Origin of the sequence: Marinibacterium profundimaris, from assembly GCF_002210095.1 — a bacterium.
GTDB lineage: Bacteria > Pseudomonadota > Alphaproteobacteria > Rhodobacterales > Rhodobacteraceae > Marinibacterium > Marinibacterium profundimaris.
The window spans coordinates 1-56,263 of record NZ_AQQR01000018.1; the positions used below are offsets into that span (position 1 = coordinate 1).

The 56,263-nt window shown below is 68.6% G+C and carries 49 protein-coding genes, 2 tRNA genes and 1 pseudogene (1 of these 52 cut by a window edge); 29 read left to right on the forward strand and 23 right to left on the reverse strand.

Translation table 11 applies throughout. The features are described 5' to 3' along the window. Window positions 1-154 precede the first annotated feature (154 nt). The gene (locus tag ATO3_RS23150; protein ID WP_088652266.1) at window positions 155-721 is read left to right on the forward strand and encodes a PA14 domain-containing protein; all 567 of its coding nucleotides are present in this window, start codon (window positions 155-157) and stop codon (window positions 719-721) included. Between the two features lie 346 nt (window positions 722-1,067). Further along, window positions 1,068-1,466: a c-type cytochrome gene (locus tag ATO3_RS23155; RefSeq protein ID WP_088652267.1), complete on the forward strand. Its 399-nt coding sequence runs from the start codon at window positions 1,068-1,070 to the stop codon at window positions 1,464-1,466. A 183-nt stretch (window positions 1,467-1,649) separates the two neighbouring features. On the opposite strand, the gene ATO3_RS28625 is transcribed toward ATO3_RS23155, so the two are convergent. From ATO3_RS28625 to metF, 5 genes are all read right to left on the reverse strand, one after another. Beyond that, entirely contained in the window at window positions 1,650-2,432 is a 783-nt protein-coding gene (locus ATO3_RS28625; RefSeq protein ID WP_143747344.1) for a hypothetical protein, read from the reverse strand. Between the two features lie 15 nt (window positions 2,433-2,447). Next, window positions 2,448-4,403, reverse strand: coding sequence for a DNA topoisomerase IV subunit B (gene parE / locus ATO3_RS23160; protein ID WP_088652268.1), 1,956 nt, complete (start codon window positions 4,401-4,403; stop codon window positions 2,448-2,450). 116 nt (window positions 4,404-4,519) lie between these two features. Then, window positions 4,520-5,374 (reverse strand): alpha/beta fold hydrolase, encoded by an 855-nt coding sequence (locus ATO3_RS23165; protein WP_088652322.1) that lies wholly within the window; start codon window positions 5,372-5,374, stop codon window positions 4,520-4,522. A 194-nt stretch (window positions 5,375-5,568) separates the two neighbouring features. Continuing rightward, window positions 5,569-6,063: a PaaI family thioesterase gene (locus tag ATO3_RS23170; RefSeq protein WP_233152288.1), complete on the reverse strand. Its 495-nt coding sequence runs from the start codon at window positions 6,061-6,063 to the stop codon at window positions 5,569-5,571. A gap of 179 nt (window positions 6,064-6,242) precedes the next feature. Beyond that, entirely contained in the window at window positions 6,243-7,115 is an 873-nt protein-coding gene (metF, locus tag ATO3_RS23175) for a methylenetetrahydrofolate reductase [NAD(P)H] (RefSeq protein ID WP_088652269.1), read from the reverse strand. Window positions 7,116-7,210: 95 nt separating this feature from the next. Here metF and ATO3_RS23180 point away from each other — a divergent pair, with 95 nt between their 5' ends. From ATO3_RS23180 to ATO3_RS23190, 3 genes are all read left to right on the forward strand, one after another. Further along, on the forward strand, window positions 7,211-8,116 hold the full coding sequence (locus ATO3_RS23180; protein WP_088652270.1) for a LysR family transcriptional regulator: 906 nt from the start codon (window positions 7,211-7,213) through the stop codon (window positions 8,114-8,116). 76 nt (window positions 8,117-8,192) lie between these two features. Beyond that, entirely contained in the window at window positions 8,193-8,453 is a 261-nt protein-coding gene (locus tag ATO3_RS23185; RefSeq protein WP_088652271.1) for a 3-ketoacyl-ACP reductase, read from the forward strand. Window positions 8,454-8,486: 33 nt separating this feature from the next. Beyond that, entirely contained in the window at window positions 8,487-9,677 is a 1,191-nt protein-coding gene (locus tag ATO3_RS23190) for a hypothetical protein (protein WP_088652272.1), read from the forward strand. Between the two features lie 19 nt (window positions 9,678-9,696). Here ATO3_RS23190 and ATO3_RS23195 read toward each other — a convergent pair whose 3' ends face one another. Beyond that, on the reverse strand, window positions 9,697-10,692 hold the full coding sequence (locus ATO3_RS23195; protein WP_088652273.1) for a hypothetical protein: 996 nt from the start codon (window positions 10,690-10,692) through the stop codon (window positions 9,697-9,699). Between the two features lie 120 nt (window positions 10,693-10,812). On the opposite strand from ATO3_RS23195, the gene ATO3_RS23200 reads away from it, so the two are divergent. Continuing rightward, a complete protein-coding gene (locus tag ATO3_RS23200; protein WP_158218046.1) occupies window positions 10,813-11,667 on the forward strand; it encodes a LysR family transcriptional regulator in 855 nt (284 codons plus the stop codon). Between the two features lie 51 nt (window positions 11,668-11,718). On the opposite strand, the gene ATO3_RS23205 is transcribed toward ATO3_RS23200, so the two are convergent. Continuing rightward, a complete protein-coding gene (locus tag ATO3_RS23205) occupies window positions 11,719-12,741 on the reverse strand; it encodes an NADP-dependent oxidoreductase (protein ID WP_088652275.1) in 1,023 nt (340 codons plus the stop codon). 162 nt (window positions 12,742-12,903) lie between these two features. On the opposite strand from ATO3_RS23205, the gene ATO3_RS23210 reads away from it, so the two are divergent. Continuing rightward, window positions 12,904-13,695, forward strand: coding sequence for an inositol monophosphatase family protein (locus ATO3_RS23210; RefSeq protein WP_088652276.1), 792 nt, complete (start codon window positions 12,904-12,906; stop codon window positions 13,693-13,695). Between the two features lie 58 nt (window positions 13,696-13,753). Here the strand turns inward: ATO3_RS23210 and ATO3_RS23215 are convergent, their stop codons facing one another. Both ATO3_RS23215 and putA read right to left on the reverse strand, forming a co-directional pair. Then, on the reverse strand, window positions 13,754-14,500 hold the full coding sequence (locus ATO3_RS23215; protein ID WP_088652277.1) for a rhomboid family intramembrane serine protease: 747 nt from the start codon (window positions 14,498-14,500) through the stop codon (window positions 13,754-13,756). A 160-nt stretch (window positions 14,501-14,660) separates the two neighbouring features. Further along, window positions 14,661-18,029, reverse strand: coding sequence for a bifunctional proline dehydrogenase/L-glutamate gamma-semialdehyde dehydrogenase PutA (gene putA / locus ATO3_RS23220; protein ID WP_088652278.1), 3,369 nt, complete (start codon window positions 18,027-18,029; stop codon window positions 14,661-14,663). Between the two features lie 100 nt (window positions 18,030-18,129). Between putA and ATO3_RS23225 the strand changes: the two genes are divergently transcribed. From ATO3_RS23225 to ATO3_RS23235, 3 genes are all read left to right on the forward strand, one after another. After that, the gene (locus ATO3_RS23225; protein ID WP_088652279.1) at window positions 18,130-18,642 is read left to right on the forward strand and encodes an Lrp/AsnC family transcriptional regulator; all 513 of its coding nucleotides are present in this window, start codon (window positions 18,130-18,132) and stop codon (window positions 18,640-18,642) included. A gap of 45 nt (window positions 18,643-18,687) precedes the next feature. Continuing rightward, window positions 18,688-18,772: transfer RNA gene (locus ATO3_RS23230), tRNA-Leu, on the forward strand. Between the two features lie 216 nt (window positions 18,773-18,988). Then, entirely contained in the window at window positions 18,989-19,996 is a 1,008-nt protein-coding gene (locus ATO3_RS23235; RefSeq protein ID WP_088652280.1) for a hypothetical protein, read from the forward strand. 105 nt (window positions 19,997-20,101) lie between these two features. Here the strand turns inward: ATO3_RS23235 and ATO3_RS23240 are convergent, their stop codons facing one another. Further along, complete coding sequence (locus tag ATO3_RS23240; protein WP_233152289.1) at window positions 20,102-21,052, reverse strand: homocysteine S-methyltransferase family protein; 951 nt, start codon at window positions 21,050-21,052, stop codon at window positions 20,102-20,104. A gap of 255 nt (window positions 21,053-21,307) precedes the next feature. Between ATO3_RS23240 and ATO3_RS29480 the strand changes: the two genes are divergently transcribed. Next, window positions 21,308-24,883 (forward strand): AAA family ATPase, encoded by a 3,576-nt coding sequence (locus ATO3_RS29480; RefSeq protein WP_088652282.1) that lies wholly within the window; start codon window positions 21,308-21,310, stop codon window positions 24,881-24,883. Between the two features lie 69 nt (window positions 24,884-24,952). On the opposite strand, the gene metG is transcribed toward ATO3_RS29480, so the two are convergent. The 5 genes and pseudogenes from metG to ATO3_RS23270 all read right to left on the reverse strand — a co-directional run. Further along, window positions 24,953-26,677 carry a methionine--tRNA ligase gene (gene metG / locus ATO3_RS23250; protein ID WP_088652283.1) on the reverse strand — a complete coding sequence of 575 codons (1,725 nt, stop codon included), beginning with the start codon at window positions 26,675-26,677 and terminating at the stop codon, window positions 24,953-24,955. 147 nt (window positions 26,678-26,824) lie between these two features. Next, a complete protein-coding gene (locus ATO3_RS23255) occupies window positions 26,825-28,066 on the reverse strand; it encodes an MFS transporter (RefSeq protein ID WP_088652324.1) in 1,242 nt (413 codons plus the stop codon). A 317-nt stretch (window positions 28,067-28,383) separates the two neighbouring features. Further along, window positions 28,384-29,007, reverse strand: coding sequence for a YceI family protein (locus tag ATO3_RS23260; RefSeq protein WP_088652284.1), 624 nt, complete (start codon window positions 29,005-29,007; stop codon window positions 28,384-28,386). A gap of 262 nt (window positions 29,008-29,269) precedes the next feature. Beyond that, window positions 29,270-29,911 carry a YceI family protein gene (locus tag ATO3_RS23265; RefSeq protein ID WP_088652285.1) on the reverse strand — a complete coding sequence of 214 codons (642 nt, stop codon included), beginning with the start codon at window positions 29,909-29,911 and terminating at the stop codon, window positions 29,270-29,272. 402 nt (window positions 29,912-30,313) lie between these two features. Next, window positions 30,314-30,883: pseudogene (locus ATO3_RS23270) on the reverse strand (ImuA family protein); the annotation flags it as partial. Window positions 30,884-31,136: 253 nt separating this feature from the next. On the opposite strand from ATO3_RS23270, the gene ATO3_RS23275 reads away from it, so the two are divergent. The 6 genes from ATO3_RS23275 (at window position 31,137) to ATO3_RS23295 (ending at window position 36,526) form a co-directional block, all read left to right on the forward strand. Further along, window positions 31,137-32,177 carry an aldo/keto reductase gene (locus ATO3_RS23275; protein WP_088652286.1) on the forward strand — a complete coding sequence of 347 codons (1,041 nt, stop codon included), beginning with the start codon at window positions 31,137-31,139 and terminating at the stop codon, window positions 32,175-32,177. Window positions 32,178-32,332: 155 nt separating this feature from the next. Further along, complete coding sequence (locus tag ATO3_RS23280) at window positions 32,333-33,244, forward strand: BKACE family enzyme (protein ID WP_088652287.1); 912 nt, start codon at window positions 32,333-32,335, stop codon at window positions 33,242-33,244. A 4-nt stretch (window positions 33,245-33,248) separates the two neighbouring features. Continuing rightward, window positions 33,249-33,869: an SGNH/GDSL hydrolase family protein gene (locus ATO3_RS28630; protein ID WP_143747348.1), complete on the forward strand. Its 621-nt coding sequence runs from the start codon at window positions 33,249-33,251 to the stop codon at window positions 33,867-33,869. After that, on the forward strand, window positions 33,866-34,642 hold the full coding sequence (locus ATO3_RS28635; protein WP_233152290.1) for an SDR family oxidoreductase: 777 nt from the start codon (window positions 33,866-33,868) through the stop codon (window positions 34,640-34,642). The genes ATO3_RS28630 and ATO3_RS28635 overlap by 4 nt, the downstream gene beginning before the upstream one ends. Beyond that, a complete protein-coding gene (locus ATO3_RS23290; protein WP_143747350.1) occupies window positions 34,639-35,016 on the forward strand; it encodes a hypothetical protein in 378 nt (125 codons plus the stop codon). The genes ATO3_RS28635 and ATO3_RS23290 overlap by 4 nt, the downstream gene beginning before the upstream one ends. Before the next feature lie 37 nt (window positions 35,017-35,053). Further along, window positions 35,054-36,526, forward strand: a complete 1,473-nt coding sequence (locus ATO3_RS23295; protein ID WP_088652290.1) for a carnitine 3-dehydrogenase — start codon at window positions 35,054-35,056, stop codon at window positions 36,524-36,526. An 87-nt stretch (window positions 36,527-36,613) separates the two neighbouring features. Here the strand turns inward: ATO3_RS23295 and ATO3_RS23300 are convergent, their stop codons facing one another. Further along, window positions 36,614-37,474, reverse strand: coding sequence for a helix-turn-helix domain-containing protein (locus ATO3_RS23300; protein WP_088652291.1), 861 nt, complete (start codon window positions 37,472-37,474; stop codon window positions 36,614-36,616). Window positions 37,475-37,578: 104 nt separating this feature from the next. Between ATO3_RS23300 and ATO3_RS23305 the strand changes: the two genes are divergently transcribed. Both ATO3_RS23305 and ATO3_RS23310 read left to right on the forward strand, forming a co-directional pair. After that, window positions 37,579-38,487 carry a fatty acid desaturase gene (locus tag ATO3_RS23305; RefSeq protein ID WP_088652292.1) on the forward strand — a complete coding sequence of 303 codons (909 nt, stop codon included), beginning with the start codon at window positions 37,579-37,581 and terminating at the stop codon, window positions 38,485-38,487. A 20-nt stretch (window positions 38,488-38,507) separates the two neighbouring features. Next, window positions 38,508-39,410, forward strand: a complete 903-nt coding sequence (locus tag ATO3_RS23310; protein ID WP_088652293.1) for a hypothetical protein — start codon at window positions 38,508-38,510, stop codon at window positions 39,408-39,410. A gap of 275 nt (window positions 39,411-39,685) precedes the next feature. On the opposite strand, the gene ATO3_RS23315 is transcribed toward ATO3_RS23310, so the two are convergent. Continuing rightward, the gene (locus ATO3_RS23315) at window positions 39,686-40,453 is read right to left on the reverse strand and encodes an NUDIX hydrolase (protein ID WP_088652294.1); all 768 of its coding nucleotides are present in this window, start codon (window positions 40,451-40,453) and stop codon (window positions 39,686-39,688) included. 37 nt (window positions 40,454-40,490) lie between these two features. Further along, complete coding sequence (locus tag ATO3_RS23320; protein WP_088652325.1) at window positions 40,491-40,940, reverse strand: DUF983 domain-containing protein; 450 nt, start codon at window positions 40,938-40,940, stop codon at window positions 40,491-40,493. A gap of 211 nt (window positions 40,941-41,151) precedes the next feature. On the opposite strand from ATO3_RS23320, the gene ATO3_RS23325 reads away from it, so the two are divergent. From ATO3_RS23325 to ATO3_RS23340, 4 genes are all read left to right on the forward strand, one after another. Beyond that, the gene (locus tag ATO3_RS23325) at window positions 41,152-41,631 is read left to right on the forward strand and encodes an EF-hand domain-containing protein (RefSeq protein ID WP_088652295.1); all 480 of its coding nucleotides are present in this window, start codon (window positions 41,152-41,154) and stop codon (window positions 41,629-41,631) included. A 67-nt stretch (window positions 41,632-41,698) separates the two neighbouring features. Further along, complete coding sequence (locus ATO3_RS23330; protein WP_088652296.1) at window positions 41,699-42,280, forward strand: RNA polymerase sigma factor; 582 nt, start codon at window positions 41,699-41,701, stop codon at window positions 42,278-42,280. Next, a complete protein-coding gene (locus ATO3_RS23335) occupies window positions 42,273-42,647 on the forward strand; it encodes a hypothetical protein (protein ID WP_088652297.1) in 375 nt (124 codons plus the stop codon). The genes ATO3_RS23330 and ATO3_RS23335 overlap by 8 nt, the downstream gene beginning before the upstream one ends. Continuing rightward, window positions 42,647-43,135: a periplasmic heavy metal sensor gene (locus tag ATO3_RS23340; RefSeq protein ID WP_088652298.1), complete on the forward strand. Its 489-nt coding sequence runs from the start codon at window positions 42,647-42,649 to the stop codon at window positions 43,133-43,135. The genes ATO3_RS23335 and ATO3_RS23340 overlap by 1 nt, the downstream gene beginning before the upstream one ends. Before the next feature lie 197 nt (window positions 43,136-43,332). On the opposite strand, the gene ATO3_RS23345 is transcribed toward ATO3_RS23340, so the two are convergent. Continuing rightward, a complete protein-coding gene (locus ATO3_RS23345) occupies window positions 43,333-44,877 on the reverse strand; it encodes a diguanylate cyclase domain-containing protein (RefSeq protein ID WP_088652299.1) in 1,545 nt (514 codons plus the stop codon). Window positions 44,878-44,968: 91 nt separating this feature from the next. Between ATO3_RS23345 and ATO3_RS23350 the strand changes: the two genes are divergently transcribed. The 6 genes from ATO3_RS23350 (at window position 44,969) to ATO3_RS23375 (ending at window position 51,596) form a co-directional block, all read left to right on the forward strand. After that, window positions 44,969-45,253 (forward strand): DUF3572 domain-containing protein, encoded by a 285-nt coding sequence (locus ATO3_RS23350; RefSeq protein ID WP_088652300.1) that lies wholly within the window; start codon window positions 44,969-44,971, stop codon window positions 45,251-45,253. Continuing rightward, on the forward strand, window positions 45,250-45,954 hold the full coding sequence (locus ATO3_RS23355; protein ID WP_088652301.1) for an HAD family hydrolase: 705 nt from the start codon (window positions 45,250-45,252) through the stop codon (window positions 45,952-45,954). Before ATO3_RS23350 ends, ATO3_RS23355 begins: the two co-directional genes overlap by 4 nt. Before the next feature lie 166 nt (window positions 45,955-46,120). Next, a complete protein-coding gene (locus ATO3_RS23360; protein ID WP_088652302.1) occupies window positions 46,121-47,680 on the forward strand; it encodes a trimethylamine methyltransferase family protein in 1,560 nt (519 codons plus the stop codon). Window positions 47,681-48,017: 337 nt separating this feature from the next. Further along, complete coding sequence (locus ATO3_RS29485) at window positions 48,018-49,826, forward strand: DUF4153 domain-containing protein (protein WP_088652303.1); 1,809 nt, start codon at window positions 48,018-48,020, stop codon at window positions 49,824-49,826. Window positions 49,827-49,899: 73 nt separating this feature from the next. Continuing rightward, on the forward strand, window positions 49,900-50,601 hold the full coding sequence (locus ATO3_RS23370) for a heme NO-binding domain-containing protein (RefSeq protein ID WP_088652304.1): 702 nt from the start codon (window positions 49,900-49,902) through the stop codon (window positions 50,599-50,601). After that, on the forward strand, window positions 50,598-51,596 hold the full coding sequence (locus tag ATO3_RS23375) for a GGDEF domain-containing protein (RefSeq protein ID WP_088652305.1): 999 nt from the start codon (window positions 50,598-50,600) through the stop codon (window positions 51,594-51,596). Before ATO3_RS23370 ends, ATO3_RS23375 begins: the two co-directional genes overlap by 4 nt. A gap of 118 nt (window positions 51,597-51,714) precedes the next feature. Here the strand turns inward: ATO3_RS23375 and ATO3_RS23380 are convergent, their stop codons facing one another. The 4 genes from ATO3_RS23380 to glpX all read right to left on the reverse strand — a co-directional run. After that, the gene (locus ATO3_RS23380; protein ID WP_088652326.1) at window positions 51,715-53,259 is read right to left on the reverse strand and encodes a gamma-glutamyltransferase family protein; all 1,545 of its coding nucleotides are present in this window, start codon (window positions 53,257-53,259) and stop codon (window positions 51,715-51,717) included. Window positions 53,260-53,667: 408 nt separating this feature from the next. Further along, window positions 53,668-53,742, reverse strand: a tRNA-Glu gene (locus ATO3_RS23385). 128 nt (window positions 53,743-53,870) lie between these two features. Then, complete coding sequence (gene recJ / locus ATO3_RS23390; protein ID WP_088652306.1) at window positions 53,871-55,619, reverse strand: single-stranded-DNA-specific exonuclease RecJ; 1,749 nt, start codon at window positions 55,617-55,619, stop codon at window positions 53,871-53,873. Window positions 55,620-55,723: 104 nt separating this feature from the next. After that, window positions 55,724-56,263, reverse strand: partial view of a class II fructose-bisphosphatase gene (glpX, locus tag ATO3_RS23395; RefSeq protein ID WP_088652307.1) — the 3' portion only. It continues 429 nt past the right edge of the window; the window shows 540 of its 969 coding nt (coding positions 430-969); its start codon lies beyond the right edge, outside the window; the stop codon is at window positions 55,724-55,726.

The following is a 56,263-nucleotide window of genomic DNA, read 5'->3' on the forward strand; positions in this document are numbered from 1 at the left end:
CAAGGCTGCCGGATATGTCTCAGGTTAAAGGTCTGAGGCTCTAAATTACCGGGGGTCAGCCTACGGGGAACTTGCCGTGCAGGTGTCCTGCCCCATATGCTTTCGCCGCAAGGCATGGGCCGGGGGTGGCCCGCTGGTTCAAAGGGGACGTGTCATGAGAAAGAGATTGATCGGCGCAATTGCGGCGCTGGGCCTGTTGGCGACGGGGGCGGTGGCGCAGACCGCGCTGACCCCGGCGAACCCGCAGCCGTCGGGGCTGAAATCCGGGCTTGCGGTGACCTATGCCTTCCCGATGGACGTCAAGCTGCTGTCCCATGCCGAGCGGGCGCTTCAGGATGCGCCGGTGCGGGGCAAGCCGCTGGCGGGGCTGAGCTATCCCGAGATCGTGGGCGGCACGGCGCTGACCTCGGGCAAGCAGCATTCGGTGGCGGCGCGCATCACCGGCTATATCCGCTTTGACGAGGCCGGGACCTATCGGCTGCGGTTCTTCACCAATGACGGGCTGAACATGGCGATCGGCGGGGTCCGGGTGGGCTATGAGACGGACCGGACGCCCTGTTCGAGCACGGGCTGGGTGAACGTGAGCATCCCGCAGGCGGGGTGGTACCCGCTGAACGGGCTGTGGTTCCAGCGGCTGAGCAATTCCTGCCTGGAGATGGAATGGCAGACGCCCTCGGGCCAGAAGGGGGCCGTTCCGAACTCGGCCTTCGGGTACAAATAGGCCGGGGTTTCATCGGATCGAAAAGGGGCGGGCCCGGCGGGTGCCGCCCTTTTTCGTGGGGGGATGTCCCACGCGTGGGACATCAGGCCGCCCCCGTGTTTCCAAGGGGTTACAGCCGCGGATTTACCATTCGTTAGGAATTGGGCCGCGGGGTTGGGGCCCCGGGCCGGGGGCTGCGGGGGTCTTTGGCGCGCGCGGGCCGCTTGTCCGCCCTGACAGGCGGCCGCGCTGCCGGGGGCGTCGCGGAGGCCCGGGCGCGCGCCGGGTTGATCTGGCGCAAGGCGGGGGGCGGGACGGGGCGTTAGGATGGCCCCACGTGATGACCGCGATACCGGAGGAGATCGCTATGCGCCTGTCCCTGCTTGTCCCGCTGATGCTGCTGGCCGCGCCGCTGGGTGCGCAGGATGCGGCGGAAGGGGCCCTGATCTATGCCCAGTCCTGCGCCACCTGCCACGGGGCCGAGGCCCGGGGGAACGGGCCGATGGCGCCGGTTCTGGTGCTGCAACCGTCCGACCTGACGACACTGACGGCGCGCAACGGCGGGGCCTTTCCCCTGCTGCGCGTGGTGGAGCGGATAGACGGGCAGGACCCGCTGATGAGCCATGGCTCCCCCATGCCGGTGTGGGGGCCGTTCTTCCTGGGCGGGGACGTGGTGCCGGTGGAGACGCTGTCGGGCGAGGCGGTGCAGACCAGCCGGCCGATTGCGGATGTGGTGGCGTATTTGATGGAGGTGCAGGAGGGGTAGGGAATTTTGCGCAGTCCCAAAATTGGAGTATTCACTCATTTTAGTGAGATTGCGTGGTTTTAAGAAAAATTCCCCACAGGTTAAATTGATATTACCTTTTTCAAAATTGAACAATGAGGCTTTTCTTCGGTATGGTGTGGATGGACCTTTTCTGAATATTGTTTTCAGCTGAGTGTTAGCAGGCTAAATTCCGGGGTCAAAGTCAAAGAAACTTTTTTCCATAGTGAGAAAGTTTCCCATGATGGCCAAACCTGACCCTATTGTCGCGCCTAAACACGCTTTCCAGATCTCAGTTGACCATCCAAAAATAGAGTTCAGAAGCTGACTGGACGTGTTGTTGGGTATGTGAGAAAGAATTCCAAATAGAAGGAGTAGCACGACGGAGGAACCGAAGACTTTAAAATCAATCTTTGATTGCAGGTACAGGGTCGCTAAGGATCTTTTTTTAACCTTTCCCGTTCCCACTATGGATTTTTCTGAGGACGAATAAATATCTGCTCTTTGCTGAAGAGTTCTAGTAATGTCGCAGATCGGAAGTTCGAGCAATCTTTGAATTAAGTGTTGCGAACACGCATGTAGCTTTGCCACATCTCTTTGTGATATGAAAATCGTCAGGCTCTCGTCAGATGTCCGCGCCACATAAAAATTTGCTTCGTATGTCGGAAGAGTGCCGAAGTAAATTCCATATTTATTAATTTCTTTCAAGCTTCTGCTGTCAAAAACTTTCTCTGCATTTTTTGCGGCTAGATCACGCAGATGCAGAATGGTGCCTGTTTTAACTGTTTTTCCAGGTTGCACTTTTTCGGTTGTATACTCACTTAATCGACTTCCGTCAGGCCCTAGTCGAGCAGGAACCCGGCATCCAAGGCTGTCAAGGCTTTCGATAATGTGAGAGTCATCGTGAAAAGCAGACGTGAACGGTATACTGTTTGACCCCTTCAATAATACTGGAAGTCTAATATACATACGTAGAACAGCCCCCTAAACATCCAACTCCTCAACAAACCTAGCATTTTCCTGAATATACTGGAACCGCAATTCCGGCTTCTTCCCCATCAGCCGTTCCACCAGGTCCCCGGTCTCGCCCGGTTCGTCCTCATCGATGGTCACGCGGATCAGCTTGCGCGAATTGGGATCCATCGTCGTCTCTTTCAGGTCCTTGGCGTCCATCTCGCCCAGGCCCTTGAAGCGGGAGACCTCGATCTTGCCGCGGCCGCCCAGGCCCTTTTCCAGCCAGATGTCGCGCTCGGCCTCGTCGATGCAATAGACGCGCTTGGGGCCTTGCGTCAGGCGGAAAAGGGGCGGGCAGGCGAGGTAGAGGTGCCCGGCGTCGATCATGGGCCGCATCTGGGTGAAGAAGAAGGTCATCAGCAGCGAGGCGATATGGGCGCCGTCGACATCTGCGTCGGTCATGATGATGACCTTGTCATAGCGCAGGTCGTCAACGTTGAACCGCGTGCCGAGACCCACGCCGAGGGCCTGTGCCAGATCGGAAATTTCCGCGTTCGAGGTGAGCTTGGACGAGGCGGCACCGAGCACGTTGAGGATCTTGCCGCGGAGCGGCAGCAGGGCCTGGGTCTTGCGGTTGCGGGCCATCTTGGCCGAGCCGCCGGCGCTGTCGCCCTCGACCAGGAAGATTTCGGTGCCGTCGCGGGCGGAGTTGGTGCAATCGACCAGCTTGCCGGGCAGGCGCAGGCGCTTGGTGGCGGATTTGCGGGCGGTCTCTTTTTCCTGCTTGCGGCGGAGGCGTTCCTCGGCCCGCAGGATCAGGAAATCGAGGATCGCGCCGGCGGATTTAGTGTCGGCGGCAAGCCAGTTGTCGAAATGGTCGCGCACGGCGTTTTCGACCAGGCGCTGCGCCTCGGTCGTGGCGAGGCGGTCCTTGGTCTGGCCGACGAATTCAGGTTCGCGGATGAAGCAGGAGACCAGCGCGCAGCCGCCTGTGATCAGGTCGTCGCGGGTGATCTGGGCGGCCTTCTTCTGGTTGGTCAGTTCACCATAGGCGCGGATGCCCTTGAGGATGGCGGCCCAGAAGCCGGCCTCGTGCGTGCCGCCTTCGGGGGTGGGCACGGTGTTGCAGTAGGACTGGATGAAGCCGTCGCGCGAGGGTGTCCAGTTGATCGCCCATTCGACCTTGCCCGGCGTGTTGAACTTTTCGCGGAAGTCGACGGTGCCGGAGAAGGGCCGTTCGGAATAGGTGGTGGCGGTGCCCAGCGTCTCGGTCAGGTAGTCGGCGAGGCCGCCGGGGAAGTGGAATGTGGCCTCGAGCGGGGTTTCACCGTCGTCGATGGCGGTCTTCCAGCGGATTTCGACGCCGGAGAAGAGGTAGGCCTTGGAGCGGATCGACTTGAACAGGCGCGCGGGCTTGAACCGGTGGTGGCCGAAGATTTCCTCGTCGGCGTGGAAGGTGACGGTGGTGCCGCGGCGGTTGGGGGCGGCGCCGACCTTCTCGACGGGGCCCTGGGGGATGCCGCGGGAGAAGCGTTGCTCATAGAGCGTCTTGTCGCGGGCGACCTGGACGATCATGGAATCCGACAGGGCGTTGACCACGGATGCGCCGACGCCGTGGAGGCCGCCGGAGGTTTCATACGCCTTGCCGGAGAACTTGCCCCCCGCATGCAGGGTGCAGAGGATGACCTCGAGCGCGGATTTGTCGGGGAATTTCGGGTGCGGGTCGATGGGGATGCCGCGCCCGTTGTCGCGGATGGTGATGGAATAATCCGCGTGCAGCTCGACCTCGATCCGGTTGGCGTGGCCGGCGACGGCCTCGTCCATGGAATTGTCGAGCACCTCGGCCACGAGGTGGTGGAGCGCGCGTTCGTCGGTGCCGCCGATATACATGCCGGGGCGTTTGCGCACGGGCTCCAGCCCTTCGAGGATCTCGATGGAGGAGGCGTCGTAGTCGGACGGGGAGGCCCCGGAGAGGAGATCATTCATGCCGCTGCTCGTGTTCTTGGATTTGGGGCCAAGTATTGCAGGCGGGCGCGGGAGGGGGAAGGGGGATTGGTGCCGCGAGGGGCAGGGAGCTGTGGACGATTTGAGGGATAAGTCGGTCAGAGCCAGTCGCGCAGCAATTGTGCGACGCGATCGGGCTGCTGGTGGATCACCCAGTGGTCGGCCTGCGCGATCTCGGCCCGGGTGAGATCGGGGGCGAAGGTTTCGAGGCCGTCGGTCGAGACGGGCAGCAGCGCGGTGTCGTTCAGGCCCCAGATCAGCAGGTGCGGGCAGGTGATCTTCATCCGGTCGAGGGGGAGGTCGGGCGGGTCGGAGAGCGGCTGACCGGGGGCGGCGACCTTGAGGGGCGAGGCGCGGTACCAGTCGATCATGGAGCGCAGGCGGCCGCCGTCGTGGCTCCAGGCGGCGAGGTAGTCGGCGCGGCGGGCGGGGGTGAGCCAGGTGAGGTCCATGTTGGCGGAGAAGAGCTGGAAGAGTTTCGCGTAATTGTCGGCGGAGAGGTAATCTTCGGACCCGGGACGGCGGAGCGTGTTGATGTATTGCGAGGCTTCGGATTGGGCGCCGCCCTTGGCGAGTTCGCGCTGGAAGGGGGCGGGGTGGACGCCGTTGACGATGGCCAGGCGCGAGACCCTGGAGGGATGCGCCATGGCCAGGCCATAGGCGACCGAGGCGCCCCAGTCATGGCCCAGCAGGCGGACCGTGCCGCCGAGGTGGTCGGCGAGGGCGGCCATGTCGGAGACGAGTTGCGACAGGCGGTAGTGGCCCACACCCTCGGGCGCCCAGCTGCGGCCATAGCCGCGCTGGTCGGGGGCGACGCAGTGGAAGCGGTCGGCGAGAAGCGGGGCGAGATCGGCCCAGGCGCCGCCATGTTCGGGGAAGCCGTGCAGCATCAAAAGCGGCGGCAGCGAGACATCGCCCCAGCGATAAAGGTGGAACGGCTGCCCGTTCAGCATGCAGGTTTCGGTGATCACTGTGCTGTCCTCCCGCGGGGCCGGTCATGTGGACCGGGTGGCCCGACCTATCGCGCGGATCATATCCCGAACCCGGGCCCGCGTCCCGCCGCCTGATGGTGTTGCGCCAAGCCACGCCTTGCGCGGCTGTCTGTCGCTGCCTGCGGAAAGTCCGGGCGACAGGCCCGGGCGGCAGGTCAGCCGGGGACCTGCATGATCAGGCAGGTGGTGGTGGCGGTGGCGTAAAGCTTGCCGTCTTCCACGCCGCGGATCTCGCCATGGGCGACGGAGGTGGTGCGGCCGAAGTGATCGACCTCGCCGCGGCATTCGACCTCCATCCCCTGGCGGATGGCGCGGGTGATATTCACCTTGTATTCCAGGGTGGTATAGGCCTGACCGACCGCAAGCCGGGTCATCACCGCACAGGCCATGGCGCTGTCGAGGATCGTGCCGTACCAGCCGCCGTGCACGCCGCCCATCGGGTTCAGCACGTGGGCCTCGGGCGTGCCGCGGAAGATCGCCAGCCCGGTGTCGAAGCTGGCGCCGTGAAAGCCCATGGTGGCGGCGATCGGCGGCGCGGGATAGCGGCCCTCGGCCATGCCGCGCAGGTAGTCGAGCCCGCTCATGCCGGCGATTTCGGACATCGGCATCAGGCCGGTTGCGGGCATGGCTGTGGAATCGGTTGCGGTCATCTGGTCCTCCCCTGGCTGCGCGGACAGGCTAGGCAGGGGGGAGGCGCGGGGAAACGTCTGATCTGACGTTTCGGGGCGCTGACGCTGCGTCCCGTGGGGGCCGCCGGGGCCGGCGCCCGGCCTGGGCGGGCGCACGGCATAGTGTCTTGCAGAGGATCCGGAGGGGATCCGAGGGTGGCTCAGGCCACGTTCTCGAGCGCGACCTTCGGCGTCACGCCCAGGGCGTGGCAGACATCGCGGGTCAGTTCGGGACGGTTGAGCGTGTAGAAGTGCATCTTGTCCACGCCGCCTTCGATCAGGTCGGAGCAGAGTTCGGTGCAGAGCGACGTCGCCAGCAGGTCGGTGCGGCCGTCGCCGTCGCGTTCGGCGGCGGCAAAGGCATCGTCCAGCCATTGCGGCACATGGGTGCCGCAGCTCATGGCGAAGCGGCGTGCGCCCTTCCAGTTCTCGATCGGCAGGATGCCCGGCACGATCGGCGCGTCGATCCCGGCCTTCACGCAGGCGTCGCGGAAGCGGAAGAACGTGTCTGCCTCGAAGAAGAACTGGGTCAGCGCCTCGGTCGCGCCGGCGTCGAGCTTGGCCTTGAGCCAGTCGATATCGGCCTGCGCATTGGCGGCTTCGGGATGGGCCTCGGGGTAGGCGCCGACGCGGATGTTGAAATCGCCGGCCTTGGCCAGGGCCGAGATCAGCTCGCAGGAATTGGCGAAGCCGTCGGGATGGGCGACGAACTTGTCGGTGCCCTTCGGCGGGTCGCCGCGCAGGGCCACGATATCGCGCACACCGGCCTGGGCGAAGCCGTCGACGATGGCCATGGTGTCTTCGCGCGTGGCATCCACGCAGGTCAGATGGGCGGCGACCTTCAGGCCGGAATGCTTGTGCAGGGTGGCGACGGCATCGCGGGTCAGGTCACGGGTGGTGCCGCCGGCCCCATAGGTCACCGAAACGAAGCGCGGCGCCAGCGGCGCAAGCACCTGAACCGTATCCCAAAGGCGGAACGACGCTTCGAGGTCGCGCGGGGGAAAGAATTCGAAGGAGATCTCGGGCACGGTCATGTAAGGGGAATCCTCTTTGCTTGATCCCTGTCTAGACGAGCGGCCATGGTGAGGCTATTTCATATTGTTCAAGAACAAGATGAGGACGATCTGAATTGCACCTGGAATTCCGCCACCTGAGGACGATCAAGGCCATCCACGATTGCGGCGGGCTGGCCCGTGCGGCCGATCAGCTGAACATCACGCAAAGCGCGCTGAGCCACCAGATCAAGGGGCTGGAGGAGCAGGCGGGCGTTGAGCTGTTCGTGCGGCGGTCGAAGCCGATGAAGCTGTCGCCCGCCGGGCGGCGCCTGCTGCGGCTGGCCGAGCAGATCCTGCCTCAGGTCGAGGCCGCGCAGGAGGAATTCGCCTCGCTGAGGTCGGGGCGGATCGGGCGGATGCATATCGCGATCGAATGCCACGCCTGTTTCGAATGGCTGTTCCCGGTGCTGGAAGGGTTCCGCAAGGACTTTCCCGACATCGACGTGGATATCCGCCCGGGGCTGGCCTTTGACGCGCTGCCGGCGCTGCTGAAGGAAGAGGTCGACCTTGTGGTGTCCTCGGACCCCGAGGACCTGCCGGGCGTCGAATTCGTGAAGCTTTTCGATTACGCGCCGGTCTTCGTCGCCTCGGCGCGGCATCCGCTGGCGTCGAAGCCTTACGTGGAGGCCGAGGATTTCCGGGGCCAGACGCTGATCACCTACCCGGTGGAACGCTCGCGGCTGGACGTGTTCAGCCAGCTGCTGATCCCGGCCAAGGTCGAACCGGCGTCGATCCGGCAGGTGGAGCTGACGGCGGTGATCCTGCTGCTGGTGGCGTCGAACCGGGGGGTGTCGGTCCTGCCGGACTGGGTGGTGCGAGAGGTGAAATATTCGTCGGATTACGTGACCCGGCCGCTGACCGAAAACGGCATCACCCGACGGCTTTATGCCGCGGTGCGCAGCGATGACCGCGAGAAACCCTTTGTGCAGCGCCTGATCGCGCTGGCACAGAGCGAGGCGGTGAAGCTGCAGACGGCATGAGGCCGCGCGGCGGGCTCTGGAAGCGCGCCGGCGAAGCGGTTAGCCTGTGCGCACCGTGGCAAGAGGGGACGTTCTTATGCCAAGCACGACCGACCTGCACGACCGGCTGGACAAGATCGCGGCCAGGCTGGACGCAGCACGACAGAAGATGGCGTTCCGGCGGGGTCTCAACGACGGGCACAACCTGACCAGTGGCGAGCTGATCGCGCGGCACAGGTTTCTCAAGGAGACGCTTGACCGGGACGTGGCCGAGATCGAGGTTCATGACCATCATGTCAGCGCGCTGGAACGCGACGTTCTGGCGTGGATCAACAGCATCGACCTTGCCCGGTCCTGACGGACGGGGACCCGGACGGTTCAAAGAGAGTTCGTGACAAATTTCCTGATCATGGCCGGTGTCGTCCTGGCCGGCGGCCTTCTTCTGTGGCCCCGGCTGGCAAATGCGACCCTGTGGCGGGCGACCATCACGCCGCTGGCCTCCATCATCGGCAGCGGGTTCCTGGTGCTCGGCCCGATCCTGGATGTCAGCTACGGGGCGGCGGCGCCCTTCGTCATGCTGGCTCTCTGCGCGGTGGCGTGGCTGTTCGGCTGGGCGATCCGTTACAACATCGCGCGGATCGAGGCGACCGATCGCCGGTCGCCCCTGGCCGAGCGCGCCGAGACGCTGGCCTCGGCCGTGCTGGCCTTTGCCTACCTGATTTCGGTCACCTATTACCTGAACCTCTTCGGGGCCTTCGGGGTCAGCCTGACCGCGCTTGACGACAGCTATCATGCGCGGCTGCTGACCACATCGGTCTTCCTGGTCGTGCTAGCGGTGGGCTGGTCGCGCGGGTTTTCCGCGCTGGAGCGGCTGGAACAGGTTTCGGTCGGGCTGAAGCTTGCGATCATCGCGGGGCTGCTGGTGGGGCTGATCGTCCATTTCGCGCAGACGGCGAAGGCGGGGGCGCTGGTGCTGAACCCGGGGACCCTGACGGGATGGCCCGCGCTGATGCTGGGCGCCGGGCTGGTGGTGACCGTCCAGGGGTTCGAGACCTCGCGCTACCTGGGCGCGTCCTATGACTCGGCGACCCGCATCCGGTCCATGCGGATGGCGCAATGGCTCGCGGCGGCGATCTACATGATCTATATCGTGCTGCTGACCTATGCCTTCGATCCGCGTGTCCTGACGCTGGACGAAACCTCGATCATCGACCTGATGGAGGGTGTCGCCCCGATCCTGCCTGTGCTGCTGGTGGCGGCGGCGCTGAGCGCGCAGTTCAGCGCTGCGGTGGCGGATACCAACGGCTCCGGCGGGCTGGTCAACGAGCTCACGCGCGGACTGGTCACGCCCCGGGTGGCCTATGCCGGGGTGGTGGGCTTCGGGATCCTGCTGACCTGGACGGCCGATATCTTCGAGATCATCAGCTATGCCTCGCGCGCCTTCGCGGCCTATTACGCGCTCCAGGCGGGCATCGCCGCCGTCTCGGCCCGGGCCTGCAACCAGAAGGGGCGGGCGGTGCTCTTTGCCCTGATCGCGGTGGGTGGCGCGCTGGCGGCACTCTTCGGCAAGCCGGTGGAGTGAGCCCCGGCGCGCCCGCGTCTCAGCCCCGCTTGATCGACCAGACCATGGCGGTCTCGTAGCCCAGCCCTTCGAGCAGCGCGATCTTCGAGGGCCAGCCCGCGGGGCAGACCACGAAATCGGCGCCCATGCCCCGGCGGGCCAGGGCGGCCTCGGCCGCGTGGATCAGCGCGGCGGCGCCCTCTCCGCCGTCAAGGGTCGCAATGTCGGTGAGGTCCCGATGGTGGAAATCGTCGATCACGCCGGTGCCGGTGATGTCGTGGGCGGGCGGGAAATGCAGGCGCGAGGCCGGCTGCGCGATGACATAGCCGTCGAGATCGTCGGCCGGCCCGATCACGCGCATGTCGCGGTCGAGCAGGGACAGGCTGCGGGTCATCCAGGCGCCGAAGCGGGCATCGGCCTCCGGGTGGGTTTCCCAGAACGGGTCGATCTGGATAAGGTTTTTCCGGTGCAGCGCGCTGCGGGCGACGATGCCGGGCACATCCGCCTCGGTGGCGGGTCGGACGGTGGCGGGAGGGGCGGTGTCGCCCAGATCGCTGCGCGACAGATAGAGCGTGAGCGGCGCGTAGTTCCGGCGCGCGAAGCTGTCCTGCCAGTCCTGGCCGGTCACATAGGAGGACAGAAGGATCCGGGCCCCGGAGTCTTGCAGCGCCTTTTCGGCCGCCGCGACCAGCGCGTCCACGGTCCCGTTAGAGGCGCCGGGGGCGGCGAAGCTGTCGGGCAGGATCAGGCCGGGATCGCCCAGCGGTCCGGCGTAGATCGGCGGGACGGGCAGCAGCATGGAATGGATCACCCCGGTCAGCGCGCCGGCCTCTTCGGCCACCTGCCAGATCTGGCGGAACGGCTGCTGTTCGGCGGTCAGGGCGAATGTCAGCGCCTTTTCGATCTGCGTGGGCGCGTCGTCGTCGATCTTCCACAGGATCGGATCTACGGCGCGCCGGGCCTCGGCATCCTGCAGCAGCAGATCTACCAGCGCTGCGATGTCGTCGGTCGTGGCGGGGCGGATCGTCGGGGCCATGGTCTGTCCTTTCTGGCGGGCGGTGTCCGGAGCCTAGCGCCACGGCGCGATGCTTGACAAAGCAGGAGATTTGCGCGTGCGTTAAGAAAACCTAACGGCTTGGGCCCGGCGATGAGACAGATGAACCTGAATGCCCTGCGGATCTTTGCGGTGGCGGCGCGGCACGGCAACCTCCAGCAGGCGGCGGAGGAGCTGAACCTGACGCGTGGCGCGGTATCGCAGCGGATCAAGCAGCTTGAGATCGACCTGGGCGTGGTTCTTTTCCTGCGCCAGCCGCGCGGCGTGGCGCAGACACCGGAGGGGGAGCGCTGCCGGCAGGCGGTGGACGAGGCGATGGCGATCCTGGACACGGCCATCGCCGGCCTTGCCGAGGGCGGGGACCGGTTCACGCTGCACCTGGGCTCGTCCACGGCGACGAAATGGCTGATGCCGCGGATGAAGGCCTTTGCCGCGCGGTTCCCGGATGTCGCGCTTCGGACCGAAGTGCATGACCAGGTGCTGTCGCGCAGCCTGGGCCGGAACGAGATTTCGATCTGGCCCGGCATGGCGCCCGATCCGAACCCGGCGCATCACTGCGCCGAGCTGACCGGGATCCGGCTGGTGGCGGTCTGCAGCCCGGATTTCCTGCGTCCGGACTGGCCCATGGGGCTTGAGACGCTGTTGACCCTGCCACTGTTGCAGGATGCCCACCGCCGGTGGGAGCGGCTGATCGCGCAGTCCGGGCACCGCAGCCGGCCCGTCCTGCTGAACTTCGACCGCTCGGCGCTGGCGCTGGACGCGGCGATCAACGGCCACGGCGTGGCGATCACCCCGCGCTACATGGCCGAGGGAGACCTGCGCGCGAAACGGCTGGTGGAGGTCTGGGTCAGCCCCGGCCCGGCGCAGGAGTGGCTGTATGTCTCCTGGTCGCGCGAGCATGTGGGGCAGCAAAGGGTGCAGAGGATCGTGGACTGGATCGTGTCGCAGTTCCGCTGAGAGCCCGGGGCGCGATGTCCGCGCGCGGCCCGGGCAGGATCTTGTGCCGGCTCAGGCGATCTTGACGATCTGCTTGCCGGTGTTGCCGCCCTTGAGCATCGAGATGAAGGTCTCGGGCGCGTTTTCCAGCCCCTCGGCCACGTCTTCGAGGTAGCGCAGCTCGCCCGCGCCGACCTTGGGGCCGACCTCTTCGATGAACTGCGGGAAGGTGTCGTAGTGGTTGAAGATGATGAAGCCCTGCACGGTCAGGAATTTCGTCAGGATGCTGCGCCAGGCGGCGGCCAGCGGCATGTCGTCGGCGCCCGCGCCGTTGTACCAGGCGATCATGCCGCAGACGGGGATGCGGCCGAAGGCGTTCATGTTCTCCAGCACCGCGGCCAGCACCTTGCCGCCGACATTCTCGTAATAGATGTCGATCCCGTCGGGGCAGGCGTCCTGAAGCGCGGCCGACAGCGCCTTGGCGTCCTCGTAGGCGCGGTGATCGAGGCAGGCGTCGAAGCCGAAGGTCTCGGTCGCCAGCTTGCATTTCTCCGGCCCGCCGGCGATGCCGACGACGCGCAGGCCCTTGGCCTTGGCCAGCTGACCGACGAGCGATCCCACCGGCCCGGTGGCGGCGGCCACGACCAGCGTCTCGCCCGCCTTGGGCTGGCCGATCTTGTTCAGCCCGTGCCAGGCGGTGATCCCGGGCATGCCGAGGATGCCAAGCGCGGTGGTGATCGGCCCGTGCGACGGGTCAAGCTTGCGCAGCTGGCTGGCGGGCAGGCAGCCGTGGTCGGCCCAGCCGAACATGCCCAGCACCTTGTCGCCCGGCGCGAAATCGGCGCTGTTGGAGGCGATGACCTCGCCCACGGCGCCGGCGGTCATGGTCTCGCCGATCTCGACGGGCGCGGAATAGGATTTCGCCGCGCTCATCCGCCCGCGCATATAGGGGTCAAGCGACATGTACTCGACCTTCACCAGCACCTCGCCCTCGCCGGGGGTGGGCATGGCTGTCTCTTCGAGGCGGAAGTTGTCGGGGACCGGGGCGGCGTCGGGGCGGCTGGCAAGCACGATGCGGCGCATGGTGTCTGGCATGTCTGTGTCTCCTTCTTGTTGGGGCCAAGGTGGGCCCGATGGCGGCGCGGTCAAGCCGTGACGCGGCGAAGGGCGCCGCTTTGCAATGCGTGAGAAGGTGCCCTTGGCAAGTGCGGGGATGGCAAGTATACGCCCGACCCAACCGGACAGGAGTTTCCCCCGATGATTGGCAGTGCGAACCTCAACATCATGATCAAGGCGGCACGCAAGGCGGGCCGGTCGCTGGTCAAGGATTTCCGCGAGGTCGAGAACCTGCAGGTCTCGACCAAGGGCGCGGGGGATTTCGTGTCGAAGGCCGATATCGCGGCCGAGACCATCCTGAAGGAAGAGCTGAGAGAGGCGCGCCCGACCTACGGCTGGCTGGGCGAGGAAACCGGCGAGGCCGAGGGCGAGGACCCGACCCGGCGCTGGATCGTCGATCCGCTGGACGGGACGACGAACTTCCTGCACGGGCTGCCGCACTGGGCGGTGTCGATCGCGCTGGAACACAAGGGGCAGATCGTGGCGGGCGTGGTGTTCGACGCCGCCAAGGACGAGATGTTCTTTGCCGAGAAGGGCGCGGGCGCGTGGATGAACGACCAGCGGCTGCGGGTGTCCGGGCGGATCCGGATGATCGAAAGCATCTATGCCACCGGCGTGCCCTTCGCGAATTCGCCCCACCTGCCGGCATCGCTGAAGGACATGGCGCGGCTGATGCCGGTCTGCGCCGGGGTGCGGCGCTGGGGCGCCGCGGCGCTGGATCTCGCCTATGTGGCGGCGGGCCGCTACGATGGGTACTGGGAACGCGGGCTCAGCCCCTGGGACATGGCTGCGGGCCTGGTGATCGTGCGCGAGGCCGGGGGGCTGGTGGAATCGATCACGCCCGAAGCCGACATCTTCGAGAGCAAGTCGGTGATCTGCGGGAACTCCAACCTGTTCCCGAACTTCGCCAAGATCATCCGCAACGAGGGCTGAGGCCCTCTTGCCCCACGAGACCGAGGCAGGCCGTCAGGCCTGACGAGGGGGCCGCCGCCTATCTGCGGCGCGGCACCTTCGGGATCCGCGTGCGCGACATGCGATAGGTCGCCTGCGGATGCGGCGGCAGGCCATGGGTGCGGGTCCAGAAGGCGAAGCCCCCCAGCCGCGCCCAGAGCGGCAGGCACAGCGCGAAGCCGATCACGAAGCCGCCCGCATGCGCCCAGTAGGCCACGCCGCCGGCGTTCGGATCGGCGCCCCAGCCGCCCAGGAACTGGAAGGCGAACCACAGCCCCAGCATCAGCCAGGCCGGCACCGGGAAGACCTTGAAGAAGATCACCAGGATCAGCAGGATATCGACCCGCGCCTTCGGGAACAGCAGCAGATAGCCGCCCATCACGCCCGCGATCGCGCCCGAGGCACCGACCGTGGGCACGGGCGAGTACGGCGCCGCCAGCACGTGGATGAGCCCCGCGCCGATGCCCGAGGCCAGGTAGAAGCCGAGAAAGGGCATATGGCCCATCTCGTCCTCGAGGTTGTCGCCGAAGATCCACAGAAACAGCATGTTGCCGGCCAGGTGCATCAGTCCGCCATGCAGGAACATCGAGCTGAGGAAGGTCACCCAGCCCTGGCCACTGGTGACCTCGGCGGGGATCAGCGCCCAGGTCATGTAGAAGCGGTTCAGCGCCTCCGGCCCCGCCAGCGCCCCTGTGTAAAGCGCGAAGATCGCCACGTTGGCCAGAATCAGAGCATAGGTGACGTAGGGGGTGCGGCCGGACGGGTTGTGATCGCGGATCGGGAACATGGGCGCGAAGCTCCTCGGAATGCCCGGCGCGGTCAAGTCAAACCCGGACCGGCGGAGTGTTCGGGAGAGAACCGCGCCACCGCGCCGTGGTTCCGGGTGGCAGATATGCAAACGGCCCCGCCGGTGCGGGGCCGTTCAGGACAAGGGCCGGGCCTGCGCCTCAGCTCATCCCGCTGAGCAGGGCGGCATTGCCGCCCGCGGCGGTGGTGTCGACGCAGAGATGCCGCTCGCCCAGCACGTAGGAAGGCTCGGGCGCGCCGGTGAGCAGCGGCAGGATCGGCCCGTCGCGCCCGGACAGCGCCTGCGCATAGGCGCGGGCGCTGTCCTCGTCGCCCCAGTAGAGCGCCCCGCCGATGCCGTCGCGCAGGCGCAGCGCGGCAGGGTCCAGCCCCTCGGCCAGGATCGCGTTGCCCCCTGCGGCCTCCACCGCGGCCTTCTGCGCCTCGGCCAGCTCGGGCGTGGGGCCCAGGCACAGGAACGGCCAGCGCGGGAACCGGGTCAGCCGGTTCGATTCCCCTGTCGGTCCGGGCAGCGTTTCCGCCATCTCGGGCGGGGCGATCCGCGCGTCCCGCTCCAGCGGGGCCTTGAACCGCGTCAGGTAGAACGGCCCGCCCGCCTTGGGCCCGGTGCCCGACAGACCTTCGCCGCCGAAGGGCTGGCTGCCGACAATGGCGCCGATCTGGTTGCGGTTGACGTAGACATTGCCGGCCTCGATCGCCTCGGTCACATGCTGCACCCGGTCGTCGATCCGGGTCTGCAGCCCGAAGGTCAGCCCGTAGCCGGTGGCGTTGACCGCCTCGATCACCGCGTCGATCTCGGACGCCTTGAACCGCACTACGTGCAGGACCGGGCCGAAGATCTCGCGCTCCAGCGCCGCGATGCCGGGGATCGAGACGATGCAGGGCCCGACGAAATGCCCCTCGTTCGGCACCGGGATGCGGTGGACAAGGCGGCCGTCCATCTCGGCCTTGGCGACATGGTCGAGGATGCCGGTCCGCGCGTCGGCGTCGATCACCGGCCCCAGGTCCGACGACAGCGCCCAGGGATCGCCCGGCCGCAGCGCATCCATCGCGCCCTTCAGCATCTTCAGGAAATCGTCGGCGATGTCGTCCTGCACGTAAAGGCAGCGCAGGGCGGAACAGCGCTGGCCGGCCGACTGGAAGGCGCTTTCGACAATGGCCTGCACCGCCTGTTCGGGCAGGGCCGTGCTGTCGACGATCATCGCGTTCAGCCCGCCTGTCTCGGCGATCAGCGGGGCGCCGGGGGCCATGTGTTCGGCCATCGATGCGCGGATCCGCTTGGCCGTCTCGGTCGAGCCGGTGAAGGCCACGCCGTCGATCCGGTCCGAGGCGGTCAGCGCCGCGCCAACGCTGGCGCCGTCGCCCGGCAGAAGCTGCAGCGCCGTGGCCGGAACCCCGGCCTTCAGCATCAGCGACACGCCCAGATGCGCGATCAGCGGCGTCTGTTCGGCGGGCTTCGCGATCACCGCGTTGCCGGCGGCCAGCGCGGCCGAGATCTGGCCGGTGAAGATCGCCAGCGGGAAGTTCCAGGGCGAAATGCACAGGAACCGGCCCGCCGCCGGGCGGTCGTCTGACGCGCCGTTGGCGTAGTAGCGCAGGAAATCCACCGCCTCGCGCAGCTCGGCCACCGCGTCGGGCAGGGTCTTGCCGGCCTCGCGGGCCAGCAGCGCGAAGATCTCGCCGAAGTTCTCCTCGTAGAGGTCGGCGGCGCGTTTCAGCACCTCGGCCCGGTCTGCCGCCGGGGCGTCCCAGGGCGTTGCGGCCGAAAGCGCGTTGGCGATGTCGGTGGGGCTGGCCGAGGCGATGTGGCCCACCGGGGCTCCGGTGGCCGGAGAGACGACCTCCTGTGCCGGCGCGCGGTCCGCGGGCGCGCCGGTATCGGCGGCCACCAGCGGCCCGGCCTCCCACAGGGAGTCGGCAAAGGGCGTGCGCGCGGCGTCGATCTCTTCCAGCGTGGGCCGGTGGCGCAGGTCGAAGCCGCGCGAATTACGCCGGTCCGGGGCGTAGAGCTCGGTTCCTGGGGTCAGGCGGGGCGCGGGTGTCTCAAGCAGCGCGAAGGGATCGGCGGCCACCGTCTCGGCGGGGACATTGTCGTCGACCACCTGGTTCACGAAGGAGGAATTTGCCCCGTTCTCCAGCAGCCGCCGCACCAGATAGGCCAGCAGGTCGCGATGCGCGCCCACCGGCGCGTAGATCCGGCACCGCGTGTGGTGGCGCCCCTTGACCACGTTGTGCAGCGTCTCGCCCATGCCATGCAGGCGCTGGAATTCGTAAGGCCGATCCCCGGCCAGGTTCAGGATCGCCGCCACCGTATGGGCGTTGTGCGTGGCGAACTGCGGATAGATCCGGTCGGTCATGTCCAGCAGCTTGCGCGCGTTGGCAATGTAGGAGACATCGGTGAGCGCCTTTCGGGTGATGACCGGGAAACCGTCCATCCCGGCGACCTGCGCGCGTTTGACCTCGGTGTCCCAGTAGGCGCCCTTGACCAGCCGCACCATCAGCTTTCGGTCATAGCGCTGCGCCATGGCATAAAGCGTGTCGATCACGTCGCCGCAGCGCGGCCCGTAGGCCTGCACCACCACGCCGAACCCGTCCCACCCGGCCAGCGCCGGGTCGGCCAGCACGGTCTCGATCACCTGCAGCGACAGCGACAGGCGGTCGGCCTCCTCGGCATCGACGTTCAGCCCCATCTTCGCCGATTTCGCCAGCAGGGCCAGCGCCTTGAGGCGCGGCACCAGCTCGTCCATCACACGGTCTTCCTGCGCGATCTCGTAGCGCGGATGCAGGGCCGAAAGCTTGACCGAGATGCCGGGATTGGCGCGGATGTCGTCGGAATTGCAGGCGTCCGAGATCGAGCCGATCGCGCGCGAATAGCTCAGGTGATAGCGCGAGGCGTCATGTTCGGTGCGGGCGGCTTCGCCCAGCATGTCGTAGCTGTAGGTGTAGCCGCGCGCCTCCATCCCGGCGGCGCGGGACATGGCGGATGTGATGGTCTCGCCCAGCACGAACTGGCGGCCCATCTCCTTCATGGCGCGGGAGACGGCGCGGCGGATCACCGGCTCGCCCAGGCGTCGGATGGCGCCGCGCAGGTGGCCGGCGGGGCCGGGCGAGTCGTCGACCAGCACCTTGCCGGTCAGCATCAGAGCCCAGGTCGAGGCGTTGACGAGGGGCGAGGCCGAATGGCCCATGTGCTTGCCCCAGTCCGACGGCGCGATCTTGTCCTCGATCAGCGCGTCGATCGTGTCGGCGTCGGGGACGCGCAACAGCGCCTCTGCAAGGCACATCAGCGCCACGCCCTCTTCGGTCGAGAGGCCGTATTCGTTGAGAAAAACCTCCATCAGGCCAGGCGCCGAGGAGGTGCGGATCGCGGTCACGAGGTCCGCGCCCCAGGCCGAGATCTCGGCCCGCTGCTCGGTGCTGAGATCCGCCTGGGCGATGAGTTTTTCCGCCAGCTGGGCTTCGTCCACGTAGGTGCCGGCGTCGAGGGAGAGAGGAGATACTTCGGTCATGTTGCCTTTCCCGGGATTTCCACCCAGTCTAAACAGGACGGGGCGGGCGTTTCGCCTGAATTTCCCCAAATTGGCATCGAAGTTACCGAAAATGAGCCAAATGACCAATCGTTCGCCCCGTGAGACCCTTGACCGGTTCGATCATGCCATCCTGGCCGCGCTGGGCGAGGACGGGCGGATGTCGATCGCCGAGCTTGCGCGGCGCATCGGCCTGTCGAAATCGCCCACTCAGGCGCGTCTGCGGCGGCTGGAGGCGACGGGGATCGTCGCCGGCTACCGGGTTCTGGTGGATCCGGTCCGCATGGGGCTGGATCACGTGACCTTTGTCGAGGTGCGGCTGACCGACACCCGCGAGGCGGCGCTGGGCGCCTTCAACGCGGCGGTGATCCGGGTGCCCGAGATCGAGCAGGCGCATATGATCGCCGGCAATTTCGACTACCTCCTGAAGGTGCGGACCCGGTCGATGCGCGACTACCGGCGGGTCCTGGCCGAGGTGATATCGACCCTGCCGCATGTGGCGGGGACCTCGACCTTCGTGGCGATGCAGGCCGTCAAGGAACCCGGCGCCTGCGGTGTCGGCGAAGGAGAGCCGGGCCCGGCCGACGAGGCCTGAGAACCGCTTTACACCGGCCGTGACGGCCTTATGGTCTGCGCCCGTGCCCGCGTGATGGAATGGTAGACATAGGGGACTTAAAATCCCTAGGCCTTGTGCCGTGCCGGTTCGAGTCCGGCCGCGGGTACCATTCGGATCTGCCGGGCAGGGGTGGCGCCCCCGGATCGGTCTGTCACTCCGATTTCTGGCTCGAGGGCGCCGCATTATCGGGCGGATCCTTGCAGATTGTTGGCAGGCAGTGCGGTTTTCGGACGCCGCGTTGCGAACTTTTCATGGGCGTGACGCGCGACGCAGGACATAGTTCGGTTAAGGACTTTCCTGGAGGGCCGGTGCTTTGACGTCACACGTGAATTCTCCGAAGACCCAAGCGGCGCGCAAGCTGCCCACGCTCGACACCGCCAACTTGCCGCCCCTGCCCAAAGTGTCGTTGAAGCGCCGCGTCCGGGCTGCCGCGCTGCAGGTCTATGCTCGGCTGCGCCCGCATGCCCCCGAACAGGCGCTGGTGCTCTCGGCCGAGCCGCGCGGCGGGTCCACCTGGGTCGGCGAATTGCTGGAGAGCGAGGGTAAGGTCGCCACGGTGTGGGAGCCGCTGCATATCCGGCGCGTGCCGGTGGCCCGGCAGGCGGGCTTTACCTGGCGGCAATTCATCCCCGCGGATGCGGACTGGCCCGAGGCGCGCGAATTGATGGCCCGGATCCTGTCGGGGCAGGTGGTGAACGACTGGACCTCGTCGGGCAGCAGCCTGGGCGATCACCTGAGGGCTGAGCGGTTGCTGGTGAAGTTTTGCCGCGCCAATGCCTGCCTGCCCTGGCTGGCGCGCCAGTTCGATTTCGAGCGCAAGCCGCTGTTTTTCCTGCGCCATCCCTTCGCCATAGCCGCGTCGCAGGCGGAAATGGCGAATTTCCCGTTCGGCCAGGTGGTGGAGACGATCACCGAATGCCCCTTTGCCGAGGCAAGGCAGGAACATGTGCCGTTCCTGCAGAGCCTTGAGACGGTGGAGGAGCGCGCGGTGGCGAGCTGGTGCCTGTCGAACACCGCCACGCTGAACGATCCGGACGCGGAAAAGCTCTGGGTCACCATGTGTTACGAGAACCTGATCCTGTCGCCGGAACAGGAGCTTGAGCGGCTCTATTCAACCTGGGGCCAGCCTGTGCCGGACAGGGTGCTGTCGCAGGTGCGCCGGCCCAGCCGGATGACGCAGGACAACGCCCTGCAGGCCAGTCCGGAGGCGCAGGTTCGCAAATGGCGGGACAGCTTCTCGGACGCGCAGATCGCGCGGATGCAGGCGGTGCTGGACCATTTCAACATTCGGATCTACGGCAGCGATCCGATGCCGGCGCTGAGCCACGCCTGAGCGGCGGAACATTCGTGGATCAACCGGTCGGCTGTGAGATGCGCGCAGCAGCGCCGCCCGAAGGATCCCGGACGGCGCTCTGGCAGGGTCTGCGGGGCCGGCGGGTCAGGCCGCGGCGGCGGGCACGCAGCGTGTCGCGATCGCGCGGACGTGGCGGTGATCCGTGCCGCAGCAGCCGCCCAGCACCGCGAGGTTCGGCAGCATCCGGCGCAGGGCGGCATAGTCGCGGCCCAGTTCCTCGGGATTGCCGGCGTCCAGTTCCTCAGCCTCGTCGAGCTCGGCGTGGCTGAGGCGCGAGGCATTGGCCCGGATCCCGCCGATCCGCTTCAGCCAGCCCGAGCCGGCCGCAAGCGCGTCGCGGAAATGGTCGGGATGGGCGCAGTTCACCATGTAATAGGCGGCGGTCTCGCCGGTCTGCGCCTCGGTCTCCTCGACGGCGCGGCCCAGTGGCGTGCCGTCGGGCAGGCGGCCGTCGGTCTCGACCGTGTAGCCCACCACCGCGGGCAGCCCGGCCTTCTTGGCCGCCCGGATCACGCCCACGCCCTCGGCCACGGTGGACAGGGTGACGGCGGTGACCATGTCGGCGTCGGTCTCGGCGAACCAGCCGATCTGCTCGGCATGGTAGGCTTCGGCCTCGGGCGCGGACATGGCGGTGTCGGGACGATAGCCATCGCCGCGCGGCCCGATGTTGCCCGAGATCACCACCGGCCGGACGCCACAGGACGCAGCGCGCAGGTCCGACAGGAAGCCGATCGCGGCGCGGTTGATCCGCGCGAGGTCCTCGGGCCTGTGCCCCAGCACGGCGCCCCAGTCGCGGCTGGCGCGCCAGGTCGGCGCTTCCAGCAGGAAGCCGGTGCCGTGATCGGCGGCGATGGCCATGTGTTGCCTGTAGTAGCGCGACAGCAGCTCGCGGCCCCGGGGCGTCTCCAGCAGCGGGTAGGCGGCAAAGGCCGGCAGGTCGAGCCCGTCGTGGAAGATCAACGTGGTCTCCAGCCCGGAATCAGTCAGCAGGAGCGTGCCGTCGCATTGCGGCAATTTATTGCGATAACTGGTCATTTGGATCACCATGGAAAAAGGGTGCGGGACATGTGCCGTGTGGCCTCGGCCCGGGGGTTGTCCCGGGACAGGCCGACATCGGCGCGCATGCGGGCGGACAGGACCCGGGGATCGAGCGTCGTGCCCGGCCTTCGGACCCGCCGTTTCGCGGGGAAAAGTGCTTTGAAGAATGCCATCGTTACCTACACTTGCTTGTTGGCGGTGGAACGGGTGTGACGCCCCGGCGTGAAAGGCGGGGTTGGGCGGGCGTGAAAGATGCGTGAAAACGGGGAATTCTGGCTGGAGGCCCTGGGCGGCCTGGCGCTGGCCCGCGGCGGGGCGGAGGTGCCGCTGTCGGCGCGCAAGGCGCGGGTGCTGCTGGGCCTGCTGGCCGCGGCGCGGCGTCGGACGTTGCCGCGGGCGCGGGCGGCGGCGCTGCTGTGGGAGGCGAGTGACGCCGCACAGGCGCGGATCAGCCTGCGGCAGGCGCTGGCCCAGATCCGCCGGGCCGGGGGCGCGGGCTGGATCGAGGGCGATGGCGACGTGCTGCGGCTGTGCGGGGCGGTGCGCACCGATCTCGATGCCTTTTCCGACGCCCTGGCGCGCAACGATCCGGCCGAGGCGGCGCGGCTGTATCGCGGGCCCTTCCTGGACGGGCTGGAGGCCGGCGACGCGACGGGGACGGACCTGGGACAGGCAATCCATGCCGAGCGGGCGCGGCTGGCCGGGCTGGCACGGGATGCCGTGATGCGGTCGCTGGACCGCGCCGGAGAGGGGCCCGAGGCGGTGCCGCTTGCCCACCAGCTTCTGGCGCTGGACCCGCTGAACGAGGCGGCGCATCGGCGGCTGATGCAGATCGACGCCGCACGCGGAATGAAGGGCGCCGCGCTGGCGCGGTTCGAGGCGCTGGAGACGGCCTTGCGGCGCGACCTCGATGTCGCACCCGAGGCGGAGACGCGGGCGTTGCACGACCGGATCCGGCGGGGCGCGCCGACGGTCCCGCCTGTCGCGGCGGTGCATGTGAAACAGCCGGCCGGGACGCCGCCGGGGGATGCCTACCTGTTGCTGGGGTTCGAGACCGGCAGGGAACCCGCGGCCAAGGCGTTTGGCGATGCGGCCGTGGCCGAGGGCGGGCGGCCCGATGCCGCCGGTCCCGGGGAGCTGGCCTTTGTGTTCGAAAACATCGCCTTGCGGGACGTGGCACAGCGCGCGCTGCGGCTGGCCGATGTCGCGGGGGCGGGGCTGTCGCTGGGCCTGGTGCCGGCCGCAGGGGACGGCGAGACACCGGCGCAGGCCCTGGTACGTGCGCGCCGGATCGCGGCCATGGCCGAGGGCGGCGAGGTCCTCCTGGCGACGGAGCTGGCATCGCGCCTCGGCCTTGCGGCGGAGCCGGGTGCGCGGGCGGTGCCGCTGCGGCCCGACGCGATCCGCCTGCGGCCCGCGCCGCCGATCATCGGGCGCGAGGCGGAACTGGCCCAGATCGACGCCGCCATCGCCGCGGCGCAGGGCGGGAACACAAGCCTGGCGATCCACCTTTCCGGCGAGGCCGGCATCGGCAAGAGCCGCCTGGCGACCGAGATCCGGGCGCGCTGTGCCGCGGTCGGCATGGTCACCACGTCGGCCGGGTTCGAAGCCTTTTCACCCGGATCGCACCATATCGCGCAGCGGCTGGTCGCGGGCCTGTCGGTGGGGCCTGTGCCGGACCCGGAGGCGGGGCCGATGGAACGCGCGGTCTGGTCCTGGCTGACCGGGCCCGACGTCGGGCCAGAGGTCGAGCTGCGGATGAGCGCGCTTGGCCCCGAGGAACAGCGGCGGCGGATCCTCGACGTGCTCTCGGACACGCTGCACCGGGCGTCGGCAGAGCGCGGCCTGCTGATCGTGATCGAGGATTGCCACTGGCGCCCGGTGGGCAGCGGCGCGCTGATCCTGGAGCTGCTGAACCGGCTGGCGGAAAGCCCGGTCGTCCTGCTGATGACCGAACGGCCGCATCCGGGCAGCCTGGATCACCGGCTTGCGGTGCGGGCGCAGACCGGGCTGACCCGGATCGCTCTGGCGCCCCTGCCGGAAACGGCCGCACGGGACCTGGTGCGGGCCTTCGCGCCGGATTTCGCCGCCCCGGAAAAGGCGATCGCCCATGCCCGGGGCCACCCGCTCTTCCTGTTGCGCCTGCTGGAATCCGGATGGCGCGAGGGGGCGCTGCCGACGACCGTGACCGAGTTGGTGCAGGAGCAGATCGAACGCCTGCCCGAGGCCGAGCGCGCGGCCCTGCGCCGGGCGGCGATCCTGGGGGCGGCCTTTGATCCCGGGGACGCGGCGGCGGTCTTTCCCGAAAGCGTGCGGCTGCGGCCCAGCGGGGACCTGCTGCACGAGACCGAGGCGGGGCTGGCATTCGGCCATGACCTGGTGCACCGGGCGATCTACGAGACGATTTCGCCCGCCACGCGCGAGGCCTGGCATGCCCGCGCGGCGGCGCATTTCCGCGGGCGCGACCCGATCCTGTGGGCCGATCATGCGCTGCAGGCGGCCGACGATGCCGAGGCCGGCCATGCCGCCTGTGCCGCGACCAATGCCATGTTCGCCGCGCGGCGGTTCTCGGCCGCCTATATCTATCTTGAGGCGGGGCTGGCGCGCGACGGCGATCCCGAGGCTAGCGCCGAGCTCTATTCCTGCCGCGCCGGGATCCGGCGGGTGCGGGGCGACATGGCCGGCGCGCTGGAGGATTACCGCACCGCCCATGCTCGCGCGATCCGTGACGAGACCCGCGCGGCGATGCTGTGCCGGCAGGCTCTGGTGCTGCACCGGCTGGGGCGGGGCGAGGAGGCGGACCGGGCGCTTGACGCGGCAGAGCAGATCGCCGATGCGATCGGGCTGACCGGGCGCGGGCGCGCCGAGATCCACGAGCAGCGCGGCAACCGCGCCTTCGTGCGCGGGGATCAGGCGGCCTGCATGGCCCATCACCGCGCGGCGCTGGCCGCAGCCGAGGCGACGGGCGATCCGCGCGGCATTGCAAGGGGCCACGGAGGCATCGGCGACGCGGCCTATGCGGCGGGGCATTTCGTCACCGCCTGCCGGCATTTCGGTGAGGCGATCGACACGGCCGAGCGTGCCGGGCTGGGGCTGGTGCGCGAGGAATACCTTTTCATGCGCGCGTTTTCGCAGTTCTTCGCCGCGCCCGGCCCCTATGCGCATCTGCTGGCCGATATCGCCGTGGACAGCGCAATTCAGTGCGGCGCGGCCCGCACCGAGATGCTCGCCCGCGAAATCCGGGCCGAGATGCGGCTGGCCGATGGCGATGTCGCCGGCCTGGAGGAGGACATGGCGGCGGTCGAGGCGCTGGTCGCGGTCCAGGGGGAAAGCCGGTTTTCCAGGGACGTCGAGACGTTGCAGGCCTTTCTGGCTTTGCGGCGGGGCGATCTCGGGGCGGCGCGGGCCCGATTGGCGCCGCTGCGGCCGGGGGCGGAGGAGGATGCCTATGTCGGCGGCACGATCCTGGGGCTGGCGGTGCTGTGCGCCGCGGACAGGGCGGAGCGGGACGCGGCGCTGGCGGCGGGGCTGGCCTGCATCGTGCGCGGCTCGCTGTCGCATTCGGTGATCTGGTTTCACGCCTGCGTGCTGGAACGCGCGATGCAGGATGGCGATCGGGCGCTGGCAGAGCGGCACGCGGCGGCGATGCGGGCTCTGGCGGCGGAGGAGCCCTGTGAGTTGGCCACGCTTTACGCCCGGGCGGCGGAGCTGGCGTTTCGCCCGAAGCTGGCGCAGGAGCGCGCCGCACATGGCGCGGCGCTGCGGGCGGCGCGGCTGTCGGATATCGCCGAGGTCATGGAAAAGGTGGCGGGGCGTGTGCCCGGCTGAGCGCGCCTTGCCCCGGCACGGCAGTGCGGTGCGCCGGGGCAAGGCGGGGTGCTGCGGCCGGTGGCAGCGTCAGTCGCGGGTGCCGGCGAAGCGGCCCTGCCAGTATTCGCGCTGCTCGTCGGTGATCTTGGCAAAGAGCACGTCCGGCACGGTGAAGGCATGGCCCGCGGGCAGGGTGGACAGTGCCGCGCTGACATCGTCGGGCCAGCTGTCGTCATCGGTCTGCATCGCGTCCAGCATCGCCTTCGAGGTGTCGGGAATGAACGGGGCCGAGAGCACGGCGTAGAGCCGGACGAGGTTCAGCGCGAGGCGGATCTGTCCGGCGGCACGGTCGGGATCCTCCTTGAAGACCGACCAGGGCGCGGCGGATTGCAGGTATTCGTTCCCTGCGACCCAGATGGCGCGCAACTCGGCCGCGGCCTTGCGCACCTCGATCGCGTCCATGTGGCCCTCGTAGGCGCGGATGCGGCCGGTCAGGTCGGCGATCAGCGCCTCTTCCTGCTCGCCAAGGGCGCGGCCTTCGGGGACGACCTCGCCGAATTTCGAGCGGCAGAACTTGGTCACGCGGCTGACGAAGTTGCCCAGCACGTCGGCCAGGTCCTTGTTTACGCCGGACTGGAACCCCTCCCAGGTGAATTCGCTGTCCGAGCTTTCGGGCGCGTGGGACAGGAGCCACCAGCGCCAGTAATCCGCCGGCAGGATTTCGAGCGCCTGGTCCTGGAACACGCCGCGCCCGCGCGAGGTGGAGAACTGGCCGCCGTCGTAGTTCAGGTAGTTGAACGACTTGATGAAATCCACGAGCTTCCAGGGCTCGCCGGAGCCCAGGATCGTGGCCGGGAAGCCCAGCGTGTGGAAGGGCACGTTGTCCTTGCCCATGAACTGGGTATAGGTCACGTCGGCCGCGCCCTTGTCGGTGCGCCACCAGCGTTCCCAGGCGTTCTCCATGTCGGGGGCCTTGCCCGCGTCGACCCATTCCTGCGCACAGGCGATGTATTCGATCGGCGCGTCGAACCAGACGTAGAAGACCTTGCCCTCCATCCCGGGCCAGGGCTGATCGCCCTTCATGACCGGCACGCCCCAGTCGAGATCGCGGGTGATACCGCGATCCTGCAGGCCGTCGCCGTCGTTGAGCCATTTCTTGGCGATCGAGGTGGTCAGGATCGGCCAGTCGGATTTCGAATCGATCCAGGCCTCCAGCTCGTCCTTCATGGCGGACTGGCGCAGGTAGAGATGCTTGGTCTCGCGCATCTCGAGGTCGGTGGCGCCGGAGATCGTGGAATGCGGCTCGATCAGCTCGACCGGGTCCAGCTGCTTGGTGCAATTGTCGCATTGGTCGCCGCGCGCGCTGTCGTAGCCGCAATTGGGGCAGGTGCCCTCGATATAGCGGTCGGGCAGGAAGCGGCCGTCGGTGGGCGAATACATCTGGGTTTCCGAGACTTCGCGGATCAGCCCGTTGTCGGCCAGAACGCCGGCGAAATGCTGTGTCAGCTTGCGGTTCTGCTCGGACGAGGAGCGGCCGAAATGGTCGAAGGAGAGGCGGAAGCCCTCGGCGATCTTCGACTGCACCTCGTGCATTTCGGCGCAATATTCGGCCACGGGCTTGCCGGCCTTGGCGGCGGCGAGCTCGGCCGGGGTGCCGTGTTCGTCGGTGGCGCAGAGGAACATGACCTCGTGCCCGCGGCCGCGCAGGTAGCGGGCGAAGAGGTCGGCGGGCAGTTGCGAGCCCACCAGGTTGCCCAGGTGCTTGATCCCGTTGATGTAGGGGATCGCCGAGGTGATGAGATGCCGGGTCATGGATGTGCTCCGTGGTGATCGGCGGTGTCTTTAACAGGGGGCGCGGGCCGGGGCCAGACGGGTTTCGGCGGTGACGGTGCCATATGGCCGCCGCTCTCGCCGCGCCCTTGCAGGCGCGTCTCGAACCGGGTCCCGCTGCTGCGCGTGTTACTCGGATCGGTGGTGGGGCCCTTCGTCCCGGGCGCGGCCGGTCAGGCGGCCGACCAGAAAGGACGTGCGCGGCGCCCAGATGTAGCTGGTGCGCGCGGTGGGGGCGGGGCGGGCCGACATGCGGATCAGGCCGAAGATCACCAGCGCCGCATGCGCGGCCGAGATCATCACGAAGAGCGCGTAGGGCCCGAACCCCGCGATCAGCAGCGAACTCAGGTAGGGCGCGGCAATCGCGCCCACGGCGTAGAAGAACATCAGCGCGGCCGAAAGCTCCACCCGTTCGTGGCTTTCGGCGAAGTCATGGGCATGGGCCGAGGCGATAGAATAGATCGGGAAGGAGGCCATGCCGAACAGGAAGGCATTGGCCAGCACCACCCATGTTCCCCCGCTCTGGGTCGCGATGGTGAAGCCCGAGACCGCGATCGTCCCGGCCGAGAGCCAGATCAGCACCCAGCGCCGGTCGAACTTGTCCGCCAGCCAGCCCACCGGGAACTGCGCCACCGCGCCGCCCAGCACGAAGAAGGCCAGGAACCAGGCGGTCTGGTTGGCGCTCAGTCCGACCTCCTGCCCGAAGACCGCGCCGACCATCCGGAACGAGGCCGCTGAGATCGCCGAGACGACGACGCCGGCCGCCGCCAGCGGCGAGCGGGTCACCGCCAGCATCGGGCGCAGGCGCGGGGCGGCCGGCGTTTCCGGCTGTTGCACCCGGGTCAGGGTCAGCGGCACCAGTGCTGCGCAACAGAGCATCGCCAGCAGGTTGTAGGAGACATAGGCCGCCGGCTCCAGTACGCCGATGACCAGCTGCGCTAGCAGCGAGCCCGACATGTCGACCACCCGGTAGGTGCCCATGGTGCGCGCGCGCAGTTCGTTGCTGACCTTGGATTGCAGCCAGGCCTCGACGATCGTGTAACAGCCCGCGATGCACAGGCCCGACATCACGCGCATGACCGCCCAGGCCAGCGGGTTGACCACCATCATGTGCCCGAGGATCCCGATCGCCCCCACGGCGGTAAACGCGGCGAAGGCGCGCGAATGGCCGACGCTGCCCATCAGGCGCGGCGCCCACCAGCAGCCAACGAAGAAGCCCACGAAATGGGCCGAGCCAAGCAGGCCGATCTCGCCTGTGGTGAAGCCGAGCGTCAGGCCCGAAAGCGCGTCCAGCGGGCCAAGGCCGCCGGAGGAGAGCTGCAGCAGGAGGACGGAGAGGAAGAGGGCGGCAAAGGAAATCATCAGGCGCATGGGGATACCCATAGCCCCCAAGGCGCCTGGGACGCGCGGGTTTTCGACATGGCCGCGTCGTTTTCTGGTGATCGTGTCCTGGAACGGGGGGCACTCGGCCGCCCCGGACAGGGGGCGGGCCGGGCGCGTCCGCAGGGGCTTGGGCGCCCCCCCGGATCCTGTCTGCCCCCGGGGTCGGGCCGGGCCCTGGCATGCCGGAGGACCGGCGCCGGGCGCGCGCGGGCCTGGCCCGGGGGCAGGCCGGGCGGGTGCCTGGGTCAGACCCGCCCGGGCTTTTGCGCCGACGGCGATCAGGCGTCCGTCGGCATGCCGGGGTGTCAGACCGCGCGCAGGGGCGCGTCGACGTCCAGCCGGATGCGGTCGCCGACAAGGCCGGCATAGCCGGTGGCACCGAAGGCCGCGCGGCTGATCTCGCCCGTCAGGCGGACCATAGGGGCCTCGGCCAGGTGGAGCGGCGTGCCACTGTCGTGGTCGATCCGGGCGGTCAGGGTCACCGGCCGGGTCTGGCCGCGCATGGTCAGCTCGCCCAGGACCAGGGCATCGCCGTCCTCCAGCCCGTCGAGGCCGGTGCGCAGCTCGGTCGAGACGAAGCGAATCGTCGGGTTGTTGGCCGTGTCCAGCATGCCGGGCCGGGCCAGGGCGGCATCGGCGAAGTTCAGGCCCAGTTTCGCCGCGCGGGCATCGAGGGTCACGTCGATGCGGGCGGCGCCCAGGTTGGTCGGGTCTATGGCGACCCTGGCCTGGCGGACCGGCATGTCGGCCCTAAGCGGCGTGCCGTCGAGCATGTAGGTGAAGCCCACGCGGGGGCCTTCGGTGTCCAGCGCGTAGAGGCGCGGGCTGGCGGCTGCCCCGATCGACGGCACCGCCGTCAGGCCGGCCAGCATGGCCAGGGTGGCGCGACGGGTGGGGCCTTGGACGGTGCGGGCGTTCGATTGGGACATCGGTGTTCTCCTTGCTATCTGAAGGGCAAACGGGCCGCGCGGACGGTTCCGTCGCCCGCTCACGCGTACGTGATGGCAAGGGGATGGGCTGGTGAGACCGGTCGGGTCCGGAGGATGTCCCGGGCGGCCGGGGCGCCTTGCTGGCGCCTGCCTTGTGCCGGGTGCAGGGCGGCTCGGGCACGCGCGCGGCAGCCCGGTCAAGCGCCTGTCGCACCCGGTTCACCAAGGCGCCGGCGCCACCGGGAGGCCGGAGCCGCCGGGATCAGGCCGCCCGGATCGCGGCGCGGATGTCCAGCGTGATGCGGTCGTCGACCAGGTCGCTGTAGCCCGTCGCCCCGAAGGCGCTGCGTGAGATCGCGCCGCTCAGCCTGACCTGCAGGTTGTCGAGATCCCCGGCGCCGGTGCCGGCCGGGCGGAACACGCTGGCCTGGAAGGTCACCGGCTTTGTCACGCCGCGCACGGTGAGATCCCCGCTCAGCGCCGCCCCGTCCGAGATCCGCCCGCCGGGGCCCAGTTTCACCCGGGTGGAGACGAAGCGGATCGTGGGGTGACGGCCGGCATCCAGCACCTCGGGGCTTTTCAGCGCATCGGTGGCAAAGATCAGCCCGGTCCGGGCCTCGCGCACCGAAACGGAAACATCCACGGCGGAATTGGCGAGGTTGTCGGGGTCGATCCGGATGTCGGCCCGGGTGATCGGCATGGTGCCCTTCTGGGGCGCCCCGCCAAGGTTGAAGACGAACCCCACGCGAGAGGCCGAGGCGGCCAGCCCGTAGCGGCGTTGCGCGGCGCGGGCGGCGCGAGGAAAGAGCAGGAGCGCGCCGGTGCTTGTGGCGGCGGCGGCCAGGGGGGCGGCCAGCATCGAGGCCAGGACGGCGCGGCGGGTCTGGAATGGTGTCTGGGTCATCTGAAATCACCTGTCTGTACTATATCACGACGGCCCGGATCCGGCAGGGGCGTCTTGCATCGGGCGTTGTGATGTTTCGGTCGTACACATGGTGACTTCGGTTCAAATAATCTCTGCCCCGGTGGTCTGAGGGGGCTGTTCGGTCGGATCGGAGGCGCCGGTTTCGGCGGTCTTGCGCGGGGCGGAGGCGTGGGTCTGCGTGGTCCGGTCGCGCTGCGTCCGGTCGGAGCGCGGCGAAGGCCCGGGGGTTTGCCCCGATGCAGCCGTGTGGGCCCGGGCCTGCCCGGATCGGGTCTTTTCGGGACGCGTCGCATCGGTGCGGTCGGCTGGCCCGGCGTGCGGCCCGTCCGCCGTCGCCGGGGCCGCCGCGCCTGCGTCCGGGGGCGACAGCACCATGGCGCCGCGATGCCGGGTGACATGCCAGTGCCGCACCGGCGCGGTCCGCGCCCGCGCCCGGGTCAGCCGCCAGCTGAGCGCTTCCGGCCCGTGGGTGGGCGCCATGCGCCAGCGCGTCTCGACCCCCTGCGCGCCGCCGTCGCCGGGGGTCAGCAGAAGGCCCAGCGGACTCTGCCCCATGGTGTCGCGCGCGGTCTCGCCGGCCAGGTGCATCCGCCGCACCGGGGTCAGCGCGGGCGCGCCGGGCAGATCGGCCACCACCAGCGGCACGGCGCCCGCGCGCAGCGTCTCTTCCATCGTCCACAGCAGGTCCTCCGTCCGGCGGGGCGAGACGAAGAGGAACCGCGCCGGATCGGCGAAGGCGATCATGCCGTCGGGGTTGAGGCGGTCTTTCTCCCACGCCGGGGCGATCCAGATCACCGGGCCCTGCATCCGCGCGGCAAGCCACATGGCAAAGGTGCGCCGGGCCGGGCCGCAGGCCTCGTGCACCCGCGCCAGCGCCAGCCGCAATCCCGGGGCCAGGTCGATGCCCGGGCGATCCGTGTCGGCAGAGGCAGAGAGCAGCTGAGTCGGCATGGCATCAGAGTACATGTTCTCTTTATGTTCCGGAAGCCCTTTCCGCCCCCTCCGGCCCGCTCTTTGGTCGCCCCCCCCCCCCGGCCCGGCACCGGGGCGCGCCCGCCGGCGGGCCGGAGACGCACCAGAAAGGGCGCGGCGACGGGCAGGGTGCGAGCGCGAACAGCGGTGCGCGGGCGATTCCCTGGCGACCGGCTTGCGCTCGGGCCGGGCGCTCGCCATGGTGCGCGCGACGACGACAGCGGAGAGCCCGATGAAGATGAACCCACTCGGCCGGACCGGCATGACCGTGTCCGAACTTTGCCTAGGCACGATGACCTTCGGCAACCAGACCACCGAGGCCGAGGGGCACCGCCAGATGGACGCGGCCCTCGCCGCAGGCATCAATTTCGTGGACACGGCCGAAATGTACCCGGTGAACCCGGTCCGCGCCGAGACCATCGGGCGCACCGAAGAGGTCCTTGGCACCTGGCACGCCGCCAACCCGGGCCGGAGGGGCGATTACATCCTGGCCACCAAGATCTCGGGCGAGGGCAGCCTTGCACGCAACGGCGAGGCGATCACCTCGACCTCCATCCGGCCGACGCTGGAGGCCTCTCTGAAGCGGCTGCAGACGGATTACGTGGATCTCTACCAGTTCCACTGGCCCAACCGCGGCAGCTACATGTTCCGCAAGAACTGGACCTACCAGCCCACGGCCAGGGCCGAGGCGGTGCGACAGGACATGGAAGACTGCCTGGGCGCGCTGCAGGCCGAGGTCGATCGCGGCACGATCCGGGCCTTCGGCCTGTCGAACGAAAGCGCCTGGGGCACGGCGCAATGGCTGCGGCTGGCGGAAGCGGGCAAGGGGCCGCGGGTGGCCTCGATCCAGAACGAATATTCGCTGCTGTGCCGGCTCTACGACACCGACCTGGCAGAGCTGTCGGTGGCCGAGGACGTGGGTCTGCTGGCCTTCTCTCCGCTCGCGGCGGGTCTGCTGACCGGCAAGTACCAGGGTGGCGCGGTGCCCGAAGGGTCGCGGATGTCGCTGTCGCCCGAGCTGGGCGGGCGGTTGACCGACCGGGTGCTGCCGGCGACCCAGGCCTATCTGGACATCGCGCAGCGGCACGGGCTGGACCCGGTGCACATGGCGCTGGCCTGGTGCCGGACGCGGCCGTTCATGGCCTCGGCGATTTTCGGGGCGACGACGTATCAGCAGCTGGACGTGGCGCTGGGATCGGTCGAGGTGACGTTGAGCGACGAGGTGCTGGACGAGATCACGGCGGCGCACAAGGCGCATCCGATGCCGTACTGACGTCGAAGGGCTGAATGGCGCGTGCCGCGCCATGCCTCCGGCGGGAGGTATTTGGGCCAAGAAGAAGACAGGGCGTGGCGCGCAGGCAACAGCGCTGGCGCCTTTCGGACAGGCTGGTGCGCGGGAGCGGGCCGGGACAGACAAGGAGTAGAGCAATGCCGCTGAGCATGAATCGCGAGGTTTTCATCACCTGTGCCGTGACCGGGTCGGGCGGCTCGCAGGACCGGTCGCCGCATGTGCCCCGGTCGCCGAAGGAAATCGCCGACAGCGCCATCGCGGCCGCCAAGGCAGGTGCGGCGGTGGTGCATTGCCACGTGCGCGACCCTGAAAGCGGGGCGCCGCGCCGGGACGTGGCGCTGTATCGCGAGGTGACGGACCGTATCCGCGAGGCCGAGGTGGACGTGGTGCTGAACCTGACCGCGGGCATGGGCGGGGACATCGTCTTTGGGGGCGTGGAAACCCCGCTGCCTCCGGTGGAGGGGACCGACATGATCGGTGCCTCGGAGCGGGTCGCGCATATCGCCGAGTGCCTGCCGGAGATCTGCACGCTGGATTGCGGAACGATGAACTTCGCCGAGAAGGATTACGTCATGACCAACACGCCCGGCATGCTCCAGGCGATGGGCGGCATGATGACCGAACTGGGCGTGAAGCCGGAGATCGAGGCGTTTGATACGGGCCACCTGTGGTACGCCAAGCAGCTGGTGAAGGACGGGATCCTCGACAGCCCGGCGCTGGTGCAGCTGTGCATGGGCGTGCCCTGGGGCGCGCCGGATGACCTGAACACCTTCATGGCCATGGTCAACAACATCCCCGAGGACTGGACCTTTTCCGCCTTTGCCCTGGGTCGCAACCAGATGGCCTATGTCGCCGCGGCCGTGCTGGCGGGGGGCAACGTGCGGGTGGGCCTTGAGGACAACCTCTGGCTGGAGAAGGGCGTTCTGGCGACCAATGCCCAGCTGGTCGAACGCGCGATGAGCATCATCGAGAACATGGGCGCGACCATCATCGGGCCGCAGGCCGTCCGCGAGAAGCTGGGCCTTGTGAAGCGCGCTCCGAAAGGGTGAGACCATGAAGACCGTCCTGTGCTTTGGCGACAGCAACACCTACGGCACACCGCCCCTGGCGCAGCTGGGGATCGAGGCGCGCCACGGCGCCGACACCCGATGGCCGCGCATCATGGCGGCCGAGCTGGGCACGGACTGGCACGTGGTGGAAGAGGGCCAGCCGGGCCGGACCACCGTGCTGGACGATCCGATCGAAGGCGAACACCGGAACGGCCTGAGGGTGCTGCGCGCGCTGATCGAGAGCCATCGTCCGGTGGACGTTCTGGTGATCATGCTGGGCACCAACGATTGCAAGCAGCGCTTCGGGCTTGGCCCGCAGGATATCTCCTTCGGGGCCGGGCGGCTGGTGCAGCTGGCGCAGGCGACCGGCTTCGTGGACAAGATCATGCTGGTCTGCCCGCCGAAGGTTCTGGAACGCGGCGTGCTGGCCGAGATGTTCGCCGGCGCCGAGGCGCGCAGCGCGGGACTGGCCGAGGCGATGCGGCAGCAGGCGCAGACCTGGGGCACCGGCTTTTTCGATGCGGGCAGCGTGATCGCGAGCGATCCGCTGGACGGCGTGCATTTCGGCGCGGCGGCCCACGGCGTGCTGGGCCTGGCCATGGCGCGAAAGGTGGCCGCGCTTTGAGCGGGCTGCTGGGGGCCAAGGTTGTGATCACCGCCGGTGGCGGCGGGATCGGCGCGGCCATGGCGCGGGCCTATGCGGCGCAGGGGGCGCAGGTCGCGCTGTGCGATATCGACAAGGCCGGGGCCGAAGCGGTCGCGGCGGATCTGCCCGGCGCGCTGGGGCTGGGCACGGATGTCACGGACGAGCCGGCGATGGAGGCGTTCTGGGACCGGGCGCTGGACCACCTGGGCGGGCGGGTTGACGTCGTCTGCGCCAATGCCGGGATCGGCGGGCCGGTGGCGCCGCTGGCCGAGATCGCTATGGATGACTGGCGGGCCTGCCTTGCGGTGAACCTGGATGGTGCCTTCCTGGCCTGCCGGAGGGCAGCGCAGGTGATGGGCCCGCAGGGATCGGGCGTGATCCTGCTGACCTCCTCGACCTCCGGGCTCTTCGGGGTGCCGACCCGGTCGCCTTACGTGGCGGCGAAATGGGGGATCATCGGGCTGATGAAGACCCTGGCGATGGAGCTGGGGCCGATGGGCGTGCGCGTCAATGCGCTGTGCCCCGGAGCGGTGGACGGGCCGCGGATGGAACGGGTCGTGGCCGCCGAGGCGCAGGCGCGGGGCATGACGGCGGACGCCGTGCGGGCGCTTTATGCCGAGGGAACCTCGATGCGGAGCTGGGTGACGGCCGGGGAGATCGCGGACATGGCGGTCTTCCTGTCCTCCGACGGCGCGAAACATGTGTCGGGGCAGGCGATCGCCGTCGACGGACACACGGAGCGGATGACGTGACCCGGGGGACGAGGGCGACCGTCGCCCGGTTCGGGCGCATGACTGTCGCCCGGATCGGGCTCGGGGCAATGCTCGCGCTGTGGACCGGCGCGGCCGGGCAGGCGGCAACGCAGAAGATGCCGCCGCCGCCCGAGGGCATGGACCCAGCGCTTGAAGCCGACTGCGCCGCGCAGGGCGGGCGGATCGTGATCGGTATCGGCGGGCCGGTCTGCGGCCTGCCCGAACCGGATGCGGGCGCGGCCTGCACCAGTTCGGACGAGTGCAGCGGCTTTTGCCTGGCCGAGACACGCAGCTGTTCTCCGATCCGGCCGTTCTTCGGCTGCCATGCGCTTTACGAAGAAGGCAAAGGCGACGTCACCATCTGTATCGACTGACACCACCATCGACATCACCAGGAAGGACCATAACCACATGACGAGAACGGCAGCGATCATCGGCGGCGGGGTCATCGGCGGCGGCTGGGCGGCGCGGTTCCTGCTGAACGGCTGGAACGTGAAGATGTATGATCCCAACCCGGAGGCCGAGCGCATTCTGGGCGAGGTCATGGCGAATGCCCGCCGCAGCCTGCCGGGCCTGATGGACGTGGCGATGCCGCCCGAGGGCGAGCTGACCTTCTGCGCCACCGTGGCCGAGGCAGTGGAAGAGGCGGAGTGGATCCAGGAAAGCGTGCCGGAGCGGCTGGCGCTGAAACACGAGGTTCTGGCCGAGATCCAGACCGCCTGTTCGCTGGAGGCGGTGATCGGGTCCTCGACCTCGGGGTTCAAGCCGAGCGAGCTGCAGGAGGGCGCGGCGCGGGGCGGGCAGATCGTGGTGGCGCACCCGTTCAACCCGGTCTACCTGCTGCCGCTGGTCGAGGTCGTGGCGACCAATGCCGAACCGGCGGTGATCGAGAAATCGCGCGACATCCTCACGGGGATCGGCATGTATCCCCTTGTTCTGGAAAAGGAAATCGATGCCCATGTGGCCGACCGCTTTCTTGAGGCGGTGTGGCGCGAGGCGCTGTGGCTGGTCAAGGACGGCATCGCCACGACGGAAGAGATCGACAACGCGATCCGCTACGGGTTTGGTATCCGCTGGGCGCAGATGGGCCTGTTCGAAACCTATCGCACCGCCGGCGGCGAGGCCGGGATGCGGCATTTCCTGGCCCAGTTCGGCCCGGCGCTGAAATGGCCCTGGACCAAGCTGATGGATGTGCCGGATTTCGACGACGAGCTGGTCGAGCTGATCGCCGGCCAGTCCGACGCGCAATCGGGGCACATGACGATTGCCGAGCTGCTGCGCGCGCGGGACGACAACCTCGTCTCGATCCTGCGTGCGCTGAAGGGGCGGGATTTCGGCGCGGGCGCCCTGCTGGTGGCGCAGGACAAGAGGCTGGCCGAGGGCACGCTGCTGGGCGCCGGGGTGGACGGGTTCGAGGATCTGTCGCAGCCGCTGCTGACGCTGAACCGCGCGGTGCCGATCGACTGGGCCGATTACAACGGCCACATGACCGAGTTCCGGTACCTCGAGGCGTTCTCGCTGGCCACTGACCGGTTCATGGAAATCATCGGCTGCACCAAGGACTACATCAAGGCCGGGGCCAGCTATTTCACGGTAGAGACCCATATCCGCCACGTGGACGAGGTGCTGTGCGGTGAGGTGATCGAGGTGCGCACCCAGATGCTGCTGGGGCAGGGCAAGAAGCTGCAGCTGTACCATGAGATGTACGCGGGCGATCGGCTGCTGGCGACGGGCGAGCATTTCATGCTGCACGTGGATCTTGAAAGCCGGCGGCCGTCGGAGCCGTCGGAGGAGATCAGCGCGGCCATGGCGCAGATCACGGAGGCCCAGGCCGGTCTGGGCTACCCGGAAGGCGCCGGCAGGGCGATCCGCAAGCCTGCGTGATACGGCGGCGCGCGCCCCTGCGGGGCGCGCATTCCTTTTCAAGATCAAACGGATGGGCGACGCTATTGCCTGAGGACGGCGCTGAAGTCAGACGATCCTGTGGCGCAGCGCGCGCAGATGTGTCGGGACCTGGCGCGCGGTCAGGGCGGATTCGCGCACCAGCCGGTCGAAGTTGCGGGTAAAGATCTCGATCCGCTCGCGGTCGCGGAAGCTCATGAAATGGCCGCCGGTGTAGAACACGCAAAGCAGCGGGCCGAAGATCGTGACCGGCGTGGCATAGAGCCGCTTGGCGTCGAAGAGGTAGATCCGCAGGCGCGGGTAGAGCTGTTCGGTGAGATCGAGGAAATGGTCGATCTGGTCATGGCGGATCCTGGCCGGCAGGCCCTCGTAATAGCCGGTGGCGCTGGCGAAGCTGATCAGCTCGTAAAGCGGCATGGCGATCTCGTAATCCGATTGCGATCCGCGCATCCAGTCAAGCTGGTCCGAGGCCGCGCCGATCGCCTGCGGCGCGGTGCGGGAGATATGGGGAATGTACTCCCATTCCAGCAGCGTATCGGTCTTCAGCATGTCGGGCAGGGCGGCGGGCACGTGACGGATCTTGTAGCCCTGCGCCTCCTGGTGCCAGGCCTGGATCTGTTCGTCGACCGGGGCGCGGGGGGCCTCGGTCAGCGTCAGGCTGGTCGAAAGCAGGTCGGCGGCGCGCTCGGGCCGGTCCGAGAGGCCCAGCAGCCAGTCGGACGAGACGCCAAGCGCCGTTGCCGCGCCGCCGATCACATGGGCATTGGGCAGCCGCGCGCCGTCCCCCGTCAGCAGCTGCGAGATGGTCGAGCGGTCCACGCCGATCCGGCGGGCCAGCGCCGACTGGCTGGTGCCCGTGTCGCCCATCGCCTGGGCAAGGCGGAGGCGAAACCCGTCGGCACGGGCGCGTTTGTCGATGATATCCTGCATATGTTTTGTTTTATCACAGGTCGTGATCTTTGTTTACTATTTCCTGAATTGTAACACCCTGGTGATAGCGCAATGGCTGAGAGAGATCTTCTCCGGAGCCGATCATGCCCCCATCCCGCGCCGTCCCCCCGCCACATGTCGAATGGCCGACCGTCATCCTGGCCGGCCTGTGCTACGGCGGATGGGCGCTGGCTGTCTTCTGGCTGGCGCAGCTGAGCCCCTGGCTGTCGGTTCCGGTCCTGGCGCTGCTGCTGGCGCTGCATTCATCGCTGTCGCACGAGGCGCTGCACGGGCATCCCTTCCCGAACCGGCACTGGAACGAGGCGCTGGTGGCGCTGCCGCTGGGCCTGTTCGTGCCCTACGCCCGGTTCCGGGACCTGCACCTGGAGCATCACCGGGATTCCGACCTGACCGATCCCTATGACGACCCCGAGACGAACTACCTGGATCCGGCGGTCTGGCGCGCGCTGCCGCCCTGGCGCCGGCACCTGGCGCGGGCCAACAACACGCTGCTGGGGCGGATGGTGCTGGGGCCGGCCATCGGGACGATCAGCTTCGTGGCGGCCGACCTGGCGCGGATCCGGGCGGGGGACCGGGCGGTGGCCCGGACCTGGGTATGGCACATGCTGCTCGGCGCGGCGGTTCTTTGGGCCGTGGCGGCGGGGCCGATGCCTCTTTGGGCCTATGTACTGGGGTCCTATGCCGGGTTCGCGATCCTGAAGATCCGGACCTTCGCCGAGCATCGCGCGCATGAGAAGGTGCGCGCCCGCACGGTGATCGTCGAGGATAGGGGGCTTCTGGCCTTTCTCTTTCTGAACAACAACCTGCACGTGGTTCATCACATGCATCCCCGCGCGCCCTGGTACGCGCTGCCGCGCCTTTATCGGGCGCGGGCGGCGCATTACCGGGCCTGCAACGATCACTACGTCTTCCGCAGCTATGCCGAGCTGTTCCGGCGTCACTTCCTGCGCGCGAAAGACCCGGTGCCGCATCCGCTCTGGCCGACGGCCTGAAATAGGGCCATAGGGACCGCATGGCACTCTGGATCCCCGTCACAATCGCCGCCGCGGTCTTTCAGACCCTGCGGTTCATGCTGCAGAAACACCTCTCAACCGGGCAATTGTCGGCCGCGGGCGCGACGTTCGCGCGCTTTGCCTATTCGGCGCCGATCGTCCTGGTGCTGACGGCGCTGTGGCTGGGCGCGTCAGGGCAGCCCGTGCCGGAGATGGATGGGCGGTTCTGGGCCTTCGCTCTGATGGGCGGGCTGGCGCAGATCCTGGCGACGGTCTGCGTGGTGCTGTTGTTCAAGCAGCGCAACTTCGCCGTGGGCATCACCTTCAAGAAGACCGAGGTGATCCAGACCGTCTTCGTCGGGCTGATCCTGCTGGGCGAAGGCGTCAGCGGCCCGGCCTTCGGCGCGATCCTGCTGGGGCTGGTGGCGGTGCTGCTGCTGTCGCGCACGCCTGGCAGCGCCAACAGCTGGTGGACAGACCTCGCGGCCCCGGCGACAGGGCTTGGCCTGGCCTCGGGCGTGCTCTTCGCGGTCTCGGCGGTCAGCTACCGCGGCGCATCGCTGCAGCTTGATATGGCCGAACCCGCCCTGCGCGCAGCGGTGACACTGGCTGCGGTGACGTCGAGCCAGATGATCGGCATGGGGCTGTGGCTTGCCTGGCGCGACCGGGCCGAGCTGGCGGCGGTCTGGCGCGCGCGGCGCGTGGCGGTCTGGGTCGGGCTGATGTCGATGGGCGGCTCGTTCTGCTGGTTCTTCGCCTTCACGCTGCAGAACGCGGCCTACGTCAAGGCGCTGGGCCAGATCGAGCTGATCCTGAGCCTGCTCGCTTCGATCCTGGTGTTCCGCGAGAAGGTCACGGCGCGCGAGATCGGCGGCATGGCCCTGCTGGGCGTGTCGATCCTGGCGCTGATCGTGGCGGTCTGAGCCCAAGGGCCCGGGTGGGCCGGCGCACGTCCCCGGTGCGGCGCGGGCCTTCGGTCCATTGACGCAGGCCCCCACGACATCCGGGCCATCGAAGACAGGCCGTCATCCGATCTTCACCCGTGGGACAAGACGAGGTCCAAAGGTCCGATCCAGGCCGCTGCCATTGCGGATGAACGCGCCACGCCCTGTCTTCACCTTTGGAAAAATACTCGGCGCTTTCGCCTGACCGGGGTGCCGTCCTGGCAGAAGAAGGCGCGCGCGTCCCGGTCTCCGCCTCAATCCTCCGGCATCGGACGGCCGCGCAGGCGCAGGAACAGGCTTTGTTCATCGTCGTTGCGGAAGAACGGCACGCTGGCCGGCGGGTTCGGGTCGTGCAGGCGGGCGCCGACCTCGGCCAGGGCGACCTCGGTGATGAAGGGCAGATCGACCTCGCGCGCCGTGGCCAGCGGCACCCATTGCAGATGCGACAGCTCGTCCGAGGCACGGGAAAAATCGTCAAGGTCTCCCCGGATCATGGCCGCGTCCACCAGGAAGAACCGCGCGTCAAAGCGGCGCGGCCGGCCCGGCGGGGTGATGGCGCGGAACACGAATTGCAGCGCCTCCGCCGAGGGGCGGTGGCCGGTGGCGGCGAAATCAGCCCAGTCGGCGGGCACCGGCCCGCCCCAGGCGCCGGGATGGCCCAGCACCAACCCCGTCTCTTCCCAGAGTTCGCGGATCGCCGCGACCGCCAGGGCTGTTTCCAGCCCCGCGGGCGCGTCTTCGGCAAGCCGGTCCAAGCAGGGGTGGGGCACCGGATGGACCAGCGGGATATCCGCATCCCCGGGATCCAGGGCGCCCCCGGGAAAGACGAACTTGTTGGGCATGAAGGCCGCCCTTGCGCCGCGCTGCCCCATAAGCACGCGCGGCTGCGTCCCGAGGTCGCGCAGGACGATCACCGTCGCTGCATCGCGCACGGCCGATTTGTCCACGGGTGCGTCGGCGGCCCCAGTTGCAGGGCGTGTCGAGGAAGAGCCCCCGGTCGAGGGTGCATCGGCGGCAGTCATGGTGTCTCCTCCGTGGCGCAGGGGCGGCACGGAGGTGTCAGCTTGAGCGGCCGAAGCCGTGCAACATCCGCGCCCATTGAAACCCGATCATGGCCCCCTTCAGCCTTGGCAGAAGGTAAAGCGACAAGGCCACGCAGCCAACCGTGAAAATGGTGAAAAGCACCATGGGCTCGGGCCGCCAGGTTTCGAATACGAACAGCAGCAGCGGCGCCATCAGGTGGCCGACGAACAGGATCGTCAGGTAGGCCGGCCCGTCGTCGGCGCGGTGGTGGAACAGCTCTTCGCGGCACACCGGGCAGACCGGGGTCACCGTCAGGTAGCCGCGCAGAAGCGGTCCGCTGCCGCAGCACGGGCATTTCCGGCGCCAGCCCTTTATTATGGCGGGCCAGACCTCGCGCTCCTCGTCCCCCGTGCAATTGCTCACGGAAGACGGCGCCGTCCCCGGGGGGGCCCGGTCGGTGCTGATGTGCTGTATGAGTTCGCTCATGTCGGTCTCGTTCACCTTTCGCACAATGTGGGATGTCAGGCGCTATCAGGAAAGGTGCCATCTGGCCATTGCGTCGGGATGTCGCGAAAGCTTCGATTTTTTTTTGGATCCGGCGACGGAATTGCCCCGGAACTGCGTTGATGGGATATGATCGGGCGGAACACGGCCGCCGGTCCAACGACATGCACACGACCCGAAAGGATCAAGGCAGATGATTAAGCAGTTCGATCTCGCAGGCAAGGTTTTCGCAGGCACTCTGGGCACCCTTGTGCTTGCCTCCGGTGCAACACAGGCCGTGGGAGAAGGGCTTGGCGGGCAACGCGACGTCTCTTTCGAGCAGCTCGACGCCAATGGCGACGGCGAGGTGACGCCGGCAGAGATGCGCGCGAGCGGCGCGGCCCGGTTCGAGGAGGCCGACACGAACGGTGACGGCAAGCTGAGCTTCGACGAGCTCGAGGCCCAGGCCCAGGACAATTACAAGCGCTTCATCGGGCTGCTGATCGCGCGTGCCGATGCGGACAAGGACGGCATGCTGACCCTGCAGGAGATGCGCGATGCGGCGCCCGGACGGCACAAGGCCTTCAATGACCTGGATTCCGACGGGTCCGGGGGCTTGAGCCGCGAGGAGATGGCCGCGGGAATGCAGAAGTTCCGGCAGGGCCGTGCCGGTCAGAGAGCCGACCAGGGCTGAGCGTGAGGTCCGCGTGCGGCATCTTTCCGGACGCCCGGAGCCGTCATGTGCCGCGGATCCGCCCGGCGTGACGGACCCGACGGACCCGGACGAGGAGGCGACCTTGCTGGCCGCCTTCGCAAACGGCGATCACGCTGCCGCGGCGGCGTTGACCGAGCGGCTGACCCCGCGTGCCTTCGGGTTGGCCTATCGCCTGACGGGGGACCGGGCCGAGGCCGAGGACATCGCTCAGGAGGCCATGGTGCGCCTTTGGCGCATGGCGCCGGACTGGGAGCCGGGCAAGGCGAAGGTCAGCACCTGGGTCTACCGGGTGGTGACCAACCTGTGCCTGGATCACAAGCGGCGGCGCAAGGGCCGCGACGGAGCGCTGGAAGATGCGCCGGAGCCCCTGGACGAGGCGCCGAGCGTGCCGGAACAGATGCAGGACAAGGCCCGCAGCGCGGCGCTGCAATGGGCGCTTGACCAGATGCCGGATCGGCAGCGGCTGGCGGTGGTGCTGCGGCACCTGCAGGATCTGCCGAACCCTCGGATCGCCGAGGTGATGGAAATCAGCGTGGAGGCGGTCGAAAGCCTGACCGCCCGGGGCAAGCGGACGCTCACGCAGTTGCTGCGGGACCGGAAAGGGGAACTGGGGTACGAAGATGATTGACGACGATGACGAATTCGACCGGCTGGTGGCCCCCGTCCTGGCGGCGGCCCGGGCCGAGGATGCGCGCCTGCCCGAGGGGCTGAGTGCCCGGGTGCTGGCCGATGCGGCCCGTGTGCGCGAGGGCTGGCAGGCCGGGGCCCGTGCCGCCGCGCCGGCGCCGAAACTGTCGGTCTGGCAGCAGCTGATGGGCGCGCTTGGCGGGGTTCCGGCACTGGGCGGGATGATGGCCGCCTGCGCGACGGGCATCTGGCTGGGCGCCGCACCGCCGCAGCAGTTCGACCCGCTGGGCTATGTGGTCAGCACCAACACGGTGCTGGGTTATTACACCGACATGCAGGATGCGATCCTGGGAGGGGAGGCGCAGTGATGCCGGACCCCGCCTCTCGCCCCGCGGCGCCGGGCACGAAGCCCTGGCTGCGCGTGGTCCTTGGCCTGTCGCTGATGCTGAACCTGCTGATCGTGGGGCTGGTTCTGGGGGCTGTGATCCGCTTTGGCGGGCCGGGAGAGCGGCCGCCGCCGCCGACCGGCGTGGCGATGTTCCGGGCGCTGCCGTCCGATGACCGCCGCGCGATGCGCGATCACCTGCGCGAGGCGCTGCTGCCGCCCTCCGATCGTCGCAGCGAGGCGGAGGACCTGGCCGAGGTGCTGTCGGCCGATCCGCTGGACGACGCGGCGCTTCTTTCGGTGCTGGATCAGCATGCGGCGCGGCGCGAGGCCTTCCAGCAGGAGCTGCGTCAGGCCTGGCTGGGCCACGTGACGACAATGACGGCCGATGAACGTGCGGCTTACGCGGAGCGGCTGGTGGAGTTTTCCGATCAGCATCGGCATCCGGAACACGGGCGTGAGGATCGCTAGGGGCGGTCGAGGTTCTTTTGGGACTGCTCGTCCGGCCTTTCGGCCGGCCTCGCGAGGGGCCGCCGGTCGGGATTGATGTCGGTCAGTGCTGATGTCGAGCAGGGCGAAGAGCTGAGCGGGATCCGGATTGCAAGCTGCGTCGCACCCGGGCCCGTCCCGACAACCGGGACCGGGCCTTGAGCCGTGCCGGTGCCCGGTCAGGCGGCCGCGCCGACCACCGTCACCTTGTTTCGCCCGGCATGCTTGCTTTCATAAAGCGCGTGGTCGGCCTCGCTCAGCAGCCTGGCGATCCGGGGATCCTCGGGGTCGTCGGGGAAGCCCAGGCTGCCGTCGTCCCCGGCCGGGGGGGATATCACCAGGCCGATGCTTATGGTCACCCGCTCCGTCCGGCCCGTGGGCGCGATCGGGAAGGGGCGGCCGTTGATCGCCCGGCGCAGGCGGTCGGCGCTGCGCGCGGCGGCGGTGGGGTCGGTGTCGCGCAGGATGACTAGGAATTCCTCACCTCCGATCCGCGCGACCACGTCCTGGCGTCCGACCGCGTCGCTCAAGCGCTGCGCGGCCTCAACCAGCACGGCATCGCCGGCCAGGTGGCCATGGGTGTCGTTGATCCGCTTGAAGTGATCGAGATCCGCCATCATCAGCGCGAAGCTTTTCCCCGAGCGGGCCGAGTGGCGCAGCGTATGCGCCAGGTGCGGGATCGCGAAGCGCCGGTTGTAAAGCCCTGTCATCGGGTCGATCAGCGCCGCGCGCAGCCCGTCGCGCACGGTGGTGCGCAGCCGGTCCGACAGTTGCTTGCGCCGCAGCTGGGCCTGGATGCGCAGCGCCAGTTCCCCAGGCTCGAATGGGCCCTGCATCACGTCGTCGGCGCCCAGGTCCAGCGCATGGGCCGCGCCCTTGGGATCGCCGGGCGAGGTTACCGCGATCACCGCCGCCTCGCGCGTCGTGGGCCCCGCGCGCAGGTCCGACAGCAGCCGCAGCGCCGGTTGCGGCCGGCTGCCATCCACCGCGACGACCACCGCGTCGGGCGGAAAGTCCGCGCCCAGCACGGCCTGGCGCTGCGACAGGGCATAGCCCGCCACCGGCTGGTTCAGCTGACCGCCCAGGCCCTGGCACCAGGCAAAGGCGGTTTCGGGATCGTCGGCCAGCACCGCGATCCGGTCGCGGTTGCGGCCTGCCGGGGCGTCGCCCCGCCGATCGCCAAGCGGCGCGCGGGGCCGGCCGGCAGGCGCCCCGTCCAGCTGCATGGCCACCTGCCGGCCCTCTGCCACGCCGGAAAACCGCGCCGGCGCCTCGTCCAGGCCGGGAGGCCCGCCGTGACCGGCATCAGCAGGCGGCGCCAGGTCGAAATGCGTCGGGTAGGTTGTCGTGGGCGGGCGCGTGCGCAGGATCGAGCGCAGGCGTGCATGCAACATCGCCTCGTCCAGCGGATGGACCATCAGATCCGCCAGGCCGGCGCGCAGGGCGCCCTGCCGGTCCACGCAATCCCCGGCATGGGCGATGGCGACCACGGGGATCTCCCGGTCCGGGTCGGGGCCTTCCAGCGCTTCGCACAGGTCCGTCGCCACCCCGTCGGGCAGCGACCAGGCGGTCAGGATCAGGTCCGGCCGCTGCAGCCGGACCGAGGTCAGCGCCCCGCCGATCGTGGTGGCCTGGTCGATGTCGTAACAGGCCGGTTCCAGCAGGGCGTTGAGCACGATGCGATTCGTCGAAACGGCATCGAGGATTATGAGCCTTCCCTGCACGGGTCCCGCCTTTCCGGTCTTGCAATCAGGGTTGCCGCAGTCTTAATCACGCGAGTTAACAAACCCTTTCGTTTTCCCAGAAAGCGCGCAGATGGCATTTTCCCGCGACCAGGCCGAAACATTCGCCCTTCAGGCGCTCGCCTGGCTGGCCGCGAATGACGAGCTTCTTCCCGTCTTCATGGGCGCCACGGGCGCCGGCATGGACGATCTGCGCGAACGTGCCACGGACCCGGACTTCCTGGCCTCGGTGCTGGATTTCCTGCTGATGGACGATGTCTGGATCGTCGATGCCTGTGACGCGCTCTCGGTCCCCTACGAGACGCCGCAAGCCGCCCGCGCGGCCCTGCCCGGCGGCGAACGGATGCACTGGACATGACCGGTCCCGCGCAGATCGAGGCGGTGCTGTTCGACAAGGACGGCACGCTCTATGACTTCGGGAAATCCTGGAACGGCTGGTCGGGGATGATCCTCGAACACCTCTCCGGCGGTGACGAGGTCCGGGCCGAGGCGCTGGCCGGCGCCATTGGCTACGACCGGCAGGCGGGCTGCTACCTGCCGCACAGCCCCGCCATCGCGGGCACCAACGCCGAGGTCGCCGCCGCACTCGCCGGAGAGTTGCCGGGTGCCGACCTGGCCGCCATCGAACGCTTTCTCGAGGAAAGCGCGGCCAGGATCGAACTGCACGAGGCGGTGCCGCTGGCCGCCGTGCTCGGAGACCTGGCGCAGGTCGGGCTGCGGCTGGGCGTGATGACCAATGACCACGAAAGCGCGGCGCGGGCGCATCTTTCGCGGACCGGCGTGCTTGAGATCTTCGAATTCATCGCGGGCGCCGACAGCGGTTTCGGGGCCAAGCCCGATCCCGATCCCTTGCTGGCCTTCTGCACCGCGGTGCGGGTGCGGCCCGAGGCGACGGTCATGGTGGGCGACAGCACCCATGATCTGGTCGCCGGGCGCGCCGCGGGGATGATCACCATCGGCGTGCTGACCGGCATGAGCGGGCCGTCCGATCTCGCGCCCCACGCCGACGCCGTTCTGCCCGACATAAGCCACCTCGCGACCTGGATCGCCAGCCGCTGATCCGCTTCTAGTGGCCGCCCCGCAGTACCGGCTCATTCGGCTCGGTGGCCGGTGCGCCTGCCAAATGCGCCCGTCCCGGCCCCGAAACCGACATCGGGTGTCGGGAACGGGTCAGCAGCCGCCCGCCGAAATTGGCCTTCTGAAGCCAGAGCTTCCGGAGGATGCCATGGCGGATGGAGTATTGCGCAAGAAACGCGGAGGCGGGCGCGCCGCGCATATGGCCCGCCGCGGCACGGCCGCCATCGCCCAGATGCCCTGGGCCCCGCCAAGGAACATCGACCGCCCGACCGAGCCGCTGACCGACGAGGGCATCGCCGCGATCCACGAGGGCGCGATGCGCATCCTCGAAGAGATCGGGATCGAGTTCTACAATGACGAGGCGCTGGCGCTCTACCGAAAGGCCGGCTGCATCGTCGAGGGGGCCTGCGTCCGAATGGACCGCGACTTCGTGATGGAGATGGTCGGCAAGGCCCCCGACAGCTTTACCATCACCCCGCGCAACCCTGATCATACGATCGAGATCGGCGGCAACGCCCTGCTCTTCGGCAATGTCTCTTCGCCTCCGAACTACTGGGACCTGGAACTGGGCCGCAAGGTGCCCGGCACCCGCGCCCAATGCGCCAACCTGCTGCGGCTGACGCAGTATTTCAACTGCATCCACTTTGCCGGCGGCTACCCGGTGGAGCCGGTCGACCTTCATCCCAGGGAGCGCCACCTGGACGTGCTCTTCGACAAGCTCACGCTGACGGACAAGGCGATGCACGCCTATTCGCTGGGGCGCGAACGGGTCGAGGACGTTATGGAAATGGTCCGCATCGCGGGCGGCCTCAGCCACGAGGAATTCGACGCGACGCCGCGGATGTACACCAACATCAACTCCACCTCGCCGCTCAAGCACGACCACCCGATGATCGACGGCTGCCTGCGGCTGGCGCGGCGCGGCCAGGCGATCGTCGTCTCTCCCTTCACGCTGGCCGGCGCCATGGCCCCCGTGACCATGGCCGGCGCCGTGGCGCAGTCGATCGCCGAGGCGCTCTCGGCCATTGCGCTCTTCCAGTACGTGGCGCCCGGTGTTCCCTGCGTGATCGGCACCTTCACCTCCAACGTCGACATGAAATCCGGCGCGCCGGCCTTCGGAACACCGGAATACATGCGCTCCACCCAGATGACCGGCCAGATGGCGCGCTTCTACGGGCTGCCGCTGCGCTCTTCGGGCGCCTGCGCGGCGAATGTGCCGGACGGGCAGGCGGTGTGGGAAACGTCGAACTCGCTCTGGGCGGCGCTGCAATCCGGGACCCACATGGTCTACCACGCGGCCGGCTGGCTGGAAGGCGGGCTGGTGGCGAGCCCGGAGAAATTCGTCATGGATTGCGAGATCCTGCAGCAGATGCAGCGCTATCTCGATCCGCAGATCACCGCGACGACCGCCGACGACATCGCGCTCGACGCCATTGCCGAGGTCGGCCACCAGGGGCATTTCTTCGGCGTCCAGCACACCCAGGATCGCTACACTACGGCCTTCTACCAGCCCTTCCTGAGCGACTGGCGCAATTTCGAGGCCTGGCAGGCAGCCGGTGCCATCTGGACCCCGGAGCGCGCGCATATGATCTACAAGGACATCATCGCCTCATTCGAGGAGCCGCCGATGGATCCCGCGATCCGCGAGGAACTCGCGGCCTTCGTCGACCGCCGCAAGGCCGAGGGCGGGGCGCCCACGGACTTCTGACCTTGGGGCAGGGGCGGCGCCCCTGCCTGTCTTAGCCCGGTTCACGGCACAGTCGCCGGCCGTTTGCCGAAGACCTCTGCCCGCAACCGCTCCGCCCGCGGGCTTTGAGGCGGCTTCCTTTCCCACCGGCGGGCACAACATCCGCCTGCCCGCACCGGACCCGGACACGAAGGCACGTCCATAGTGTTTCACCTTTGTCCAAATACTCATGCCGACACCAGCCACCCGGCACGCCCCTCGCCCGTTCGGCGCACCCACCGCAACCGTGACCCGGGCCCCATTGGACCCGCGTGCACCCCGGTGTAGGCTTCCGTCCAATCCGAAGGGAGATCCCGCGATGTCGTCCACACCAACCGCGGCGCATGCGCTGCGCATGCGCCTGGCCCTGGCCGTGCTGGGCGGGCTCGCGGGCCTCGCGCTCTGGGCCCTGACCGAGGCCGACGGGCTGCAGGAGCACGCACCGGGTCTCTTCATTCTGTTGCTGGGCGGGCTGGGCACCTGGTCTGGCGTGGCGCTGGCGCTGGCGGGTCCCTTGCGGCTGGGCCGGGCCATGGCCGGGGCGCTGGCGTTCGCTCTGCCGGCGGGCGGGCTGCTCTGGCTGGTCGGCCAGCGCGATGTGGCCCCCATGGATGTCCTGGACGAGCCCGGCATCCTTGCCATCTTCTTCCTGATGATCTTCATCGCCACGCCCTTCCTCTCCGTTGCCCTGCAGCGCCAGGCGCCGCCGCTCGATTATCCCGACCTGTTCCAGACCGCCTGGGCCATCACCATTCGCTTCAGCGCCGCGCTGCTCTTCACCGGCGTGGTCTGGGGGCTGCTCTACCTCTCGGATGCGCTTCTGGGCATTGTCGGCATCGACGTGATCGAGGCGGTCCTGCGCCTCGACCCGGTGCCGCCCGCGATCACCGGCGCGGCACTGGGGCTGGGCATTGCCGTGATCCACGAACTGCGCGAGGTCGTCTCTCCGCTTCTGCCGATCCGCCTGCTGCGGCTGCTGGTCTGGCCGGTCCTCGCCGTCGTCGGCGTGTTCCTCCTCGCCGTGCCCTTGCAGGGGCTGTCGGGGCTGGTGGGGCAGCTGTCGCCGGCGGGCACGCTGATGGGTGTGGCGGCGGGCGCGATCCTTTTCATCACCTCCGCCGTGGGCCGCAATGCGGATGACGCGGTGCGCGCGGATCTGGGTGCGCGGCTGCTGTCGCTGTCGGTCCCCGTGATCACCGGCCTGGCGGTCTGGGCCGTGGCGATGCGGGTGCAGCAGTACGGGCTGACGCCCGAGCGGGTGCTGGCCGCCACCATCGCGCTGGTGCTGCTGATCTACGGGCTGGCCTATGCGCTCGCGGTGCTGCGCGGCCGCGCGGGCTGGATGGACCGGTTGCGGCGGGCCAACGTCTGGCTGGCGATGCTCTGCATCCTCGTCTGCGCGGCCTGGCTGACGCCGCTTCTGAACGCCGAGGCGCTCTCTGCCCGCAGCCAGGTGGCGCGCTTCGCCGATGGCCGCACCGCGGTCGAGGATCTGCCCCTGCGCCGGATGGACCGCGCCTGGGGCAAGGCCGGGCAGGCCGGGCTGGACCGGATGGAGGCGATGTCCGACCATCCCGGGCACGAGGCCCTGGCCCTGCGCATCGCCGCCATCCGCGAGGCCGGGCGGGACCGGGCCCCGACCGTGGCCGAGGCCGGCGGGGTCGACACGGTGGCCGCCGAACTTGCGGCCTGGTTGCCCGTGCGCCCGGAGGGCGCGGCGATGCCGGCCGAAGACCTCGCACGGATCAACGCCTACTGGCTTGGCGAATGGCATAACTGGTGTGCCCCGCAGCCCGATGCCGTGCCGCGCTGCGTCGTGGTCAGGGGACGCTTCGGCGCCGACCTGCCGGCCGAGGATCAGGCGATGATCCTGATGCCCGACGGCAGCGGCGGGATCCAGGCGCAGTACATCCGCTGGCCCGAGGCCACGGTCACGCCGCTTTATGACGGTCAGGACTTGCCCGTCGACGCGGTCAGGCGCATCCTGTCGGGAGAATTTTCGCTTGTCCCGGTGCAGATCGAACTGCTGGAGCTGGACGGCATCCGCATCGCGCCGGACCGTCTGCACGCCGACCGCACCCCGGGCGCCGAAGCCGCGCCCGAGACGGAGGACGCGCAGGACGAATAGGGAAAATTGCGCGCGTTGAGGCGGTGTTAACCACCGGCTTGCCAAGGTGGACCTGCTAACGGGTGAAACGCAGATGCATGGTTTGATCAACAGGGCCATCCAGTCCTTCGTGACCAACACGTACGGGCCGGATCGCTGGTTGAACGTGACGGAAGATGCCGATCTCGGCTTTTCCGAATTCGAAGCCATGTTCATCTACGATGACAGCCAGACGGACGCGGTTCTGAAATCGCTCTGTATCGAGCTTGGCCGCCCCGAGAGCGAACTGCTGGAGGATCTCGGGACTTACCTGGTGTCCGATCCAAAGGTCGAATCCCTGCGCCGCCTGCTGCGCTTCGGGGGAGAGACCTACCAGGATTTCCTGCACTCGCTCGACGAACTGCCCGAACGCGCCCGACTTGCCGTGTCCGACCTCTACCTGCCGCCGATGGAGCTGCGCGAGCTCACGGCGCGGCAGTTCAGCCTGGTCTGCGGAGCGGGGCTGCGCGGCTATGGCCGGGTGATGATGGGCATCCTGCGCGCCATGGCCGACGATTACGGCGCGCTGGTCTTCCTAGAGCACAACGGTCAGCACAACGTTCATCACAATGGTCAGCAGGGTGGCCAGACTGGTGGCCCGCCGCACAAAGCCCACGAGGCCGACAGCGATCACGCCCGGGATTTGCCCGGCCCGCAGGCGCATGGACAGGCCGGGGCCGAGGTGATCTCGATCACGCTGGTCGAGGCGGATTTTGCCGCGGGTCGGGATTTCGATCTCGGGGCCCGCGCGGGATGAGCCTTTCCGACGATGTGGCGCGGGTCCTGACGGTCCTGTGTCCGATGCACCTGACCCTGGACGCCTCGGGCCACGTGGCACAGGTCGGCCCGACCCTGCAGAAGCTCCGCCCCGACGACCGGATGGAGGGCAAGCGGTTTCTCGACATCTTCGAGCTGATCCGCCCGCGCAGCGTCGCCGCGATCGAGGAGCTTTTCACCACGCCCGGTGTCAAGCTTCGGCTGCAGTTCCGCGACATGCCGCGCACCGGGTTCAAGGGCGTGATGGTCCCGCTGGCGCCGGGAGAGGGGGCGGTGGTGAACCTCTCCTTCGGCTTTTCCGTGCTTGAAGCGGTGCGCGATTACGCCCTGACGGCGGCGGATTTCTCGGCCACCGAACTGACGATCGAGATGCTCTACCTGGTGGAGGCGAAATCTGCCGCGATGGAGGCGTCGCGCTCGCTCAACACACGGCTGCAGGGCGCGATGATCGCGGCCGAGGAACAGGCCTTCACCGACACGCTGACCGGGCTGAAGAACCGCCGCGCGCTGAATCACGTGCTCAAACGCCTGCGCAATGCGCAGCGGCCCTTCGCGGTGATGCAGCTGGACCTGGATTTCTTCAAGGCGGTCAACGACACCCATGGCCACGCGGCGGGCGATCACGTGCTGCAGGAGGTGGCCCGCGCGATGGTCTCGGAAACCCGGGAAACGGACACGGTGGCGCGGGTGGGCGGCGATGAATTCGTGCTGGTCTTCGACCGGCTGCAGGATCGGGCGCGGCTTGAGTCCATCGCTGACCGGCTGATTGCCGGGGTGACGGCGCCGATCCCGTTCAACGGCAAGCTTTGCCAGGTCTCGGCCAGCATCGGCAGCGCTTTCTACGACGGGGTCAGCGACATGGACACCGCCACGCTGATGTCAGAGGCCGACATGGCGCTTTATGCCGCCAAGCACGCAGGACGCGGACGGCATTTCCTTTACGATCCGGATCGCGACGGGCCGGTGCCGGGATAGGCCGCCATGGGGCTTGCCGGGGGATGGCGCGCCGCGCACGTCTCGCACCCCCGGCCCGCAGTGGATCAAGCCATCAATGGCGTCCTGCGCGCCCAGGCCGGCAGGTGACGGGCCCGGTTCAGAACGCCATCGCGCAGCCGTCCTTGCGCGGGTCCGAGCCGGCCACATAACCCTCGCCCAGCCGGCGGATGATCTGCGCCCCGCCGAAGCCGAAGACCGCCTCGGGCGGCTCCACGTCGATCTCGTGGCCCATCGCCTGCAGCGCGGCGACAACCTCGGGGTCGAAGCCTGGCTCCACCGCCACCTTGCGTCCGCCGTTGACCCGCCAGCGCGGCGCATCGGCGGCGGCCTGCGGATTCTGTCCGTGGCCGAGGATGCGCAGCGCCATCTGCAGGTGCCCCTGCGCCTGCATCGGTCCGCCCATCACGCCAAAGGACATCTCGGGCTGGCCCTGCGCACCGGTGGCAAAGCCCGGAATGATCGTCTGGAACGGTTTCTTGGACGGTCCGACCTCGTTCACGTGCCCCGGTTGCAGCGAAAAGCCCGCGCCGCGGTTCTGCAGCGAGATCCCGGTGCCCGGCACCACCACGCCGGACCCGAAGCCCATGAAGTTCGACTGGATGAAGGACACCATCCGCCCCTCGGCATCGGCGGCGGATAGATAGACGGTGCCGCCCGGCCCGGGCTGGCCTGCCTTCGGGTCGCCAGCGGCGGCGGGGTCGATCAGCCGGGCGCGGCGGTCGAGATAGGCGGGATCCAGCAGCGCCTCGGGCGTGACCCGCATGAAGGACGCATCGGCCACGTGTTCGGCGGCATCGGCCAGGGCCAGCTTCACCGCTTCGATCGACAAATGCGTGACGCCGGTCGCGTCCGGCCCGCCGCTGCGCCAATCGTGCCGGTCCAGCATTCCCAGGGCAAGCAGGGCCGAGATGCCCTGACCGTTCGGCGGGATCTCGTGCACCCGATAGTCCCCGAAGGCGGTGGAGATCGTGCCGACCCAGTCCGGCTCCTGCGCGGCCAGGTCGTCCAGCGTGAGCGCCGCGCCATGGGCGGCGGCATCGGCGGCAATGCGTTCGGCCAGTTCGCCACGGTAGAAGGCCTCGCCCTCGGTCTCGGCGATCAGGCGCAGGGTGGCGCCGTGATCGGGCAGGGTGATGCGTTCGCCGGCGCGCGGGGCCCGGCCGCCGGCCATGAAGCAGTCAGCAAAGCCCGGCTGGACCGAAAGCTCCGGCCCGGTCATGCCCCAAAGCCGGGCGATGGTCGGGCTGACGTGGAAGCCCTCGGTCGCGTAGCGGATCGCCGGGGACGCGATTTCGGACAGGGGCAGGGTTCCAAAGCGGCGCCAGAGCGCGATCCAGGCCGAGACGGCGCCAGGCACCGTCACCGCCTCCCAGCCGCGCTGGGGCATCGTGGTGCCGCCGGAGAAGCGCTCCGGTGTCCAGGCGGCCGGCGACCGGCCCGAGGCGTTGAGCCCGTGCAGCTCCTTGCCGTCCCAGACGATCGCATAGGCGTCCGATCCGATGCCGCAGCCCGTCGGCTCCACCACCGTCAGCACCATGGCCGCGGCGACTGCTGCGTCGATCGCGGTGCCGCCCTTGTGCAGCATGGCCAGGCCGGCTGCCGTGGCCAGGGGCTGCGAGGTGGCGACGGCATTGTCGCCCATGACCGGCTGACGCCGCGAGGAATAGGGGAGGTCGGGGTCGATCACGCCGAGGATCCTTCTGCTGTGGTGTCGGCGGAGGGTTGTTCGCCGCGGGCATGAGGCGTCAGCGGGGCGTGAAGCACAAGAGCCGTTTGGAAAAGCCCGCCATCCTGAGACGCTGATGGCGAAGGGAATGCCGGTCAGGTCCGCGCTGTGCCCGCTTGTCCGCCAGGATCTTTTAACGGGTTTCGTGGCCGGGGCGAGACGACGTGGCATTGCTGCGTCTGGATCAGCGCGCAATCGGCCGTCGCATGCCGCGGTGGTAGCGTTTCCGAGGTAGGCAAGAGATGGAGCGTCCGAGACAAACTGTCCTGCGTCTCGGAAATGGCTGCATTGCAGCCAATAAAACAAGGTAGTTCAGGGAGAAAGTGGCAGCCCGTAGGGGAATCGAACCCCTCTTTCCAGGTTGAAAACCTGGCGTCCTAACCGATAGACGAACGGGCCACTGTGTGTCGGCGTTAGCGCCGGTCTGTGTCGGCGTTGCCGCCGGTGAGGGGCTATCTAGGCAATCGGCCGGGGGGGCGCAAGCCAAAAAATCGACCTCGGGCGAAGAATTTTTGCGGGTTCCCGGATCACCCCGAACTGGCCGATGCGGCGTCCTCCAGGCGCAGCTGAACGCTTTGCCGGCCGCCCCAGGTGTTGATGTCCAGCCGGCCTGCCACGTGAACCCGGGCGCGGTCGCCGCGGGCCAGGACCGCGCCCATCGGGCCGTCGAAGGCGCCGAAGGCGATGGCCTCGATGTTGGCGCCCATCCCGTCGGTCAGCGAGACCTTGAGGTGCCCGCTGCCGACCTCGCGCGCGTGGCGCACAATCAGGTCGGGCAGGGCAAAGCGCGGGGCCGAGGCGCCGGCGCCGTAGGGGCCCGCGCGTTCCAGCGTCTCGATCAGCTCTACCGTCGCGGCGCCGGGCATCAGCAGCCCGTCCAGCCGCAGGTCGCCCGGCCCCATCGTGCCGGCGCCCTGGCGCGCCAGCAGGTCCGAGAGGCGCTCCATCGCCGGTTCCAGCCGATCCTGCGCCACCGTGAGCCCGGCAGCCATGCGGTGGCCGCCGCCCTTGATCAGCAGCCCCTCGGCCGCCAGCCGCTGGATCGAGGCGCCCAGGTCCACGCCCGTGACCGACCGGCCCGAGCCCTTGCCCTCGTCCCCCTCGAAGCCGATCACCACGGCGGGGCGGTTGGTGGCCTCCTTCAGGCGCGAGGCGACGATGCCGACCACGCCGGGATGCCAGCCGTCCTGCGCGGCCCAGACCAGCGGTCCCGCGAGGCCGCGCGCCTCGGCCTGGTCAAGCGCGGCGGTGCGAACCATGTCCTCGATCGCGCGGCGTTCGGTGTTGAGCTGGTCCAGCTTCTCGGCCATGGCGGCGGCCTCGTGCGGGTCCAGCGTGGCCAGCAGGCGGGCGCCAAGGTCGGCCTTACCGATGCGGCCGCCGGCATTGATTCGGGGGCCCAGCAGGAAGCCCAGGGAATAGGCGCTGGGGGCGCTGTCCATCCGTGCCACGTCGGCCAGGGCCACCAGCCCGGGCCGGTCCCGCCGCGCCATGACCCGCAGCCCCTGGCGCACCAGCGCCCGGTTCACCCCGATCAGCGGCGCCACGTCGGCCACGGTGGCCAGCGCCACCAGGTCCAGCATCGCCAGCAGATCCGGCCCCTGCTGCCCGGCCTCGCGCATCTGCCGCCCGGCCTCCACCAGCATCAGGAAGACCACCGCCGCGGCGCAAAGGTGCCCCAGCGCGCCGTCTTCGTCCTGCCGGTTGGGGTTCACCACGGCATGGGCCTCGGGCAGGGTTTCGCCGCCCAGGTGGTGGTCGAGCACGACGACATCCGTGCCGCCCGTCGCCGCGATGGGCTCGTGCGAGAGCGTGCCGCAATCGACGCAGATGATCAGGCCATGGGTCTTCGCCAGCATCTGCATCGCGGGCACGTTTGGGCCATAGCCTTCGTCGATGCGGTCGGGGACATAGACCGTCGCCTCGCGCCCCAGCGACCGCAGCCAGCTGACCAGAAGCGCGGCCGAAGAGCCGCCGTCGACGTCGTAATCGGCGAAGATCGCGATCCGCTCGCGCCGGGTCACGGCGGCCAGAACGCGCGCGGCCGCACGTTCCATGTCGCGCAGCGATCGCGGATCCGGCAGCAAATCGCGCAGCTGGGGGGACAGGAAGGCCTCGGCCTCGGTCGCGTCCACGCCGCGGCGAGCCAGGACAAGGCAGACGGGACGGGGCAGGCCGGTGGCCTGGGCCAGCGCCTCGGCGGCCCGTTCGGTCTCGATTCCGGGGCCGGTCCAGCGCCGGCCGGTCAGAGAGGACTCAACCCCTAGAAAGCTCATCTGAATTTCCGTGACAGGGGTGGGGCAGGGCGCCACCTCCTGTCTTCATCTTTGCAAAAATACTCGGCCGACCGCTGCCACAGGCGCCGCCGGCCGGGCAGGGCTCATTCCTCGATTGGTGAGCGGTACTGCACGCGGCGGACCGACCCGGTCTTGGACCGCATCAGGATGGTTTCGGTGGTCAGCCAGCCGACCTCGCGCTTGATGCCCGGCAGCAGCGTGCCGCCGGTGACGCCGGTGGCGGCAAAGATCACGTCGCCGCGGACCATCTCGTCGCGGGTGTAGATCTTGTCCAGATCCGAGATCCCCGCCTTCAGCGCGCGACCCTTCTCGTCCTCGTTGCGGAACAGTAGACGGCCCTGGATCTGGCCGCCCATGCACTTCAGCGCCGAGGCCGCCAACACGCCTTCCGGCGCCCCGCCCGAGCCCATGTACATGTCGATTCCGGTCTTCTCGGTTTCGGCGCAATGCATCACGCCGGCCACGTCGCCATCGGTGATCAGGCGGATCGCGGCGCCGGTCGACCGGACCTCTTCGATCATCTCCTGGTGGCGCGGGCGTTCGAGGATGCAGACGGTGATGTCCTTGGGCGCGCAGCCCTTTTCGGACGCCAGCGCCGAGACGCGGGTCGCCGGCGGCATGTC

Bases quoted from the DNA above. Each gene is read 5' to 3' on its own strand.
- ATO3_RS23205 (WP_088652275.1), bottom strand. From the start codon at position 12,741: ATGCCAGACACCATGCGCCGCATCGTGCTTGCCAGCCGCCCCGACGCC.
- ATO3_RS23165 (WP_088652322.1), bottom strand. From the start codon at position 5,374: ATGCTGAACGGGCAGCCGTTCCACCTTTATCGCTGGGGCGATGTCTCG.
- ATO3_RS23340 (WP_088652298.1), top strand. From the start codon at position 42,647: ATGCCGGACCCCGCCTCTCGCCCCGCGGCGCCGGGCACGAAGCCCTGG.
- ATO3_RS23375 (WP_088652305.1), top strand. From the start codon at position 50,598: ATGAGCCTTTCCGACGATGTGGCGCGGGTCCTGACGGTCCTGTGTCCG.
- ATO3_RS29480 (WP_088652282.1), top strand. From the start codon at position 21,308: ATGCGTGAAAACGGGGAATTCTGGCTGGAGGCCCTGGGCGGCCTGGCG.
- ATO3_RS23320 (WP_088652325.1), bottom strand. From the start codon at position 40,940: ATGAGCGAACTCATACAGCACATCAGCACCGACCGGGCCCCCCCGGGG.
- ATO3_RS23170 (WP_233152288.1), bottom strand. From the start codon at position 6,063: ATGACCGCAACCGATTCCACAGCCATGCCCGCAACCGGCCTGATGCCG.
- ATO3_RS23355 (WP_088652301.1), top strand. From the start codon at position 45,250: ATGACCGGTCCCGCGCAGATCGAGGCGGTGCTGTTCGACAAGGACGGC.
- ATO3_RS23150 (WP_088652266.1), top strand. From the start codon at position 155: ATGAGAAAGAGATTGATCGGCGCAATTGCGGCGCTGGGCCTGTTGGCG.
- ATO3_RS23155 (WP_088652267.1), top strand. From the start codon at position 1,068: ATGCGCCTGTCCCTGCTTGTCCCGCTGATGCTGCTGGCCGCGCCGCTG.
- ATO3_RS23210 (WP_088652276.1), top strand. From the start codon at position 12,904: ATGATTGGCAGTGCGAACCTCAACATCATGATCAAGGCGGCACGCAAG.
- ATO3_RS23275 (WP_088652286.1), top strand. From the start codon at position 31,137: ATGAAGATGAACCCACTCGGCCGGACCGGCATGACCGTGTCCGAACTT.
- ATO3_RS23265 (WP_088652285.1), bottom strand. From the start codon at position 29,911: ATGACCCAGACACCATTCCAGACCCGCCGCGCCGTCCTGGCCTCGATG.
- ATO3_RS23195 (WP_088652273.1), bottom strand. From the start codon at position 10,692: ATGGCCCCGACGATCCGCCCCGCCACGACCGACGACATCGCAGCGCTG.
- ATO3_RS29485 (WP_088652303.1), top strand. From the start codon at position 48,018: ATGTCGTCCACACCAACCGCGGCGCATGCGCTGCGCATGCGCCTGGCC.
- ATO3_RS23185 (WP_088652271.1), top strand. From the start codon at position 8,193: ATGCCAAGCACGACCGACCTGCACGACCGGCTGGACAAGATCGCGGCC.
- ATO3_RS23360 (WP_088652302.1), top strand. From the start codon at position 46,121: ATGGCGGATGGAGTATTGCGCAAGAAACGCGGAGGCGGGCGCGCCGCG.
- parE (WP_088652268.1), bottom strand. From the start codon at position 4,403: ATGAATGATCTCCTCTCCGGGGCCTCCCCGTCCGACTACGACGCCTCC.
- ATO3_RS23240 (WP_233152289.1), bottom strand. From the start codon at position 21,052: ATGACCAGTTATCGCAATAAATTGCCGCAATGCGACGGCACGCTCCTG.
- ATO3_RS23225 (WP_088652279.1), top strand. From the start codon at position 18,130: ATGACCAATCGTTCGCCCCGTGAGACCCTTGACCGGTTCGATCATGCC.
- ATO3_RS23215 (WP_088652277.1), bottom strand. From the start codon at position 14,500: ATGTTCCCGATCCGCGATCACAACCCGTCCGGCCGCACCCCCTACGTC.
- ATO3_RS23280 (WP_088652287.1), top strand. From the start codon at position 32,333: ATGCCGCTGAGCATGAATCGCGAGGTTTTCATCACCTGTGCCGTGACC.
- ATO3_RS23315 (WP_088652294.1), bottom strand. From the start codon at position 40,453: ATGACTGCCGCCGATGCACCCTCGACCGGGGGCTCTTCCTCGACACGC.
- ATO3_RS23295 (WP_088652290.1), top strand. From the start codon at position 35,054: ATGACGAGAACGGCAGCGATCATCGGCGGCGGGGTCATCGGCGGCGGC.
- ATO3_RS23305 (WP_088652292.1), top strand. From the start codon at position 37,579: ATGCCCCCATCCCGCGCCGTCCCCCCGCCACATGTCGAATGGCCGACC.
- ATO3_RS23370 (WP_088652304.1), top strand. From the start codon at position 49,900: ATGCATGGTTTGATCAACAGGGCCATCCAGTCCTTCGTGACCAACACG.
- metG (WP_088652283.1), bottom strand. From the start codon at position 26,677: ATGACCCGGCATCTCATCACCTCGGCGATCCCCTACATCAACGGGATC.
- ATO3_RS28625 (WP_143747344.1), bottom strand. From the start codon at position 2,432: ATGTATATTAGACTTCCAGTATTATTGAAGGGGTCAAACAGTATACCG.
- ATO3_RS23200 (WP_158218046.1), top strand. From the start codon at position 10,813: ATGAACCTGAATGCCCTGCGGATCTTTGCGGTGGCGGCGCGGCACGGC.
- ATO3_RS28630 (WP_143747348.1), top strand. From the start codon at position 33,249: ATGAAGACCGTCCTGTGCTTTGGCGACAGCAACACCTACGGCACACCG.
- ATO3_RS23335 (WP_088652297.1), top strand. From the start codon at position 42,273: ATGATTGACGACGATGACGAATTCGACCGGCTGGTGGCCCCCGTCCTG.
- ATO3_RS23380 (WP_088652326.1), bottom strand. From the start codon at position 53,259: ATGGGCGACAATGCCGTCGCCACCTCGCAGCCCCTGGCCACGGCAGCC.
- ATO3_RS23310 (WP_088652293.1), top strand. From the start codon at position 38,508: ATGGCACTCTGGATCCCCGTCACAATCGCCGCCGCGGTCTTTCAGACC.
- ATO3_RS23300 (WP_088652291.1), bottom strand. From the start codon at position 37,474: ATGCAGGATATCATCGACAAACGCGCCCGTGCCGACGGGTTTCGCCTC.
- ATO3_RS23325 (WP_088652295.1), top strand. From the start codon at position 41,152: ATGATTAAGCAGTTCGATCTCGCAGGCAAGGTTTTCGCAGGCACTCTG.
- recJ (WP_088652306.1), bottom strand. From the start codon at position 55,619: ATGAGCTTTCTAGGGGTTGAGTCCTCTCTGACCGGCCGGCGCTGGACC.
- metF (WP_088652269.1), bottom strand. From the start codon at position 7,115: ATGACCGTGCCCGAGATCTCCTTCGAATTCTTTCCCCCGCGCGACCTC.
- ATO3_RS23350 (WP_088652300.1), top strand. From the start codon at position 44,969: ATGGCATTTTCCCGCGACCAGGCCGAAACATTCGCCCTTCAGGCGCTC.
- putA (WP_088652278.1), bottom strand. From the start codon at position 18,029: ATGACCGAAGTATCTCCTCTCTCCCTCGACGCCGGCACCTACGTGGAC.
- ATO3_RS23255 (WP_088652324.1), bottom strand. From the start codon at position 28,066: ATGCGCCTGATGATTTCCTTTGCCGCCCTCTTCCTCTCCGTCCTCCTG.
- ATO3_RS23260 (WP_088652284.1), bottom strand. From the start codon at position 29,007: ATGTCCCAATCGAACGCCCGCACCGTCCAAGGCCCCACCCGTCGCGCC.